The sequence below is a fragment of the Clostridium aciditolerans genome, assembly GCF_016316925.1.
GTDB classification, from domain to species: Bacteria; Bacillota; Clostridia; order Clostridiales; family Clostridiaceae; genus Clostridium_AM; species Clostridium_AM aciditolerans.
In genome coordinates this window covers 57,672-115,342 of sequence record NZ_JAEEGB010000038.1, presented here as the reverse complement: position 1 = coordinate 115,342, position 57,671 = coordinate 57,672, and the positions used below count along the sequence as shown (strand labels likewise).

The following is a 57,671-nucleotide window of genomic DNA, read 5'->3' as shown; positions in this document are numbered from 1 at the left end:
ATTTGTACTAATGAGGACAAGCTTATTGACTAGTTATTTTTTCAAGATATTTTAAAAGAAAAAAGAAAGGTGATATCTTTTGGATAAAGTAGATATTTTAAAGACAAATGTAAGACCAAGTAAAGAAATGTTTATTTATGAATGTGGTTATGAATATTGCGCCCCAACAAAGCCCTTTGAGTATATTCATATTAATTATTATCTCCTTCATTACATAATTGATGGAGAAGGTTACTTTATAATGGATGGAGTAAAGCATCACTTAAAAAAAGGAGATGGATTTTTTATTCCACCTTATAAAGATAATAATTATTATCCAGATTCAGATAATCCATGGGTTTACAGATGGGTAGGTTTTAATGGAACAGAATGTAAGAAATTACTCAAAATGAGTGGATTTTACGATGGCAATTATACATTTGCCTATGATTTTGAAAATGGATTAAAGGATAACTTTTTAAATATCTACCTCTCTTTTAAAAATGGAGATTATTTTAGCTCCTTAGGATTTTTATATCAGGTTTTTGGTAAGCTTATTAAAGAATATGAGAATGAATCTAATAAGCTAAGTAATCCTAAAGAAATCTATACTGATAAAGCTGTTGAATTTATTGAAGAAAATTACAACAAGCAAATTTCCGTAACTGAAATTTCCAAGAGTTTAAATATAGATAGAAGTCATTTTTTCAAATGCTTTAGAGATGTTATGAACATTAGTCCTCAACAGTATTTAATTAATTTTAGGTTAAGTAAATCTCAAGACTTGTTAAGAAAATCTAGCTTTTCAATTTCAACTATTAGTTCTTTAGTGGGCTTTAGTAGTCCAGAGTATTACTCAAAAATATTTAAAAAGTATATTGGTATTACCCCTAATGAGTTTAGAGGAAAGTATACGAAAAAGTAAGATAATAGATTTTAGTGACTTATATCCTTTTGTTTATTGTTAGAGGGATCTAATAATGATATGTATGTCTGTATCAAAACAAATTGCTAACAATTAAGGAACCCTGGGGGTTCTTGGCGTACCTCATGTACGCCTCTATTGGTGCATTAATTTTTAAATCATTTTACTGTCATATATCTAAGCTTTAATTTTCATTTCTTCCTTCAAAATAGCGAAACCAAAGAAAACTGCTCAAAAGCAAAAGTACTGTCATGACAAAGCAAATCAACACCCCACTTTCAGACTCCTTCATAAAGATACTAATACCGCTATTATTAGTGTTCCATAGCATGTAATAGTTACAAAGTCTTGCACCCCAGCTGCAGGGAATCCACTTCCAGATTCCATCCCCAAGGCCCGTAAGCATAAGGGCAGCAACCAAACTTTCTGCAATTCCAAGTCCTATAGAAGCTCCTGATCCAAAGCGAAAGCTGCATAGAATATGTAATAAATACAGAAAAATCTGGCTGGAAAACAAGATCAAAATCATCTTTCCATAAAAAACAATTGAAAACATATTTTGATGAAGCAAAAATTGAAATCCGAAAGCAAAACCACCTACCGCTGCAAGAAGAGCTCCAAATGCCAGCAAAAGCAGCATACACAACTTGCTAAAAAAACTCATTAATTTATATCTTGCCATTAAAAGCTCTTGAAAACGTCCTGCTAAAGCTTCCTGTTCTACAGCATTGGCGCTGATAATACCAATTAGGAGTGGAAATCCTATTGCTAAAACCTCTATATATCCTCCTACCTTCCCATGGCTACTTGCGCTGGAAAAGGAATAATAGGAAAGAAACAGTATTACCATCAGCATTGGAATCACAATATGAATCCAATACAGTGGACTACGACGGATTTTTTGAAAATCTGCCCTTATAAGTCTAAAAAATGTCTTCATCTATTTTGCCTCCTGCCCTTCATACCATTTTGCAGTTACTATTGTCAAGATAATAAATAGAATTACTGTAATGATGACTCCAGGCAAAATCACACTGTTAGATAATAACTCCGGTCTAAATGTCATACTTCCCTCTACAGCCGGAAGCCCATTTGGCAGTACCTTTAGAATTGGACACATTAGTCTAGCTGGAATTGCATAAGGTATTATCCACCAAATGCTTTTTGTGGCAGCTAATATTCCCAATATCATATAAGCAATAATATTAATCAATATGGTTGGAAACATTCCAATCTTACTGCCAAGAAATAAGCAAAGTGGAATTTGCCATAAGAAGGCAATTACTAGAAGCAAAACTGCTACCAATTTATTGAAGATTGGAACTTTTATTATTTCATTTAAATTAAGAATGCCTCCTAGAACTGAACTTCCCAAGAAAAGAATCACAGAAGCCCCAATAAGCATAGCTGTGCATACAAGCACTTTCGATATCCATACCTTTTTAAGATTAATTGGCAATGAAAGTACTGCCCTATTTTTCATCTTCTTATCCTTAGCGGCAACTAACGTGCATCCTAAAGATATACTCCCTGGAAGTATCATGGTATACCACCAGTTATAGCAGTCTATTTGAAAATACATAGGAGCTAAAACCAGGGAAATCAGTATTGTAAAAATTGGTGCTAGAAAAATAAGCTTTCTTGCAAAGGTATGCTTCATTTTCAACTCTTCTGATTTAAAATAAGAATACATATTATTCCCCTTCCCTTCTATATTTTCCCGCAACTTCCATAAATAATTGTTCTAAATCCTGTCCCTGCTTTATATCTCCTTGATATCCTAAGATACCTCCTGAGATAATTCCAATCTGGTCAACTATCTGTTCTACCTCGCTTAAGATATGGCTTGACAGAATCACTGTAATTCCCTGTTCTGGGAAAGAACGAATTAATTCCCGAAGTTCCTGTATTCCAAAGGGATCTAATCCATTAGTAGGCTCATCTAAAATCAGCAGCTTTGGATGATTAATAAGAGCAATTGCAATACCTAGTCTCTGCTTCATTCCCATAGAAAATTGATGGGCCTGCTTTTTCCCTGTGTTTTCTAAGTCAACTATATGCAATACTTCATCAATCCTGTCATCAGGCAATCCTAGAACTGTGGTACGGACCTTCAGATTTTCTCTTGCGGTGAGATTCTCATAAAGTGGTGCTGACTCAATTAATGCCCCCATATTGCTTAAGCTCTTTCTGCTCCAAGGTTTATTTTCAAATAAAATTTCTCCACTGCTTGGACGAAGCATTCCAGTTATCATTTTTAAAGTTGTAGATTTTCCTGCTCCATTAGGCCCAAGCAATCCATAGATAGAATTTCTTCTTACCGACAGTGATATATCCTGTACTACCTTTTGTTCCTTAAATGTTTTACAAAGATTTTTTGTTTCTAAAATTAAATCCTTCATTCTTACCAACCTCCTGTACAATTAAATCATAATAGGTAATTATAAGGATTCTATAAGGAATGAAAAATTAAAAGATCATAATTCCACATTAAATGCAATTTTTGAATACATCAAAGAGCCTGCATCTAGCTTAGAATACAGGCTCTTATAATAAATTCTCTATTATTTTTATTGAAATTGGTAGTTTCACATATATATAACTATTTATTGCTTACGCTTTAGTTTTTGCATTTAATATAACCTTTGTTAAGCTATATAAAGTTTTATTTTTCTTCAGAAATTTGAAATTTATCTATATTTTTTACCATTTGCTGTGTTATATCAGTTAGTTGCTCAGCTGAGGCTGCTATTTCTTGCGAAGAAGCACTTACCTCCTGAGTAGAAGATGATATATCTTCTACAGAAGATGAAACATTCTCTAATGCAGAAGATATAGCTTTAGTATCTTCTATTATATTTTGCTTTTCTTCATTAATAACAACTATATTACTGTGTATATCACTAATCTTAGGAAAAATCCCTTCTATATAATTGATAACCATTTTAAGACTATTTGTAGATCTATCAAGCTTTATCACCTGATTGTTAAGCTTATCATTCATATCATCTGATGTCTCAGCAATTAACTCTCCCTCATGTAAGATAACTTCAATTAAGGCAGTTATCTTCTGTGATGAATTCTTTGATTGTTCTGCTAGCTTTCTTATTTCTTCTGCAACCACTGAGAAGCCTCTTCCTCCTTCTCCAGCACTTGCAGCCTCAATAGCTGCGTTTAAGGCAAGCAAATTAGTTTGATCTGCAATGCCATTTATTATATTAGTTATTTTACTAATTTCATCTAAGTGCATATTAAAGCCTTTTATTTTATCTCTTACATCATTAAAAGATAAATTTACATCCTTAATTGATTGTTCAAAAATTGCTAAATCCTCATTGCTATCCTGTGCCTTATTATTTATAATTTTAATTTCTGAATTTAACATCTCTGCTAATGATGAAATTTGATTGACTTTCCCTCCAAAAGCATCTAATATGTTACTCACGATGGACATTTCTTCCGTCTGTGCACTTAGATTTCCTGCACCCTCATCAATGGATGCGGCAACTGCTTCAGAAGCGACTGCTAATTCCTCTGATACAGCAGATAGACTTTCTGTCTGCTGCCTTACTCTATTTGAGCCTAACCCTATATCTTCAATAATTTTTTTAATATCCATTCTGACTTTATCAACATATGTGGCTATATCCTCAATTTCATCTCCACTCTTAACGTTTATAGAAGTTGTTAAGTCCCCTTGAGACATTTTATCAAGTCCATATTTGATTTTTCCTACATTTGATGATATTTTCTTTGATAAGCTAAAAGTCATTAAAGCAGCGAAAATAGACATAATAAAAGCTGTAGCTATAAGACTTATGTACATAATCTTTTTAGTATATGTATGTAAGTGTACATCTATATCCGCTCCCATAATAGCTATAATCTTACCTGAAGAGTTTTTAATAGGTGCATATCCAGATATAAGTATGCCGTCTTTATCTTCCACAGGATTTTTTGAAGAAGTTATTTTTCCGTCAAATGCCTCAGACATCTCTTTTTCCAAGTCGTATTTTTGTCCAATATTGTCACTTCTCTTTATGTTTCCATCCACTAAAGTGTAGGCACTGTTATCTTCTCCTTTCCCCATAATATATAAAAATTTTACATCTGTATCATTTTTATAGGCTATGAGAGAGTCCTTTAGTTCTTTATACTCCTTACTGTTCATAGACTTATTTTTAATAATCTTTTCTACATTATCCCCATTTACAGAACTTGCTGCTTTACTAGCACAGCTTGCTACATCCTCTTGTATCTTTAAAGACACATTCCTAAATATAAATAAATTAGCTGCAAACAATATGATCATTGAAAAAATAAATATTAATCCTACTCTTTTTAGTATTTTTAGTCCTAATTTCCCCATACACTTTATATGATGTAGTTTACTACATCATATACTCCCTCCTCTCCAAAAATATATAATCATAAAAAAAGACCTAAATTATAAGCAGACAAAATTATAATATCTGTTCAATAAATATAGGCCGGTTGCACCACTAACTCAAAGCTTTCAAGGTGCCCATTTATAGAAAGCTCTTCATCGTTTCCATATAATTAAATTATAACTAATATAAACCATGGATATTTTACCATATACGACTTTTATTTTCAACAATTTTTGCCATTTCATTTGCATAAAGTTCTAGTGGACAATTTTATTCTTTAAAATTTTTCCATTAAATTCAGTTAAAAGCGTAGTTATTATAATACTTAAAAACTCCCTAACTAAAGGTTTTATTTACCTTTAACTAGGGAGTTAATTTTTATCCGATGCCTACGGCCCTGGGTAACGCCTTCTAAGCTCCACCTGGAGCTAAGAATCCAGTTTATGCTGCTGTATTTTCAGTTTCTTTATTTGTCTTTTTAGCTATCATTGGTAGTATTAATCCTAATCCTAATAATATGATTGGAGTTAATACATTAAGTGTTATTTGGAAGTACCATTCACTTGAGTAAGTTTTAACTCCCTTAGGGAACATACCCATTATACAAGCAAAGGCTGTAAATCCAAAGCACCATAATCCTGCTAGGAATCCAAATGTCTTGTTTTTAGTGAACTGATAAGTTGCCTGAAACTTACCTTCTGCAGCTTTCTTTAATGCCATATAAGCAAAGAATACCCATAAGTATCTTAATGGCATAACTACCGCATTTAATCTTAATAGCCAGTTAAATAATGATGTCATATCACCTATTCCAAGTGCAGGCACTATTATAAGTGTTCCAACTAATACTGCAGTTAACTTATATCCGTTAACTGGTGTACCATTTTCATTAATCTTAGTTAAAGACTTTGGTATGAATCTGTTATCAACGTCAGCTAATAAAACTTTTATTGGAGCATCTATTGAGAATGCTAAAGCTGAAATTTGTGCTAGTGTGTTTGCAATTGCATATATTATTAAGAAAAAGTTTCCTAATCCATAGTATTGTCCTAATTTCTGGAATGAATAGTATGCACCATTCATCATTAAGTCTTTTGGAATATTGTTTGGATCAAACATCATTCCCATTGCAAAGGAACCAAGTAATGCCGTTACAGCAACCATTACTGCAAGAGCTATCATTCCCTTAGGGAAGTCCTTTGAAGGATTTTTCATATTGTTTACATATGGTGATATCTTTTCACATCCACCAACTGCAAATACTAATATTGCTAAAGTTGTTAAGTAATCAAAGTTAAAGTCTGGCATTAATGACTTCATGCTGAAGTCGATGTGGTATGTATGAGCAGTAGTTATAGCTGGTGCTGCTATAGCCAATATTACATAAAGAATTGACATAACAAACATTGACGTACCTGCTATAGTACCAATTCTCTTTATTGAGTTTACACCCTTTGATGATATCCATAAAAATAATAAGAAAATTACTAAACACATTGACTGTAGAATCATTGGATTCATATTTTTAACCATAGATCCATTTTGATTAACAGCCCATCCTAAAGCTATTAATACTCCCTGTGGCTTTTGAGCTAAGTAAGGAACGTGAACTACCCAGTATGTCCAACCAGCTAAAAAAGCTAATTTTGCACCAGATGTTGTTTTAATCCATGAGCTTACTCCACCCTTACTATCTTTAAAAGTTGATCCCATTTCTCCTACCATTAATGCATATGGTACAAAATACAATGAGAACATTAATATCCATGAAACAACTACCTTCATACCTTGACTTGCGAAACCGTTTACTACATTTCCGAATCCCCAAACACTTACAAAGGCCATCAAGGCAAGGTTGCTCCAACCTAATTTCTTGTTATTGCTCTCCATTCTTTTCTTTCCTCCTTAAATGAAATTCAAAATGAATCATTTAAATCATTAATGAATTATTCAAATCACTTTATTGTTACATATGATATCATGGATTTATTTGCTTGACAACGACATTTTTGAAGAGCTTTTTTATGTGTTGTTTACTGTTTATTCATTTTCGACTGGATATTAGTGTAAAATTTCAATATTTAATATGTAAACTTTTTATTGCAGATTTGTTAATTTAATTTTATATTTTGTACTAATCAGTGTAAAATTTTAATTTTGTATATGTTAAATCATAAATTTAATAAATAAATGTGTATTATTTATCAAAATATAAAATCAGGATACTTCAAGAATATTACAAAAATAATTCAATGTTTTTTATATAATCTTCATTTATTTGAATATTACGTGTTTTTTATTTTTTCTATGTATGATCTAATACTCAATGAGTCAAACTCACTTTTGTCTAATATGTTTGTATATTTTTTACAATTAATATTAATTCAGTTCTTAAAGCACTTACACAATATCTCCACTATAAACTATTCATTACCTTTTAACCATTCTTTTAAGTTTTTTATGTTGTTTTATCCTAAAATCAACCTTTTATGTTTCCTCTTTATCTGAGTGTTATTTTTGCTTTTGAAACTACCCATCATTTTTGACGTATTAAAAAGAGTAATCACATCTATAAGTAATTACTCTTTTATAAATCATATTTAAATTTTAAACAACTTTAAGTACATTTTCCTGCATCTTCTCTAAATATGCACAAAAATCTTTAAAATCCTTTAGCCAATGAATCTTCGCCAGTTCTCTTAAATCTATAACAATACCCGTGCTTTTTTGTTTTATGAATTCCATATCATAAATCTCAGTCTCTATAAAACCCTTCCTACAATCATATATGCAGGGAACGTATTCATCCCAATGCTGTTCAAAATACTTAACCTTTGCAAAACATAATCGGTTTATATGAAAAATCATTCCTAGCGGTGTAGCTTTCATTGCAAACTTATTGCTAAAATACTCTTGCACTGGATATTTCTCTTGATATCTTTCCCAATAAAGACGAGAATTAGAGCGCAGATTATACTTATCCAAAATCTTGCATTTCTCTGAGCCTAATTGCTCTCTTAAGTACCTTTCTCGTACTTCTTCAGATAGAGCTTTTAATGCATCACAATCCAAAATCTCAGCTCCTTACATATTATATTCACTTAAAATATCTGGATATAATGGTGACTTTTATCAGACTCGAGCCCTTGATTCTTAAGTAAATTATACAACTATGCTATGTATTTAGTAAAATTTGATTTTATTATATATATCACTTCACGTATTATTTAAACTAATATTAAACTTTGTTTAAGTATCTCTCCCACAGCCTTTGGAGCATTATTTCTTTGATTCTTAGGTTTGGTGAAGCCGTTCGTCAAGACTCTTTTAATTTATATAGTAGATTACTTCCCAATTGCTATAACCTATATTTACCAGAATAATAATCTCAATTCTGCATATTCTATTTTTGTAAAGGTTGTATCATTGGATGCATATCTTTTAATAGTAATATTTGCTGTCAATAAACAGTTTTAATATTGCCGTGATATTGATACAGTTGATACAATCTTTATGCCAGGGATGAAAATCCCTGTTTTTTTTAGTTACTAGTATATATCTTCTATACTTATTTAAATCCGGTTATTAAAAAAATTACTTGATAACTAAAGCCTGCATTTACTTATAATGTCATTCTCGCACCCAGTTCTTGAGACATATTTTTACCTTATATCTATACAAAAAGAACTACATTTAAACAATAAATGTAGTTCTCTTTAACTTATTCTGTATATTGCAAATTTGTTTTAGCATATTGATTATTTGGATCTAGTTCTAATGCTTTATTATAAAATTCTTTAGCCTTATTTTTATCATTTTTTCCTAAGTAGTTATTCCCCAGAGCATTATATCCAAGAGATTTTCTATTATTGTCTTTTTCTTTGGATATAAAAGTATTTATTAAGTTAATAGACTCATCATATCTTCCTAAATCAGAATATACTACTCCAAGTGAGAAATAAGCATTTGTACATTCCTTATCATATTTTAAAGCTTCATTCAACAAGATCGCTGCTTGATTTAAATCCTTTGTCTTACCTTTTCCCTGTAAATACATTATTGCAAGATTATTTAATGCATCTGCAACCTTTTCTTTACCATTTTCTTTTCCTCTATATACTTTCCATGTTCCATTGTCATTTACAACATTCCTTTTATAGTTTGATGAATTCTCTTTATTCTCAAATAAGTCTTGAAGCTTTTCTGTAATATTAAATTCTACAACATTTTTAAATTTTAAACCGTCTAACTCTTTATCTTTATATTCATTAGACTTTTCTACCTTGAAATCCTTTAATTGACTAGTTTCCTTTGAAACGCTTTGCCACTTAATGAAATCTTCTTTAGAAAAATTCTTTTTACTTGCCTCTGACAATTTATCATAAGCACCTTCTATATTGCCATCTTTAATATTTTGGTAATAATCTTTCATAACCTGTGATGGATCTCCTTTAGGAGCACAACCAACTAGCATAAATGTAAAGATACCAATGAATATACTAATTAATACTTTTTTCATACAAATCCCCCCTACAGAACCATATTATAGCATAAAGGCAACTTGCATGACAAGCACTGGGAAAATAGGAGTTTTTTATTGAATTATCTTTTTTCTTTCTTTGTTTTTCTATTTTACATATATCCAAAAGATTTTCTAAATCTAGTACTTGAAAATAAACACTTATAGCACTATCTAATAGAACTTTATTATGAAATGAAAAGGCACTAGTATTTCTACTAATGCCTTTTCGAATATATTTAATTATAAGGTTGGTAATTAGCTATAATCTTTATATTTTAATGTTTAGTTTTGCCCTCACATTTATAGTAACATCAAATTGTATAATATGAGTTATCTTCATGTTAAGACTTTGTAAAAAATAAGCACCAGTATTTCTACCAGTGCTTTATCAAATATGTATTTTAAAGGGGACCATTAATGTTTCCTATAAGTTTGGGTAACTTAGGATAACTATTATTATAAATACTAATTGTTACATAAATGTGTCATTGCTGTTAAATAATTATATACTTTTTTAACAACTTGTAAATAATAAGCACTCATACCTTCTCAAGTGCTTTACTTTTACCATGCAGTTTGTAATCTCTGTTGTGGCTAACACAACTTTAATCATAATTTTTCAAGTGTAACATTATGGTTAAGATAAGCATATATTATTTTATGTATAAATTAACTTGGAGGAATTTCAATGCCTAAGCATTCTCACAGTTATTCAGGTGCGACAACATATAATCAAGGTCATATTCACCATTATGGCGGAATCACTTCTAAAGCACAAAGTGGAGTCCCCCACAATCACGGTATGAGGGGTATTACAACTTTTAATGATGGTCATGAACACAATTATGTTACTGAAACAAGCCCTGCAATAGATCTACCAGATGGACGTCATTATCATTCCTTTAGAACTAGGGTAGAATTTGAAGATGGCCACATTCACTATATGAGTGGCTATACAAGCGCTGACTAATTTAAGAGAATATTTATATTACTACTTCAACGTAGCTGTCATATTTTATTGCAACAACTTTTGTAACTATATATCCTTCTTTTCTCTATAAATACTTCGCAGAGCTAATATAAGTCTCTCACCTTCTTTTTTTAATTTAGTAACCTTTTTTACCCCTGCATATTATGTATTGTGTAAAAAATTTTATGGAGGCTTATTAATGTATAGAAACGAAAACCAGGACTTTGAACAGGACTTTGAACAGGATCTTAATCAAAATTTAGATGATGCTCGCCACCATCATCACCATCATGGTAATCACCATTTATCCATATTATCATCACTATCATAGATAAAATTAATAATAAATATATAATTAAATTAATTAAACATAACTGCGGCTTGGGCTGAAGTTATGTTTTTTTAAGCTTTCCTTCAGTATTTTTATTCAGACAGTTCATTGGTTTCATCTAATTTATCATATATAGCACTCAGTTCTTCAGTTCCATTCAAGTCTAATATTGATGCCATAGAAACTGTAGATATAATAGCTTTTTTTAATAATTTTATTTCTTTTTCTGATAAATCTATCTGCAATATTACCAGCTCCCTATAGATAATTATTAATACTCCTTAAAATATACTATGCCATTAAAATCGTTAAATATTCTCTATCCAAATATTTCTATATAAATATTTCTCGAATACAGTCGAAAATTAATTATATTTATTTTTAGGAGGCATTATTTTTATGAAATGGTTTAATAATTTTAAAATCGCTAAAAAATTAATATCCACTTTTACTTTAATTGCATTATTTATAGGCATAGTAGGCTTTATAGGTATGTATAATATGTCAAGAATAAATTCAAATTCTGTTTCTATGTATAAAGTAGATTTGATGGGTGTAAAAACTATAGGAGAAATAAAGCAAAACGTTTTGCAAATCCATACAGATATATTATCATTAGTATACGAGAAAGATACGAATAAAGTTCAAAGTCTTGAAAACGAAATTAATCAACTAAAGGATAAAAATGATAAACTTCTTTCCGATTACCAAAGTACTATTACAACAGAGCAAGATAGAGAAATGTATTCACAGTTTACTGGACTTCTTCAGGATTATAGAACATCTAGGGAAGAGGTTATAAAATCTGTAAAAGCTAACAGGAATGATGAGGCGCTAGCTGCTTTTCATAAAGCAGATGTAACAAGAATTAAGATGGCTGAGGTTCTAAATAAATATGTTGACTTTAATATGGATTTAGCTCAAAAAGATTATGAGAAAAATAATTCCATATATAGAACATCTCTTATCACTGTGATCGCCGTAATTATATTTGGCTTATTTATAGCAATTGTGCTAGGACTTATAATCGCTTCTATAATCTCAAAACAATTGAAACAGGTAGTAGCATTTGCTGAAGCTCTTGGATCAGGTGATTTAACTCAAACAATACATATTGATTCTAAAGATGAAATAGGAGACCTCGCTAAATCATTAAACAGTGCAAGTAACAATGTGAGAGATTTGATCTCCGATATAATTATCAGCGCTAGCGATATAAGTGCTGCAAGTGAAGAATTGTCAGCTACAACTGAAGAAATTTCAGCAAATATGGAAGCAGTAAATGAATCAACAGAACAAATAGTAAAAGGCACGCAAGATTTAAGCGCTGTCACAGAAGAAATCAGTGCTTCAACAGAAGAGATAAGCTCAACAACAGGTGACCTTGCAAGCAAGTCAATGAATTCAGCTGTTTCAGTAAGAGAGATCAGAAAACGTGCTATTGACATAAAAGCTAGAGCAGAAAAAGAAATAGATATTGGAAATAAGACCTATAGCGAGAAACATGACAATATTATACGAGCTATAGAAGAGGGTAAAATAGTTGAAGAAATAAAAGTAATGGCAGATACCATAGCAAATATATCAAAACAAACTAATCTTCTAGCTTTAAATGCAGCAATAGAGGCTGCCAGAGCTGGTGAGCAGGGCAAGGGATTTGCCGTAGTAGCAGATGAAGTTAGAAAACTTGCCGAGCAATCATCTTATGCTGTTACACAAATTCAAGACATGGTTAAACAGGTTAAATCAGCCTTTGATAACTTATCAGATAGTGGAAATCAAATACTTGCTTACATTACAAATAATGTGAAACCAAGCTATGAATTGTTATTAAAAACGGGAATTCAGTATGAAAATGATTCGGAGTTCATTAGCAATATGTCTGAAGATATAGCATCAGCAGCAACACAAATTAGCGAAACAATAAACCAAGTGTCTAGCAACATTCAAAATGTGTCAGCAGTATCTGAAGAATCTGTATCTAGCTCTGAAGAAATATCAAATAGCATAAATGAAATAACAATGGCTGTTGATGAAGTATCAAAATCTGCCCAAGCACAAGCTGAACTTGCACAGAAGCTTAACAATATGATACAAAAATTTAAGGTTTAAATTATCTTTATTTTGTAAATTAACTAAAGTTTGTATCATTAATAAATGTATATACATAGTTTTATGCAGCATTTATAGTATTATCAAAAAAACATAAGAGCTTCAAACCTATGAAACTCTTATGTTTGCAATACTATTTAACTTCTTTTATTTAACCTTCATATTTTATACAATATCCATTTACATGTACTTAACTCATATTTAATTTCAAATAGCTTTTGCGCTCCATTAATACATCCTTGGCAGTTAAAAATAAGCATATGATTTCCTGCTAGCTTCTCTTTATCCCTAGTAATAATCTTATCTATTTTTATAATAATAGACTCATCTTCCTCTCTATCTAACCTAAATCTTACCGGATTCGGCACTCCATTTTTATCAAACCATGCTACCATATCTATTGATCTTGCAACTACTCTCATAATTTATCTCCTTATAAAATACTTGACATAATAGGATAGTCTTCGGATTCTGTACCACCAGTAGTAGGATGAATCCCTGAGTGTAAAAAGGTACCTCTTATAACAGAGTTATTACCATACTTTAAACGAATAGAATCCATAGCCTTATCAATAGATCTATTCTTTTCTAAATTAGGATCATCAAAAATAGATGACTGGCAAAAATCATTGCTACAGAGTTCACCAACTGATACTCCTAAACTTCTTAAAGGTCTATATTTCCAACATTCATCAAATAATTGGAAACATATTCTCGAAACTATTTTAGTAGAATCTGTTGGACAATATAACTTTATTTGATGGGAGTAGCTTATGAAGTCAGCATCTCTAAGATATATAGCAACTAACTTACAACAGTTTTGTGATTTTCTAAGTCGCATTCCTACTGTTTCAGCAAGGGATAGTAGAATTTTATGTGCAGTTTCTTTATCTTTCACATCAAAAGGCAATGTGGTTGAATTACCTATACTCTTTACTTCGACTTTGTTACTTTTTCTTACTTCACTGTTATCTATGCCATTTGCATAATTCCAGATCATAACTCCATGGCTTTTAAATATACTCTTCATAATATTTAAATCATAGTTTGCTAAATCACCTATTGTGAAAATATTTAGCTTATTCAACTTAGGAAGTGTAGCTCTGCCAACAAAAAATAAATCTTCAACAGGAAGAGGCCACATTTTACTTTTTATTTCTTCTGGAAATAGTGTGTGAACTTTGTCTGGTTTTTTAAAATCTGATGCCATTTTTGCAAGCAGTTTGTTATTGGAGATACCTATATTTACAGTAAATCCAAGTTCTCTCTTAACACGCTCTCTTATATCATTGGCTAGTTTTATAATATCAGAATATATATGCTCCATATTAGTAAAATCTAAAAAGCATTCATCAATAGAATATCTTTGTACTATGGGAGTATAATCTTTTAATATTTCCACCAATGAATCGCTACAATGCAGATATAGATTGTGACGTGGTGGAACTACAACTAGTTCAGGACATTTCTGTCTTGCTGTAAACAAAGGTTCACCAGTTTTAATGTTAAACTTTTTAGCAGGGATAGATTTTGCTAACACAATTCCGTGTCTACTTTCTTCATTTCCACCTACTACAGAGGAAATTTCTCTTAAATCAATTTTTTCTCCTTGCTGTAATCTATACGCTGCTTCCCATGATAAGAATGCAGAGTTTACATCGATATGGAATATAATTCTTTTGCTATCATTCATAAGTATCACCCTGAATCTATTATTCGTACATATACTCCATTATATACGAACATATGTTTGTAGTTAATCCATTTATTGGTTAAAAAGCCATGAGTTTCAGCATTTTTATTCTTAGCCTAAGCTCTTATGTCACTCATATTACAGTATCACCATCTTATCTACTGTTTGTTTTTGAAATGAAAAAAGAGCCCATTAAGGCTCTACATAAACAAAACTATTAATATACCCATAATAATAATTGCAAATACAGTTAACGCTATAGTCTCTGCATTACTTTCTGATGAAGTATCATCATATTCTTCCAACACTTCAATTGATTGATCAATATTTTCATCTTTATTTGATTGTTCTTGAGATGTTAAGTCTGTCATTTATCTACACCTCCACAATTAACTTTGTACCTAAATTAAAATCCTTATTATAATGGATTTGCATATAGGGGTATGTGCTCCAAGGTGCCTATTGATTTAATTAAAATCAACCACTAACAAAACTTATTATCTAATAATATTATATTATATTTTTTAAATATTGTTAATATTCATTTTATTAACTTTGTAACTATCATTATTTCAGTTTCATTTTTCCTATTAGTATCTCGCAAAATAATAAGCACCGGTATTACTACCAGTGCCTATATGAATATATTATTGAATAAAAAGGGATTTCGGATATTTCCTCTAAGCTTTATTAGCTTAGGACAATTTCTATTATAAATGATGATTGTTACATCATTGTGACAATTTTATTATATTCCTAATTTATTTTAAAATAAATTAGCACTCAGATTTCTCCGAGTGCTTCACTGACGTCACACAGTTGTAATCTTTGCTCTGTGACCATTTCATTTGCTTTCGTATTTTTCTAACTTATCAAAGTTATCGTTAACTTTACTTATAACATTGGAACTTAACACATTATTTAAACTCTTAAAAATATGCTTCTAGTGCAGTATCCACTGCTTTTGATATTTTATTATTTTTGTTAATTAGTTTAATTAGTGTGTTGTTATCTTTTATAATATGTATGTTTTTATCAATCAATATCTTTAATTTCCCATGCTCGGAGTAAAATTCAATACTACCGTCTTTAATTTTTCCTTTTTTCTCTAATTCCTTTAATAATGCTGTATACATTTCAAAACACCCCCAATATATTAATTTCTATATTAAAAGGAGTTTTCCTTCTTTGGTTTAATTATATTTTTAATCATATTTGAATTACTACTAATGTAATCCCAGCATGATTTAAACTTTATAGTCAAACCTTTATACTGATTATATAGTTGATTTATAGAGAGGAATATCTTTACAGTTATTTACTAAGCAAATACTTTTTAATGAGTCTAAAACTCTAAAATCATATCATACCACTTAGCACCGCCATGTACCGATTCAGATATACCTTTATTCACGTATCCAAACTTTTCATAATAATGTATAAGTCTTTCTTTGCAAGTTAGAATAACACCTTTACGACCTGCTGCTTTTGATACTTCTATCATATAATTCATTAGCTGCGCAGCAATTCCTTGGTTACGATACTCTGGCATAACATCAAGTCCAAAAACAGTCTGATAGTCTCCATCTGGAATGTGCAAAGTTGAGTCCTTATAGAGTTCGTCATATATAACGGTTCTATTCGTAACGCAGCCATTGATAAATCCAATTATTCTCCAATCTGTTTCTGCTACAAAGAAACTTTCTGGGAATGTATTAATACGTTGTTCTAAGGACTCTTTTGTAGCTGCTTCTGCTTCTGGAAAACAGCTTGCCTCGACTTTTGCAACTTCGTCTAAATCTTCTATGGACGCTTGTCTAATTATAATGTTCATTATAATCTTCCTTTCCTAAAAATATTAGTTATATCTCAAAATCATCTATGAGCCATGGAGAATTTTCATCTTTTCTAATAACAAAATACCACCAATCCTATGTTCTACTATCTTGAGTACCTACACCATTTCTTTTATATTTTACTTCATACCTAACTTTATAAACCTTAAGATTTTTTCTACTATTCCATTTGCTCTGCCTCTTCTGTTATTTAAATATCCTTACAAAGCATTAAACAACACTAACAAACTAGCGCAATATATACATATTATAGTTTATCTTTACTTTTTTATCAAAATAAAAAAAGTATAAGCAGATTAATATCTTCTTTAATTAAATAATATTTTTAATTCTATACAAATACGTAAATTGAAGTCGATATAAGATAATAAACCTATAATAAAATGAGTTCTATGACTAATTTATTTAAAATATACGTTTACGAAAAAGGTGATATAAGTGATAGTAAATCATAATACAAATGCATTAAATACATATAATAGACTTAATTCTGCTGGAAAAGCGAAATCTAATGCTATGGAAAAATTGTCTTCAGGTATGAGAATAAATAAAGCAGCAGACGATGCAGCAGGAGCCAGTGTATCTCAAGAAATGAGAGCACAAATTAGAGGTCTTGAGCAAGCATCAAGAAATATTCAAGACGGTATATCTCTTGTTCAGACAGCAGAAGCGGGGATTGGTTCTATCCAAAATCCGAACCTTCAAAGAATGAGAGAGCTTATACTCCAGGCTTTAAACGGAACTTTAACTCAAGATGATAGAATAAAAATTCAGAATGAACTTGAAAATGTGAAAGCAAGTATAGACGATATAGCCAATAATACTGAATTTAACACTACAAAATTATTAGCTCCTCCAACCACTAATGAGTCTATACCTCCAAAATGGACACCTGGAACTGCTGATATCGTATTCGTGGTAGATATAACTGGAAGCATGGGAGGAAAAATTGCTACTGTAAAAAACAACATAGATGGTTTTATTAATAAGATAACAGGTAATGGAATTGATGTTAATATGGGATTAATAACCTACGGCGATGTTAATCCAGCTCAGGGAGGAGACCCAGTTGTAAAGACAGCTCTTACTAGTGATTTGAACTCATTTAAATCTTATATAAATAATATTAAATTAACAAGCGGTGGGGATGCTAATGAGTCTGGCCTTGAGGGTATTGCTGATCCGGCTAACGGCGCACTATCCTATAGCTTAAGACCTGATTCGGCTAAGCAGTTTATTTTAGTAACTGATGCTTTGGTACATGATGATAGTAAAGATGGTGATGGCGGCGATGGTATGTCAACCTTTGATATTGACGATATAGCCACAGATCTTAAAAATAAAGGTATCAAATTAACTGTAGTAGGTACTAACGATACAAAATCACAGCTAAACAGACTTACAGACCCAACTGGAGGTCAATATATAAATATTGATTCCAATTTCCAAGATGAATTAAGTAGCTTTGCAAGCAAAATATTAATAGATGCTGGTTGCCAAAAAGAAATATCTATAGACGAAATGCCTAAACTTCAATTGCAAGTAGGTGCAAACTCTGGGCAGCAGTTTCAACTAGAGCTTTTTGATGCAAGGACTAAAAAATTAGGAGTAGATGATGTAAAAATTGATCCTATTGACGAAGCAGAAAAATCCTTAGAAAAAGTAGATAAAGCTATGGAACTGGTATCAAGTCAGCGTTCTAAGTTTGGAGCATATCAAAATGCTTTAGAGCATATATCTAAAAACGTCGATAACTATGGGTACAATATATCTGCAGCAGAATCACGTATTTCAGATGCAGATATGGCAAAAGAAATACTGGATATGTCAAAAAACAGTATTATTGAGCAAGCTGCTCAATCAATTTTACACCAAGCTGAGAAAATGCCTGAGAGTGTTCTAAATTTAATGAATAGTTGGCAAGGTAAACAACCTTAACTTTAGATAATTTAATATATTATAGAGTCTAACTTCATAGTATTACCTTTCTGTAGTTTTACTGCTGTTACTGCGTATTGTTTCGTATTATCACAAAAGGCCAGTGATTGATTTAAATCAACTACTAGCCTTTTGTCTTAAATATTCTTAAATATAATTTAATATATGAATTATTTCATTGTTTCTGCTATCTTATTTATAATATCCACTCTTTCAGGACCTAGAACTCCAGATAATTTTGTTGGCATAAATCCATTTTTATAAACTCTATCTCCATTAGCATTTATTATAGCTATAACTGTCTTCTCTAATTCCTCATAACTTAGTAACCCCTCTAGATATGTATCAACTAAATCTCTCAATTTACTTGCTAATTCCTTTGGGTTTTTGTAACTTGCTCTCATTTTTAATGTACTCCTTTAATTTCTTTTCTTAAGATTTTTAATATTTATATGTGTAGTAATTATTACAGCTATTATAGCTACAGCATTGATTATCATGCCAAAAGTACTCAATTTACCACCTGTAATTACAAAGCCGTAGATTATAAAAGCCATAACTACAATATTTATTATTATTGAAACTACATCTCTCATAAAAACTTCTCCTAACTTTCAGTTCATATATTTAGTTTTTACATTGATACTGCTTTTTTAAACACTCTTTCCCTGAGTAATTATAACCTATATTCAACAAAATAAAAAGAACCATAAGTAGATTAATGATTAAAAATCAACTTAAAATTCTTTCATAGTAGAAAATTTTTTTAATACCCCATTTCATACAACTTTTTTACTTCAAAATATCAAAGCAATGTAGATTATAAAACTTATTTAAATTTCTTCAAAGATATAGGACACATTAACTTAATCAAGCTTAATAATGTAACTGATGAAGCTACTTCAAAGGGAACTTACAAATATTTTATTGAAATAGAAACAATAGAGCCCTCTATAAAAGGTAATACAAGTTTTGCATATTATTATGGGTTTGTATATATAGAGGAGGAAGATGGGAAATATAAAATTTCTGATATAGACTTAAGAGGCGAAGATTTTTTATGTGCGGCTTATCACGGATGGAGGCATAATGCAGAGTTTTATGTAGATATAGTTTATGGAGACTGGTGCAAGCTTCTAAAAAAAAGATATCCAACTGAGCAAAAGGGCTACATTAAAAATATCTATATAACTGGTAATGATGGACATGAATATAAATTTCAATTCTTTCAGCTTACAAATGGAACTGATATAGAAATTCATCAATTTATTAAAGATACCAATAACGAATGGAAGCCTATAACCATAGACGTAGATAAATGCTTACAACGGTGGAGATGCCCATATTCCTTGTCTCTAATGTGTTTTATGTTATAAAAAAATAGCACTTACTTAAAAGTAAGTGCAAAGATAAAGGATTAAATATATTTAAATTAACACCATTGTATAAAAATAAAAGGAACTTCTTACGAAGTTCCTAATAAACAAGTTATAAAAACACATACGATGTTATATTTATAATAATATTATTATAAATATAACATAATCCCTATGCATTTTCTTTCCCTCCGAAAGATTGCAATTAAAAGTAAAAGGCAGGTCTCCTGACTCACGGGTCGTTCTCCTTCTTCCTTCCCAGATAAATCCAGTGGATATAGAATTCGTCTCCGTATACAGTAGCGGGGGCTGTAGTGGATTTTCACCACTTTCCCTTTTAAACATTATAAAAGTACCTAAAACTTTATATTAAATTTTCCTTTTAGTACATTATTTATTATATCATATCATTTTTTATATTACCATATTCTTATATCAATTTTTACAAATAATTTTAAATACACTAACAAAAACCACAAATTGAAGATATTTTTAAATGTTTTTTATTTTTATTCTTTATAAGAAAATTTTTATCTAATAATAAAAAGTCCCCTGCTGTTTTGCTATAGCAAGGGATTATAATTAAAATTTTTAATATTTATTTATCAACGAGTACCTTAGCTTCTACAGCTTTATTTCAATTTAGATCACTTGCTTAACTATCTAAGCCTTGGATAAATTCTTGCTTTTCCTAAAAATTATTTTCGAATCACATTTTCCAGATCTTTGATATGGTATAACTTGTTTATATGGCGGAGGTGGCAGAATAGCATGTTTATTTTCCGTTATTGGATAGTCAATTTTAATTCCATTTCCATCCCTTTGCTTATCTAAAGCATTAACAATTATAGTTCCAATTTGACGTCCCAACCTCATTCCTTCTGTACAGTCAATTGGGAAATGAACACCTGCAAAAATACGTGATTCTGCACATTCTTCTGCTAATTCTTTAAGCCTTTTTTTCTCTCCTTGGAAGAAGTAACTTAAAACTTTCTCAGCGCATCCTGCTATAACAGCATGTCCAGCCGGGTAAGTTGGATGTTTCGGTGTACAAAGCACCGTAGCTAGATTTTGATTTAGCTGGTTGGGTCTAGCAATATCCCAAAGATACTTAAAATACCAAGTTACTACAGCTGCATCGTTTATAGCAGCTTGAACTGCAGCTAAAATACGTGATGCTCTTCCAGCCGAAACATTATAGGTGTCTATTAGCTTGTCTATAACTGGAGTAAACTGTTTAGTTGGCGGGCCATCTCCCCAATACTTGGCTATAGCTATTTGCTCGGGAGTTAGGTTTTTCAAAGTTTCCTCCACTATTTTTAATTGTTCACCTTCAAAGTTAATGCTACTGTTTGGTTCACGTAGGGAAAAAGCTATAATATTTCCTTCTTCATCTATAAACCTTCCTTTTTCATCACGTTTTAAAAAATAGGTTGACCATGTGGAAAGGTTAGGTTCTTCAGCAGAGGGCACCCTCTTCAAACCTGCATAAGATAGCTGGGACCATCTGCGAGGTATATTTATAATACTCTTATCTGATATGCTCTTATCAGCTTTAATTACTTCTTTACATTTTACTCCACTATATCCTAGTTCATTATCTTCCAATGAACATTCCTCCTTTTAATTAAGCAATCATATTTGACACTTATCTTGATAGTTAAATATTCCATTTGCCGCTATTAGTATATGATGTAATTATTATTTTGACATAAGAATATATCCTAACAAGCTTAATGAAATGGTTCAAAAGTTTAAAGTATAAAATATACATCCATAAATTTGCTTAAGCTGAGAAAGTAGCTAGATTTGTGTAAATTCAAATCTAGCTACTTTCTCTTCAAATATTTTTATATTTAGATATACAAACCTTAATGTTAGTAAAATTTATTAGTATTCTGGCAAAACATATTTATATTTCTTATACTCTAAAATATCACAGGATATTTCATAAACAGCTTTCATATTTTCCCTATCACTCTGCTTTGGCATATACTCTATATAAGGACTCCTGCCTGACAGCACCATATCAAATACCTTGAAATTAAAAGATGCATTATGAAATTGAGGTACTGTAGCTACTATTTTAGCTAATTCTTTAGGCTTCATTTTCAATATATCTTTATCATCCACAGTAATGTTTCCACTTACAGGTTTAATAAGCCCATTCAATGTAGATATAAGTGTAGTTTTTCCACTGCCATTAGGCCCTAAAAGTGTTGTTATCTCTCCCTGTTGAATTTCTAGATTTATATTTTTAAGTATTGTATTTTTCCCATATGCTACTGTAATATCTCTAAATTTAATCAATGCCATCCTCCTGCTCTAGTTTTTCTAAGTAATACTATAAAAAATGGTGCTCCTAATAAAGTAGCAGCTATTATTATAAAAATTTTATTTCTTTCTAGATTTACCCCAAATATCTTAGCCTCTCTATATCCTAAGGCTAATATATTTATTTTCCATCTTAAAATATATATTACTAAAATCCCTATTGTTATAAAAGGTAAACAAGAAAATACTTTATTCCAATTAGATGTATGAAAAGAACCCATAGTCCAATAAATTATACCTCTTATTATCCTCATCTCTAGAGATTTTAATGCTATATTATCCAAGTAAATTGGTATCAAAGATCACCATTCTTCCATCTTCCTTCAAAAGATTAAATTAGCTCTTACTCCATTACCAAATATTTGACATTAAATGTTCTTTAAAAATATCTTTTTCTTTATATACGTTCATGTCTATTCGTGCAGTAGAAGCTTTTATATTTAATTCATCTTTTTCTTTTGTTTCTATGGGAATATTAATTTTTGCTGATTTTGACCATTCTGACAACATAATATTCTCCATTATAGTACGTGTTGATGGGCTTAAATGATTATCTAGAATATGCATAAAAACCTCCTTATTTTGCTACATTGCTAAATAAACTTATTACACTCTATTGTTTTTGAAAAACAATATAAGTATTTTGACACTAAATTTTACTTACCTTTGTCCAATAATAACAAACATTTCATTATTATCAACTTGGTTGATTGTCGTTATTCCAACCTGTTGAAAATAACTTTTTATCTTCTCCATATCCGGTAGATTATCTTCTGCCACTACTTCTGACACATTCTTATGAAGGTTATTTATTGCCTCTCTGCTTTGGGAATGGCATATAATGAACTTACCTCCAGTTTTTAAAAGTCTACTTATGGTCTTAATCATTGTTAACTTATCTTCAAAGTGTGGAAAAGCAGAATAACATATAATATAATCAAAACCCTCTTTTGGCAAATCCACCTTTAAAATATCGCCACATACAAATGAAACATTCTCAAAGTTATATTTGCTTTGTGCTACCTCCAGCATTTTATCAGCAATATCAATTGCTATAACTTTACCGTCCTTACCTACATAGTTAGAAAGATAAGGAACTAAAACTCCTGTCCCCGTACCAACGTCAATTAATTTTGAACCTTCTTTGATATCTAACAAGTTTAAAATATACATAATTTTTTCAGTGTCATGTTTACAAACTGTATCCCATTTATACGCCATTGAATTAAAAAATTCTTTTTGTATCATTTAATTACCTTCTCTCACAATTAATCTACTTTTGTTTAATGAAAAAATAATAGCAGGAATAAATATTATTTGTATAATTATGCCAGGAATACCTTGAGTAATAGCCCCTGCTATGAAAACAATAGGGTTAGGCAGCTTTGCCATAAAGAAAGTAGCAAGTCCCCATACAACAATAGAGGATACAATTCTGCCTGCTATCATACTGCAGACAAGAGATACATACACATTAAAGTTTAATTTTCTATAAAGAAGGCTTGCTACTCCGCCATATGTAGCCAATTCAAATATCATAAAAGGCAAAACTGGAAACACTGGGGGCATACCTGTAAGCAGAGAACTTAAAATTGGAGTAATCGCACCTACTGCAATTGCAAAGGGTGCACTAACTACAAAGCCCGCAATTAAAACAGGTATATGCATAGGTAAAAATGTTGAGCCTGACCCAAACACATGGAACACCATTGGCAAAATAATGCCTAAAGCGATAAATAGACCTGACAATACAATTTCTCTTACTGATATTTTTCCCATTAAAAATACCCCTTTCTTTTAATCATTTTATACTCACTTTGTTATTCAACAAATAGCACTCAAAAGGCCATATTTTAAACCCACAAACTGCTTATTTGTGGGTTATTATTTATTATGCTACATATTTTTCTTTGCTTTCCTAAGCATTTCATCTGCCTCTTCCATAAATCCTACAGCTTTTTGTATAAATTCTGCAGTTTGTAATTTTCCCATTAATTTTGCTTTTTCAATCCACTCTTTAAATCCCTCTTCATGAGACTCATTATGTTCAACCCAATGACCTAATAAGATTTTTAAAGTTTCCTCTTCCTTATTTAAATTTGATGGACAACTGCAATCTGTTGATACTTCATGTGCATGGTTATGACCGCCATGTACATGTTCCTGTGAGTGTTCGCAACCATCATGACTATGATCATGTCCATGATGATATTTGTATTCATTTTTTTCATTGTAAATCATAAATATCCCTCATCTCTTTGTATTTTTTAAACTACAAAATCAAATAATCCATAAAATTTATTTCAAAACTACATTTATTTATAAAGCAATTTACATGCCAGTATCACAACCATTGATATCTGTATTAAAACTCGTGAATTTTATCAATTTGAAAATACATTCAGTTTCAATTTGATAAAAATATATAAATCGATTTCATTTTGATACTATCTAGGCAAATTGTCTCAAATGGTTAATTAAGCATAAAAAATAGAACTCACCTCTTGGTAAGCTCTATTTTTATCTTAAAGTTAAATTCAATTTACTCAAAAGGATATTTTATCTCCCATTGACCTCTAACTTCATCCATTATGTTCATCACATCAATAGATAATTCTAAGGTATCCTTATTATTTTTATTTAACACATAGTTATTCATATCTTCAACCTCATAAATTAATGCTTTTGAAGTTTCACCAACCTCTATAACTTCCACTTTTCCATCCGGATAAGTTATAGTAGCTTTATCTGCTCTTGGGAAGTTATCTACAGTTATATACCCTAACTCTCCTGCTACAACGCCCTTCTTCGGTTGTTTAGCTCTCATTGTTAGAGAAATTACTGCCATTTCGTCATCAGAATTCTTAAGTATTATACCTGATTGTTCATCCACACCAGTTTCAAATTTCTTTACCGTTGTTAAAACTTCCTGCGGTTGACTTGATAGAAAATATCTAGTAAAGGATAGAGCATATGTACCAATATCAAGAAGTGCACCACCAGCTAAATCCTGACTAAAGAATCTATTATTAACGTCATATTCTTTAAGACTTCCAAAGGATACTTGAATCATTTTAATCTTTCCAAGTTTTCCTGAGTCAACGATTTCACGTAATCTTTTATATAATGGCATATGATAGATGGTCATGGCCTCTGCAACCACCAAGCCTTTACTTTCTGCTAAATTAGCTATTTCTCTTAATTGCTTGCCATTTACAGTTATTGCTTTTTCACAAAATACATGCTTATTATTTTTAAGACTTTTCATTATATATTCATAATGATTGCAATGAGGAGTTGATATGTAAACTATGTCAATTTCATCATCTCTTAACATTTCCTCGTAGTTATCGTAAATCTTTTGCACATTATGATTACTTGCAAATTTTTTTGCTTTTTCAAGAGCTCGTGACCCTACAGCATATATACTTCCGTTAACCTCAGCAATAGCCTTTGCAAAGTCTCCTGCAATTGTTCCAGGTCCTAATATTGCCCATTTTATTTTATCCATATTTTCACCTCATGCTTTAATAGTTCTGCTCCTATAAATTATTGTAATACTACTGTTGCTTGCTATCAATACCTTGTAACCTTGTTGATAACTTAATTATAAATCTATGGCAAATAATTTTAAAGCCAATGCTTAGTCTTAAGCATTGGCTTTAGTATAAACAATATAATTAAAAGAAAGAGATTTAATTAAGAATACTACCGGTTTCAAAAATAAATAAACTTTATGATATTTAATAAAGTTACAAACTAGTTTTAAAACCTTTTCCTTGAACCTCAGAGGCATCTAAAATAGATATGAAGGCTTTACTATCTACTTTAGTAACAATATTTTTAAGTTCAGGCAATTGAGATAAGGGTATAATACAGTAAAGTATCTTCTTATGTTCTTTTGTATAAGCTCCTTCACCATAAAGATAGGTAACTCCCCTATGTAAATTCATCATTATAAATTTAGATATCTCTTCCTCTTTTTCTGTAATAATAAATACTGATTTAGTTTGACGTAATCCCTTAACTACATTATCCATAACGAAAGATGTTGTGTACATTGCTATTAGTGTATATAAGGCATTAGGAAGTCCAAATATAAAGGCACTGATGCTAACAATTATTAAATTTATAATAAAGGATATTGTACCTATATTAAGATTAGAGCGTTTTTTTCTAATTATCATAGTTACTATATCAAATCCACCTGTAGAACCCCTATGGGTAAAAACTAGGCCAAAACCAATTCCATTAATAACGCCTCCATATAAGCAATAAAGCAGTTTATCATTTATATTTAAAATATTAGATATAGAATGTGTTAACACTAGTGATAAAGAAAAGGATAACGTTCCCACTAAAGAATATATAGTAAACTCTTTATCTAGTTTCTTTAAGCTTAATATAAATAATGGAATGTTTAATAAAAGAATTATATACCCTGCCTCAATTTTAAATAAATATTGAATTATGAGTGCTACCCCAGTAACTCCTCCACTTAAAAGTTTAGCGTGAATTAAAAACATATTTACACCAATGGAAGCCAAAAAACTTCCAAATATGATATATAAAAAGTCTATAATGTTATCTTTGTTTAAAAATTTAGTATCCATTTTACCTCCCCATTAAGTATTATTTCTAATTCATCTTCAGCCTAATTACAGGAATACACTAAAATCAGTGAACATTTCTAAATAAAGTCATACATTTAATTAAATATATTATGTTACATAAAGCTAGTTATTATATATGAAATTAAATATAAAAAGAGCTGCCTCTTATAATGATTTTTTTTAATCATTTTGAGACAGCCCCTTATTACATAATACATTTTAAGAAATAATTTTTTAATAAAATCACACTCTAGTAACATTAATAAAAAAAAGCATTTACTATAAATGCTTCAGAATTCTTGTTTATATCCTTATATAAGTATTTGAAAATAATTTTTAGTGGAGCGGGTGAAGGGAATCGAACCCTCGTAACTAGCTTGGGAAGCTAGCACTCTGCCATTGAGTTACACCCGCATACATAAACTGTTAAATTAACATTACATATATTATAGCCTATTTTTACTTTTTTGTCAAAATGCAGTTAAAAAGAAATTGTTCATAATACATATTTACGCATTATGGACAATCCCTTTAAATTTATTATTTTAACGAAAAATCAATTATATTAGATTTTTCCCCATATAATAGACTTTATCTAAGGCTTCTTTGTTATCAGACACAGACAATTCTCCTGTAGATACTCCGTACTTTCGAGTGAACTTTAGCCCTAAGTACTCTGACATCTGCTCCAAACTACTTTCAACAACCTTAGCCCCTGAATCTTCTTCTGTTCCTTCATGAGTCATTAATAATACTATTTCCTTATCCTTAAAGTCTTCTGATTTAAGGGCATACAACCTATCTATAAAAGTTTTTAGTTGTGCTGTCATATTCCACCAATACACTGGTGTAGCTAAAACAATTATGTTTGAAGTTTTTACTTCCTCATATAATGGCTGCATATCATCTTTTATAACACAGGTATCTAATGCTTTTCTACAGCTATTACATGCACTGCAGCCCCTAATGTTTTTCTCTTGAAGAAATACACTAGAGCATTCTACGCTACTGTTATTTTCTTGTACGCCCTTCAAAAATTGAGCCAATAGAGTTGCTGTATTTCCGTTTTTATTTGGACTTCCTAAAACTGAAAAAATCTTCATTTTACCATCCCCCTCGATAGATTAGATACTATTATTATAATTGTAAACAATTCACAATAATAGTACGTACTTTTATGATATATGCTACCCTTTAAGAAACCATTATTTTTATAACTTGTCAAATTCTTTTAGATAGTTATACTATATATAGGAGGTGAAATCAATGACTGATAAACATATCAATGATGAAAACTTTGCCATAGAATTAGCTAACACAATAAAAATAGTACATGGACAGGAAACTGATTTAATAAAGGATTCTCAAAGTTTTATATCATGGATGCTAAATAAAAATTTGATAAAAGATACTGATAAGATTACATCTAGTGAACTTGACAGTTTGTTTGCTAAAATAATAGATAGCAGAAAAATAATTAGAAATGTACTTAAACAAATAAGCGAAATTTCTTATGTGGAACCAAAAGTTCTTGATGATATAAATTCGATTTTAAAAAACATACATATTCACATACAAATTAATAATTTAAATGGGAAACTAGTAAAATCTTTTAACACCGATTCAGATTTTTGTTCAAAAATACTTTTATTAATTTACGACTCTTTAATTGATTTATTAGTAAATTATGAATTAGAACGTATAAAGCAATGTGCTTCAAGTAGTTGTACTCTATTTTTTATAGATACATCGAAAAACAAGAAAAAGAAGTGGTGCTCAATGCAGACATGCGGAAACAGAGAAAAAGCTGCTAGACATTTTAATAGAAAAAAGCTTGATACTAAGTAACACTATTTCAGACATCTTTAACATACCTCACTCTATTTTGTATAATTCTCACAATGAAAACACTAGAATTGAACTCTATTCTCTAATTCCAGTGTTTTCATTATAAAAAACTTATCCGCTAGCTATTACCTTTTGCTAACAAATCCTAAGCTTCGCAGCAGGTAAAGAATTCTCTTCACCTTAGGAGACTGTTTATTTTACCCAGCTTTCTCCTTCTCTTAATAGTATTAGCGTATCTGTATTATCAACTTTTTTAAATTCTTCACCAAATACTGAAATCAGCTCAACATAGTGTGAAAAGGTACTATGATGTATAGGTATTATATATTTGGGATTAAATAGAGAGCATACCTTTATGGCCTCTTCACTATTTAAAGTTAGCATATCATAAGGCCCATCAATCCCAACTGCTCCCATATGTGGTATGAGAATATCTATCTCTCCTGCAAAGTCTTTTATTTTTTTCATATCTTCAAACCAAACCGTATCCCCAGTCCAGTAAATTTTAATTTTTTCTTCTGGTGACGAATATTCTATCAAATATCCATTTACTATACCCATTTCCATATTTATGTCATCTTTATGTGCATGACGAGCTGGGACAGAAGTTATATTTAAATTCTGATTTTTGCTTATTAATGCAGTAGATTCCCACCAATCTATTGGTGTTATGTTTTCAAACTTATCTTGTAATAAATGTTTTTGGCTATTAGGCATTATAATAGGAGTACTTTTATTTATTTTATCCATTGCAACTTTATCAAAATGATCTGAATGTATATGGCTAACTAATACATACTGAATACTGTTCAAGTCAAAATCAGGAACTGGAGCATTTCTTAGTATTGTTACACCATTCTTTCCTGTAGAAGGATGTCCATTCATAATAAAAGCTTCTTTATTATTATTTAGTACAGGGTCTGTTAAAACTTTAAAATCACCTATTTCTAATAAAAATGTAGGCCCACCAATCCATGTAAACTTCATAATTATTCCTCCTTCAACAAATCATTATAACCCTTAAAATTTGTTTTGATAGTTATATACTAGCATTTATTTTATAACCTATAAAGTTATTTTTAACAGTTATAACTTAAAATATTAAAATAAGAATATAAAAAAATCTCCTAGTATTTTTACTAAGAGATTTTTACATGATACTATGAAATCTATTTTTAAAAGAATGATATTTCAACCATTTGGCAAAGTGCATGATAAATTGGAAGATGAAGTTCCTGGACTTCAAAGGTAAGCTCCTTAGGCGCTTTTATTGTAACATCACAAAGCTCTGCTATTTTTCCTCCTGACTTTCCAGTTAAGCCTATAGTTTTTACACCTAAAGCTTTTGCTGTATAAATAGCATATATAACATTTTTTGAATTTCCAGAAGTGCTTAATCCCATAAATAAATCAGAACTTTTTCCATAGGCTAATACTTGTTGAGCATATATTAAGTCTGGGTGCACATCATTTGAAAAAGCAGTACACAAAGCTGATTGTGCTGTTAAATCAATGGCTGGAAGTGCACACTGCAGTCTATTTGCCAAAATCATTCCTGCTTCATTCTCTATATTTATCAGTTTTTCTTTAATATCTTTAGGAAGCTCTCTCTTTAGCATAAAACCTTTCATTAGTTCCCCTACTATGTGTTCTGCATCTGCAGCACTGCCACCATTACCGCAAACGAGAATTTTTCCTTCTTTGCTATAACATTCATGCATCTCTTTATATGCTTTCCATATATCCTCTGAACACACTTCTAATAGAGGGTATCTTTTCATCAAATTATTTAAGACCTTTTTTACGTTTTTCATACTTAAAGTTCTTCTAATAATTTTCGCCTAAGGCCACTGACAAGCAGGCATAATCTCCAATACTTTCACCTAAGCTTGAAGGTAAAATACTGCAGTTTTTATAAGATAACTCTAATGCTTCCTTTTTTATAATTTCTTCTGCTGTAGGCTGTAAAAACTCTCTGCACCTAGCGAATATACTTCCTATTATAATTTTTTCAGGATTTAATATATCAATAATAATTGATAAACCTATGCCTAAATACCTTCCACTTGTTTTTAGAATATCTATTGCTATCTTATCACCATTTTGAGCAGCAATACCGACTTCTTTCGCCGTGATGTTTTTAGCTTCCTCTAAGGTTTCGCAAAACTCTACTCTATCACCTCTTTTTATTCTCCTAGTTATTTCCTCATAGGCTAACTTAGCAATGCCACCACCACTGCAATAGCCTTCAAAGGAACCAAACTTTCCATAGCCTAAAGGGCCTTCTCTGCTAAGTCTTATATGGCCTACCTCTCCTGCCATATCATTAGCTCCAGTATAAAGCTTCCCATTTAATATTAGGCCTGCCCCTAAACCGGTGCCAAAGGTTAAAAAGACCATGTTGTTGCAATTCTTTCCCGCACCAAATTTCCATTCTGCTATAGCACAAGCATTAGCATCATTTTGTATATATACATTCTTATTAAATCTATTTTTAAAAATATCTTTTATGGGTATATTATCCCAATTAGGCAGATTAGGTGGAGACATAATTATACCTTTTTTACTATCTAAAGGACCACCACAACTAATTCCAATAGATTGGATGTTGTCTATGCTGCCTTTATTTTGACTTAGTATTGCATTAATAGAATGAAAAATTTTATTTATAGTATAATTAGCTTCTCTGGTGATCTTTGTAGGAAAAGAAATCCTATCAATTATCTTGCCATAAGGATTTCCTAAAACTACAGCACACTTTGTTCCGCCAATATCAATGCCTATCAAATTGCCATTATTCATATATTCCTCCCTAAAGTGAAACTTACTTCAAATGTTTTTGCCCACATCCCTAGGCAAATAAAAAACTTTAAGCATCTCCTGGGTGTTGGCATCTATATAGGGAAACTAACCAGAAAGTTACCTTATACAAAGGGATATGTTTTTAACGGACTGAAGCTTGAAAACTTATCCCGGGGTATAAGGTAACTTTCGGTCTTTTAACTCTATATAGATAGATTATGCAGCAACTATTTCTTTATTTCGCTTATATTGTCTTTTGTAACTACCTTTACACCAGTATCTACTTTCTTTTCAACTGTCTTCTTTCCGATAACGTCAACAGCTGATTGAATTCCTTTTGCACCCATATCATAAGGATTTTGAACCATAGTTGCTTGAATTAACCCTTCGTCTAAAGCATTGATTATATCTTTTGACTTGTCAAAACCTACAACCTTAACTTTTCCAACTACATTCTTTTGTTTTATTCCTCTTGCAACTCCTACAGTAGAACCTTCATTTGTTGCATAGAAACCTACTATGTCAGGATTAGCTGTGAGTATATCCATTGTTTGATTTAATGCTGTAGCTTTGTCTCCATTGCAATATTGAGTTGTAACAATTTTGATATCTGGATACTTTTCTGCTACTCTGTCCTTGAAGCCTTTTTCTCTAATCATTGTAGTTCCAGCACCTGGTTGCGCGCTTATTATTGCTATTTTGCCCTTTTGTCCTATTAGTTCTGCCATTTTATCTGCTGCCATAGATGCTGCTTTTGCATTATCTGTAGCAAAGAATGCAGATATTTTATCTGTTTTCACTGGTGAATCTATTATGATTACCGGTATGTTTGCTGAAGCTGCCTTTTCCACTACTGGAGTAAGCGCACTCTGATCTGATGGAGCCAATAAAATAGCATCTGCTTTTTGATTTATTGCGTCCTCTACCATTCTTACCTGTTCACCAGGATCTGTCTTTCCTGCTGGTGCTCTAAAGGTTAACTGTACATTCCCTAATTCTTTAGCCTTTGCTTCTGCCCCTGCTTTAACTGATAACCAGTGTTCGTCTATGGAGTCCATAGTTATCAGTACCATTTTGTACTGTTTTTTATCACTGCTGCCTGATGAGCTTGATGAGCTAGTTGAGCTTGAATTGCTGTTTCCACAACCAACTAAGACTAAAGACAGACTCATTAACACTGCTGAAACTTTGGCTAAAAGCCTTGGGCGTTTTTTCATGAATGATTCCTCCTATTAATATAATTTTTTATATAAGTAAATTTAATTGAAGACTATTTTCTTTTAACCCTGTCAATATAAACTGCGGCTATAATTACTGCACCAATAACGATTTGCTGCCAAAATGCAGATACATTTATAAGGTTAAGTCCATTTCTTAATACTCCAATTACTAAGGCACCAATGAAGGTTCCAAGTATCATTCCTTCTCCGCCGAGTAGACTGGCACCACCAATAACGGATGCTGCAACTGCATCTAATTCATAACCTGTACCAGCCGTTGGTTGTGCTGATACTACTCTAGCCGCTAAGATTAATCCTGCACAAGCTGCTAAAAAGCCACTTATTATATATATTGATATCAATGTTCTTTTTGTATTAATCCCGGATAACCTTGCCGCTTCAAAATTACTACCTATCGCATAGGTATACCTACCAAGTTTTGTCTTAGCTAAAACAAAACCAAAAATTGCTACTAATGTAAACATAATCACAGCAGGGATAGGTATACTAGCTATAGAGCCTGTTCCTATAGTTGTAAAAGCCTCAGGCAAATCGGTGACAGGGATACCTTTTGTAATAACTAATGAAACTCCTCTAACTATACTCATAGTTCCTAGTGTCACTATAAAAGGAGGTATATTTCCATAAACCACTATTAATCCATTAATTAATCCTACTAAACAACCAGAAAATAAGCCGCCAATTACAGCAATAGGTACTGCAACACCGCTTGTCATCAGTATTGCTGCAACTATACCTGCTAAGGCAATATTAGAACCTATAGATAAATCAATGCCTGTAGTTATAATTACATAAGTTTGTCCAATGGCAATTATAGCTATAATTGCAGATTGCAGCGCAACAGTCAGCAAATTGTCTACTGAAAAAAACTTATCTGACATAAATCCAAATATCAGTGATAACAATATTAAACCACTTAATACTGATAACAATTGAGATGTTTCTCTAGATATTTTAAGCCTGCTACTTACTTTTTCCATTTGCCTCCTCCTTTTCACTACTTGTATATAGCGTTGCATAATGCATTATTTCCTCTTGATTTGTATTTTCACAATTAAGTTCTGCCTTTATTTCACCTTCACACATAACTAAAACTCTGTCACATATTCCCAAAATCTCCGATAGTTCAGAAGATATCATAATTACCCCTATACCTGACTTTTTCAACTGATTTAGTATATTATATATCTCAATCTTAGCTCCTACATCTATTCCTCTAGTTGGCTCATCAAATATAAATACTTTAGGATTTCTGGTTAGCCACTTTCCTACAACAACTTTTTGCTGATTACCACCACTTAGATTTTTAACTATTTGCTCTAATGAAGGTGTTTTTATTTTTAAGTCCGATACAATCTTATTTGATATTTGCTTTTCCTTTGACCTTTCTATTATTCCCGCTGGTGAAGCAATGGAGTCTATGTTAGATAGTGTTAAGTTAAAAGCTACATTCATACTTAAAGATAGCCCCTCATGCTTTCTATCCTCTGGAATATAAGCTAAACCATTTGCTATGGCATCTGCCGGCGACTTAATATTTAGCTTTTTCCCATTTAAATATATTTCTCCAGAATCAATTTTATCCGCGCCAAAGATAGCTCTTGCTAAATCCGTTCTTCCTGCCCCCATAAGCCCTGCAAAGCCTAGAATCTCTCCCTTATATAAGTGAAAAAAAACATTTTTTACTCTTTTCCCTTTGTTAAAACCTTTTATCTCTAAAATTTTTTCTCCTCTTTTCATAACTAATTTAGGATACTTTTCATCTAGTTTTCTTCCAACCATTAAACCTATTAAAGCCTCTAAATCAGTATCTTTGAAATTTAAGGTCTGTATATACTCTCCATCTCTCAGAACTGTAACTCTGTCAACTATTTCTTCCAGCTCCTCTAATCTATGTGAAATGTAGACGATTCCAGTACCTTGATTCTTTAACTCTTTAATTATAGAAAATAAGTCTTCAATTTCTTTTTCAGTAAGTGCAGAGGAAGGCTCATCCATAATTATTACCCGAGCTTTTGTTGAAAGAGCTTTTGCAATTTCCACCATTTGCTGTTTAGATACAGGTAATTTATTAACCTTTTCATTAGGATCAATATCTACATGCAGTCTATCAAGTATCTTTTTTGCCTCTTCTTTTTGCTTTTTTTCATTAATTATTCCTCTTTTTGAAAATTCTCTTCCTATAAATATGTTTTGGGCTACTGTAAGATGAGGACATAAATTTAATTCTTGGTGAATAATACTTATGCCCATATCCTGGGCAATTCTGGTAGAGGCAACATTTACTTCCTTTCCATTTAAAAATATAGTTCCACTATCTTTCTGATAAACTCCAGATAAAATTTTCATTAAAGTAGACTTGCCTGCACCATTTTCTCCAAGCAGTGCATGAACTTCCCCTTTTCTTAGTTCAAAATTTACATTGTTAAGAGCCTTTACACCTGGAAAGGTTTTGCATATACTTTCAGCCTTCATTAGAACATCCATTAATTCACCTCATTTCACTTATATGGATAGTAAGCCTTGGTGCTTGACTTCTTCGCCAGTATACATTATTTATCTATAAAAAGCCTTAAAACTAACTAGTAATCATATTGTCAATCTTATTCTTAATATATTGCTATTACAAAATATGAAAATTTTTTTTATTATATTCTCTTTATTTTATTTAAATATTTACACATTTTTAACAAACCTTCTTATAGTAAATTTCTTTCTTAGATTAAAGAGCTGAGAGCTTTAAACACTAAAATTACAAGCTAAAAAACCATCAGTTATATAATACCGATGGTTCTCTTTATGCTATTTACTTTACTGTATTTTTTATTATATTCAACCCTTTAAGAAATCAACATAATTTCTGCCCCCTGTGTGGAAAACATTGTATTGCTTTGGTACAATATAGAAATAGAATCCTACTTTACGAAAATGAGGTGTAGATTTATATTATGAAAAAGTTAAAGCTGAACTTATTTTTAATTTTCACTGTACTTTTAATATTTTTATCTAATTTTAAAGCTCAGGCTGCACCTAATATTAAAAGAATATTCTGGAATGGGAATCCCGGATTTAAATTTCCCTTCAGGGAAGCAGGTCCCTATGATTATTGGGTAAGCAATTCTACTTGGGACGAATATAATGTTTGGATGACCTATAAGGGCAATCCTAAAAATAGATTTATAGATTATGAGCTTTTGTCCTCTCAACCATTATATAAATATGCGGCAGCAACAGATTTTAACTATAACTCTGACAAGATATACGGTAACGGCAGCGGCATATTTATGCATATAGCACCATACTCAGGTGGAGGAACCTTAGGTTGTGTTGGTATGCCTGAGGATAAGCTTTTAAATATATTGATGTGGATGGACCCATCAAAAAATCCAGTAATAATAATGGGCCCTACCTCTGAATTAAATAAGATGTAGCGTTCATAGACCGAAAGTTAACTTATACACTAAAATATGTTGGTAACCTTTTCAGATGACAGAGTACAGAGGACAATTGACAGTTAAGGTGAGTTTTCTTCCTTACGTCTGAAAACTAATTTATTTTTTCAGGCTTGTTTTGCTAAGGCAAAACATCGCTAATAAATTTAAAGATTTTTCGTAGTGTAACGTAGAAAAATCCTCCTTCATTGTCCACTGTCAATTGTCAATTATTTATCCTCTCTCATACTATAAAAATTGCCAAATTAAATTACAGCATAAGCCAACTTATGAGTCAGAAACCCTATACATCTTAAATTTTATTGTTATGCCAAGTTTCCCATCAAGGAGCTCTGCAGAAATTTCATGTCCCATCTGTTCAAGCAACTGCTTTGATATAGCAAGTCCAAGACCAGTATTATTTCCGTTTCTTGTACGATCCACTGTAAAAAATCGTTCAAATAGATGTGACGCATCTTCTACACTTAAATTTGGCGCATCATTTTTAAAGACTATAATAATAAAGTTATCCTGCTGCTTTAGAGATATAAATACACTTTTTTCTCCATACTTTATCATATTTTGTATCAGATTTGAAAATACTCGTCTTAGTGCATTTTCGTCTGCAATAATCATTGCTGCTTTTTCATCTATATCCATAGCTGGCTCTATTCCTTTATTTATGAAATCATTGTAAAAGGAGGCTGTTATGTCGCAAAGTATATTAGGTAAGCTTAGTGATTTAAACTCAAATTTATATTCTTTCGCCTCAAGTCTTGATAATTCATAAAAACTGGTTATTAAAGCTTGAAGAGACTTTGCTCTCTTTTTTACTATATCCATATATTCTTTTTTCTCATTAATTGGCAAGCTTTCATCCTCAGTAAGTTGAATATATCCCATTATTGATGTAAGTGGAGTTCTGAGATCATGTGACATATTTGCAATGGCCTGCCTAAGTTCTAAATCTATTTTTTTATATTCAACTTCTGTTTTCCTTTTGTCCTCTAAGGTTTTATTTATTTCTAAAGCTAGTCCTTCTAGGCTCTTATCTCTTAATGAGAGCAGCACTTTTGAATTGGCTTTACTACTGTTAATTTTATTTAACTGATATGTTATACTTTTAACTTCTTTACGCAATAAAACATATAGGGTGACAAATATAATTATCACGCTTATAAGAATAGTAATTATTAATACTTCTATATATATCACCCTTTCTTTCTACTTGACTTCCTTATTTCTAAAGTATAATATACTAAAAATTAAGAATACAATAGTATATACACATCCTATAATGGCTGCAGAAGTGAGATCCTGCTTTGATACTATATTTCCACCTAATTTGCTTAATTGGCTTGTAATCAAGTGATCATATACATACTTGAATTTATGCGAAACAAGGAATGCCAATAATTTTACAATTTGTGATGTCATTAAAAATACTCCAGCATATACAAAGGCACATATAGTGCTGTTACTAATAACAACATTAAGAAAAGTACCTACTGCTATAGCTGCGATCCAGAGTGGTAATGCTGCTGCTAATCTTGCAATATGATCTAAGAATATTCCATGGAATCCATTTCCAAGACCTAATAATACTGCTGCACTTCCATAAAATATAGTTAGCATAATAATAGCTGCTATAAAAGAGAGAATAACTGTAACAATAAACTTTGATAGAATCAATTTAGTTCTTGGTAATCCAAAAGTTATAACGTTTTTTAAAGTTTTATTTTTATATTCCTCCGCTATGACCATCTCAATAATACCTGCCACCAAAAATACAGGTATAAGAATCATATGATTACTAATCTGTATTATAGCACTTAAATTTATACTAGATATATGATTTACATTAAATATAATAACAATTGTTAATAACAAAGCTGATATTACTCCTGTGTAAATCCAAAAGTATGCTCTGTTAAAGTTTCTGAAAAGTTCAGCTTTTATATAATTAATCATGTTTATTCCCCCCAACCAAATTGATAAAATAGTCCTCCAATTGTGAACCCATTTGGCATATGGAGTATAACATAATTCCATTATTAACAATGGCCATTGATATAATTTCAGGTTTATCTACTTTTTCATATAATCTTATTTCGTTATCGCCAAGCACTTCATAATTGCTGCATTTAAGCTGATTTTCTATTAGAGCTGCTGCTTTTTCCGTATTGTCTACTTTTATTGATAGGTAGTTTTTGCATTTTTCCTTTAAATCTACTGCTGATATTTGTTCTATAAATTCACCCTTATGAATAAACCCATAGGTAGTTGCCAGCTGACTTAACTCACTTAATATATGGCTTGATATTATAATTGTAGTATTTCTTTCTCTGTTTAACTTTAGTAAAATATCTCTTACTTCTACTATTCCTGTAGGGTCAAGTCCGTTTATAGGTTCATCTAATATGAGTAAATCAGGACTTGCCATGATAGCTAAAGCCAATCCTAAGCGCTGTTTCATTCCAAGGGAAAAGTTTTTAAACTTTTTCTTTTCGGTATTCAAAAGCCCAACCATTTCTAGTGCATGATGAGCAGCTTCTTTTTCTACAATCCCTCTTTGAATTCCGTAATACTCAAGATTTTTCCTTGCAGATAAATATGGGAAAAAGTCTGGTGTCTCAATAATACATCCCGTTCTCATTCTAGCTTTGTTTAATCCTGCCTCTGATGTTTCGTCAAAGATTTGAATTTCTCCTTTTGTTGGCATTGTAAGTCCAGTTATCATTCTGAGTAAAGTAGTTTTTCCTGCTCCATTTTTACCAACAAGGCCATATATCTCTCCCTGCTTTATCTCCATGTTTACATTATTTACTGCAGCATAACTGCGATATTTTTTTGTTAAATTTTTAGTTTTCAGTACTGTTGCGTTCAATTAGTATCCCCCTCCTTCTTTGTATACTTACATATTAGAATAAAATATACAAGAAAGCTTAAAGAAAGGTTTAAGAAAGTATTAAGTTTTATCACTCATCTTAAACCCAATGCCCCATACTGTATGTATGTACTCTGTATCTGGGTCAACTTTAGCTATTTTTGATCGAAGGTTGCTTACATGAACATTAACTGTATTATCATCACCTAAAAACTCAGCGTTCCAAGCATGTTCAAATAAATTTGCCTTTGTAAAGACCTTGCTTGGATAAGACATTAAAATTTGAAGTATGGAAAATTCTCTCGCAGTTAGTGAAATAGACTGTCCATTAACTGCAACTTCCAGAGTTTCCGTATCTAAAGTTAAATTTTTATGTGATAAAACATTAGATTTCTCATTGATACTTGAAAATTCAATATACCGTCTTAATTGTGCTTCAACCCTCGCCAAAACCTCATAGGCATCAAAAGGTTTTGATACAAAATCATCTGCTCCTAGTTTTAAAACATCTATCTTTATGTCCTGTCCAGGCTTTGCAGATATAACTATAATTGGTACTGTATTAATTTTTCTTATATACTCTATAAGTTCCTCACCTGTTGCTCCAGGCAGCATTAAATCCAGTAAAACTAACTGGAAATCATAGTTATCAAAACACATCTTAGCTTCTGACCCTGAATAGGCACATCTGATGTTGTAACCATTTTTACTTAATATTTTATGCAGAAGGTTGTTTATATCCGAATCATCTTCTACAATTAATATATTTACGTTATCTTTCATACTTAAATCTCCCCCCAGATAGATTATAAACAAAATCTATCAAAGTTTTCCACTTTTGTAAAGTTGATATGCTTTTTTAATACAATAACTGCTCCCCCATTATACAGTATTCTCACGCTTTATGCTTACTATTGTAATATTAGATAGATTTTTTCTCCTATAAATACTAATCATGAGACCTACTGCCGCCATCTGTGTTATTACACCTCTATTTTTTAATCTTGTCATTTATAAATTTATTATATTGATTCAGTGCTGCATTTAATATTTTACTAGCTGTAACTACTTCTGAATCTATTAAGTTACCTTCTTTTAGTTCTATTAATTGTTCTAAGTTTTCCCTTAATGTATTTACGTCTTTTAATAAGTCTTCTAACTCTGACATTCAAAACACCTCCAAGCAATAGTTTTACCACAGGTGAGTTAAATTAATCATCTGTTAGCAATACAAATTTTAATTTGAATATCCTTAATATAGCTTGTATAGATACTTAACATATCTTGCCTATTTGTTTAATAAAAAAATAGCACTAGTATTTCACCAGTGCTTAAATCAATAAATTTAACTTTTAAGGGAATTATTAAGAATAACTTTTTCTAATTCTTAATAACTTAGGATAAAATTATTGTAAACTACAAATATTACGAAACCATGTCTTGTTTGTTAAGTAACTGTTTCTAATTTATTACATTTAAATAAGCACTTAGAACTATCTAAGTGCTTTATAGAGAATATCCTTCATCTGTTTATTTATACTTTCAATATCAAAGATATGTTTATTAAGCAGATTTTTATGTTATACTATTTTATATAATTTACTATATTTTCTTTTCTTGCAGGTGCTTTGGTCAAATTAAACTTTTTATATCCAAGAGCTACTGAGTGTATTTGTTTGAAGCCCTCTGGTATTCCAAGTTCTTTAACAAACTCCTTGCCTTCTTCACTATTTAACAGATAAGCAATAAATCCAACCCAACAAGATCCAATTTCTAATGATTCTGCTGCTATAAGCATATTTTCTACTGCTGCTGCACAGTCAACTGAAGCATAGTTATTACTTTCATCACCGGAAACTAATATTACTGTTGGTGCATTATAAAACACATGAAATTTTTCATTTTCACCATATTTTTTAACATACTCGTTATCTGATTTTCTTGCGATTTCTTTAAATCCGTCACTTAATCTATCAATGAGATCCTTATTTTGTACTACAGTAAAGTGCCATGGCTGTTTATTTGTAGCACTTGGTGCATAAATGCCTGCATCTATTATAGCCTTTAATTCTTCATCTTTAATCTGTTCTGGTAGATAACTTCTTGTACTTCTTCTATTTCTTATGCTTTTTAAAGTTTCATTCATGTTGAAATCCTCCTATATATTGCCTTTTTATTATGCATTTTAGTTACAATTATACTATTATACCTATCAAATGCAAGTACGCACTTTTAAAATATATAGTTACATAAATAATACTAATACATAAATAATAGCTTCCTATTTTCAATCCCTCACAGGGGATTTTTTATTTTTACTAAAAAAAGACCTAAGTGCAAATTAAAAATAATTTGATACTTAGATCTTCAATTTTATAAGAACTTTATATGTTTAAATCTTAAACTTTGAAATCTCACCATCTAATTTATCAGAAATCTCCATTAGCTCTTTTGTAATATTACTTACTTCTATCATTACAGCAAGCTGTTCTTCTGTTGAGGCAGATATTTCTTCTGTAGAAGCTGAAGTTTGCTCTGCTCCAGCTGCAATCCCCTCAATTACATCTAGAATTTCATTTTTTCTATTACCTACAGCTTTATTCATTTCTTCTATTTGATAAATACTATTTAATAGTCCATTAATTGAGTTATTAATTTCATTAAAGGATTTTTCTGTAATTCTTACTGACTCTGTTTGTTTATCAACAATCATTTTTGATTTGTTCATTTCCTCAACAGCATTTTGGGTTTGATTCTGTACTTTAACAATTAATTCTCTAATACTGCTAGTAGAGTCAGTTGATTGCTCTGCAAGTTTTCTTATTTCTTCTGCTACAACTGCAAAACCTCTTCCTGCTTCACCGGCTCTTGCCGCTTCTATTGATGCATTTAGTGCTAAAAGATTAGTTTGACTTGCTATACTATTTATGGTTTCTATAATTGTATTTATTTCTTTTGAACTACTGTCTATCTCATCAATAGCTTTCTTTACGTTAGCTGATGATTCATTGCTTTCCTGAGTTATATTTATAAGGTTTTTAACTACAGTAGTACCATATCCATTTACACTTTGAGTATTATTACATAAGTCGACTACCTTTTCAACTGAAGCAGTAACTATTTCCACAGCTTCAGATAACTTTGCTGCTTTTTCTGCTCCTATTGATGAATTTTCTGCTTGCTCAGTAGTAACATGTGCTATTTGTTCTATAGTCTTAGAAATCTCCTCTGCTGATCTTACTGTTTTCTTATTTGTATTTTCTAGGCTTTGTGATTTTTCTTTAACCTTTTTAGTTATATTTTGAGCACTATAAATCAAGCTGCTCAAATCTTCTATCATTTTATTAAATTCTTTTGCTAAAACTCCTATTTCATCATTTGATTTTATATTTGTTCTTATAGATAAATCCCCTTGCCCCATTCTTTCAATATCTTTTAAAAGTATTTTTATATCTTTAGTTATCCTTCCAGTAATAAATCCTCCAACCACTATTAATACCAATAGAATAGCTGCACCATAAATTATAGTATTAATAAGCATTGCATTAGAATTAGCCTTGCTCTCTTTGTACTCAATTACACCCATTATTTTCCAATTTGTTTTACTTAAAGTATTATAAATTGCATAATTTTTAATATTATTATAAGTGTAAATTAATGTACCTTTCTTATTTTTTGATACCTCATCCTTTATTTCTTTAATAGGGATTTCCTTACCTATGAAATCCTTTGCTGGGTGAGCTATAACCATATTATTAGAATCCAGTATAGTGAAATATCCAGTATCTCCAAGCTTTACACTAGAAAGAAAGTTTGAAATAGTATCTAATAGTATATCTAAAGCATATACTCCTACTACTTCATTATTGACAATTACTGGTTTTGCCACAGTAATTGCCATCTTTCCAGTAAAGGCATCTAAATATGGATCTGTCCATACAAGTGATTTTGCTTCTGCTGCTTTCTTATACCATCCTCTTGAAGTAGGATCATAGTCATCAGGCAACTTTGTAGTTGAGTTAATAAAGGTCTTCTTATCCTTGGTTCCAAAATAAGCAGCTGATATATCAGAATTTGATTTTGTTATAGAAGTAAAATATTTTATCATATTTTGTCCTTCTTCAGGGGTAGGATTATAATTTAAAATTCCACAATTGTCTATTAAATTTATAGTTCCTTCCATGTTAGTCATGAACTTATTTAATGTAAAGTCTACAGTTTGAATGACTTTATAGCTTTGATCTTGCAAGGACTTGTCCATAATCAAATTAGTCTTTCTGTAATTAACAAGGTCTAGTATAAATACTGCTGTTACTATAAGTACTGTAATAAAAATTAAAATTTTCTTTTGAATCGATAATTTCATTTCTTCCTCCGCCTCCTCATATTTATAAAAATGTATTATGCAACAATTAAGTCTCTCTCTATATAAATCTTACAGAAAACAATGTGAAGTTTTGAATATTCGGATTAATTATACATCTTGACTATATTATAAGTTATATTTATAGATTATTCCAGATAAATATATCCTTCATTAATTATTTTTCAAAAAAGTTTTTAAGATATTTTTATATTTTGAGATTATATATAGATTTTCAATGTAAAAACTTAGCCTATATACTCTTGTATTAGTCTATCTATAGTATTATAATAATTGGTAAAAATGTTATTTATCTAATGTTTGCTAACTATAACACCTTGCCTTCTATAAAAATGATGTAGTAAAAATCAATTCAACACCAAATAGAGATTTCTAAGGATGTGAAAACATGGGGAAAATAAAAGAGATAGATGGACTGGTTTGCTTGAGCGATTTAGATAACACTATTTCTATAGAGCTTAGATATGCTAGTGAAAACAATTTTACTGGTAAAAAAATATATCCTATAGATATATGTGTACTTAGAAGGCAAACCGCAGAAAAGCTAATTAGGGTAAATGACGAAATAAAAAAGGATGGTTATAGGATAAAGGTATGGGATGCCTATAGACCTGTTTATGTACAGCAGATATTTTGGGACATACTGCCGGACAGTAGATTTGTAGCTAATCCTGCAAAGGCCGGTTCCAAACATAGTTATGGAGCTGCAGTGGATGTAACATTAATCACAAATGAAGGAAAAGAAGTTATAATGCCTTCCTCCTTTGATGATTTCTCTTTAAAGGCAAGAAGAGATAACCCTAATATGGAGAAAGAAGCAAGAAAGAATTTGAACTATTTAACAGAAAGTATGTGCAAATTTGGTTTCGACTATATAGATTCTGAATGGTGGCATTATATAGATACAGAATGGAAAAAATACGACATTTTAGATGTACAGTTAGATAAATTTATATAAGAGGTGTGATTGTAATGCTAAATAGTCAATTAAACAATCTTTTAAAAGAAGTTAACTCTAAATATAGTTTAATAATAAAAAACTATAAGACTGGTGAAATTTATAATGTAAACTCTGATGCAAAGGTATCCTCCGCTTCTATAATAAAATTATTTATACTTGAAATGGCCTTTCACTTGGCAGCAAAGAACAAGTTAGACTTAGAGGAAAAAATCATCATAAGTGACGAGGAAAAGGTTCCTTTCAGCATAGTATCTGTACTCCAATCTATACAATCTTATAGCATTAAAGATTTGCTAACCTTAATGACAATTCAAAGCGATAACACAGCTACAAATGTACTCATAGATAATCTGGGAATAGAAAATATAAACAACTTCATAAAAGAGCAAGGATATAAGAACACGGCGCTTGAAAGAAAAATGATGGATTTTGAATCTGCTAAAAAAGGAAAAGAAAATTACACTTGTGCAGAGGATGTTGCTTTGCTTTTCGATAAGCTTTATCATGGAGAGCTTGTAAATAAGGAGTATGACAATATTATGCTTCAAATATTAAAACTTCAATTGGACAATGCTATGATGAGAATGTATTTGCCAGATGAACTTGAAATAGCTCATAAAACAGGTGATATAAGCTGTGTAAAGCATGATACTGGTATTGTATATAATGATAAAATTGGGGATTATATTTTTGTCATGCTTACATATGAAGCTGAAAGTGACAGCTATGCTCGTGGACTTGTAGCTAAGGTTTCCAAGGCTGTTTATGAATATTTTTTAATGAAAAGTGATATTGATAACTTTTTTAATAAATAGTGGTTATAAGGGGGATTAAAAAATATGAAAATAAAAGATATACAGATTGGGCACATATCTGTTCCATTAGTTAGACCTTTTAAAACTGCACTTAGAACTGTACATAGTGTAGAGGATGTAATAGTTAAAATAATTACTGATACCGGTAATATAGGCTATGGTGAGGCACCTCCAACAGGAATTATAACTGGCGATACTAAAGGTGCTATAATAGCAGCTATTGAAGATCATATAAAAAAATCAATTATTGGTATGGATATTGAAAATTTTGAAGAGATAATGATTAAACTTGATAAGTGTGTAGTAAAAAATACTAGTGCTAAAGCTGCAGTGGACATAGCACTATATGATTTATATGGACAATTATACAAAGCTCCTTTATATAAACTTTTAGGTGGTTATAGAAAAGAAATTATAACAGACATAACCATAAGTGTTAACGATCCTGAACAAATGGCTTTAGATAGTATAGACGCCATAAAGCATGGTTATAAAACCTTGAAAATAAAAGTTGGTGTAGATTCTGATATGGACATCAAAAGAATGAAAGCCATAAGAAAAGCTGTAGGCTATGACGTAAATCTTAGAATAGATGCTAATCAAGGCTGGAAACCAAAAGAAGCAGTTTATACTCTAAGAAAAATGGAAGATGCAGGACTCAATATAGAACTTGTAGAACAGCCCGTAGAATCTCACGATATTGATGGATTAAAATTTGTAACAGACAACGTATCTATTCCCGTTATGGCAGATGAAAGTGTGTTTTCACCAGCAGATGCTGTAAAGATAATGCAGCTGAGAGCTGCGGATCTCATTAATATCAAGCTTATGAAAACTGGCGGACTGCATAATGCTCTAAAGATATGCTCTATGGCAGAAGTATATGGGATGGAGTGTATGATAGGCTGTATGCTTGAAGCAAAAGTTAGTGTTACCGCAGCAGTTCATTTAGCAGCAGCTAAGAGCATTATAACTAAAATAGATTTAGATGGACCTGTATTATGCAGTGAAGACCCTGTAGATGGTGGAGCAATTTTCGAGGATTACAAGATAAGACTAATTGATGAACCAGGACTTGGTATAAAAGGTATAAAGGGACTCAAATAGAAGTTGTTTAGGAGAAAAATAATCAATAGCTTAATCAGTCAACATAAAATACACGCTGAAACTTATACGTCAGCGTGTATTTTTAATTGATTTCGCTGCTTTAAAACTTTAAGGTAAACTTATTTCACATCTTAATATTGTCTTTATTTTTGAATATAAGCAGTATCAAATAAAGTCATTCCTAACGGTGATTTGTGAACACCCTTTACATAATCCTTAGAGCATCCAACACTTACATAAAAATAAATTGGTATTACAGGCATATCATTCATAAGTATATCCTCTGCTTCATGAAGCAGCTGCATTCTCTTTGCAGTATCTTTTTCTAATTTAGCAGCACCTACTTTTTTATCATATTCAGGATTGCTATAACCAGTATTATTGTTTCCTCCATTTGTTACCCATATATCAAGGAAAGTCATAGGATCGCTATAATCAGCAATCCAACTGCCTCTTGCAGTTAAATACTCCTTATTTTTTCTTGTATTCATAAATACTTTCTTTTCTTGGTTTATTAAATCAACAGTTATTCCTAGATTTTTTCTCCACATATCTTGAAGAGTTTCAGCTATATTCTTATTATCTTCTGCAGTGTTATATAAGTAGCTTAATTTCGGGAAGCCTTTTCCATCAGGATAACCAGCTTCAGCTAAGAGTTTTTTTGCTTCCACCACATCTGCTTCAGGCTTGTAGTAGTCTTTGTTTCTAAAGTCTTTACCGGATTTATCTTCACTAATTCCAGTGCTTACAAAAGCAGTTGCGGGCTTTTGTCCACCCTTTGTTACATTCTGTACTATTTGCGTTCTATCGATAGCTAGCGCTAGAGCCTTTCTTACTTTTGGATTACTTAAAGCCTTAGCAGCATCAGCACTTACTTCTTTTGCTTTAGGAGATACATTTAGTGAAATATAACAAGTTCCAAGGTATGGATAAGCCTTAGCAACCCCCTCCTTCAAAAGCTTTGGAGTTTCTTGAAGCGGTGGTGCCTCCATAAAATCTATTTGTCCGGCTCTAAAGGCTGAAAGAGCACTTGAAGCTTGTTCAAGTAATTTAAACTGTAAGGAATCTAATTTTATAGACTTTGCATTCCAGTAGTTATCATTCTTAACAAAGTTAATCGAGTCCTTTAACTTCCATTCCTGCATTTTAAAAGGTCCATTGCATACAAAAGTATCTGCTTTATTTGACCATGCTTTTGGATCTTTTTCAACGATATCTTTTCTTACCGGTGAATAGGTTGGAAAAGCTGTAAGTGATAGAAAATAGCTAGTTGGATATTCGAGCGTAACCTCTAATTTACTATCATCTATAACCTTTATTCCTAAATCTTCTGCCTTGACTTTGCCTTTATTGAAAGCCTCGCCATTTTTTATATAGAAAAGTTGATATGCATATTCAGAGGCAATATTAGGGTCTAAGGCCCTTTGCCAAGCATATTTAAAATCTTCTGCTTTAACAGATTTTCCATCAGACCATTTGGCATCCTTCCTTAAATTAAAAGTATATTTTAATCCATCTGATGAAACTTCCCACTTTTCTGCAACTCCAGGTACGATATTTTCCTTTTCATCTAATCTTAGTAATCCTTCAAAAGAGTTTGCAGCCACTGTTATCCCCTCAGTAGTATTGGTTAATCCTGGATCTAAAGTTTTTGGTTCTGCACCAAGATTATATCGTATGATTTGATCTTTTTTTGAATTAGCATTATCTTTCCCCGCACAACCTGCTAAAGCCGTCATAGTTATAATAACAGAAATAAGAATAGTCCCAATCTTAACAAATTTAATTTTCACCAATTTCCCCCCTTTTTATAAAAGAACAAAATCCAAAATTTTTTTGATAAATTAGCCTATAAAGGTATTTTATTCTTATTAAATTGTAACTAAAAAATAAATTTTTTTCAATATATAAAAATAGATTTTTCAGAAATATGAAATATTTATATTCCAATATGTCATTTATTTCAAATATCACCAATCGAAAGGTTCCAATTGACAGTGAGTGCTCTGAAAAGCAGAAGGAAATAAAAATGCATAGAAAAAAGCATATGTAGCTTCTCTTTACATATGCTTCCCTTATTTTAATCTCTAAGTTCATTTAAGTCAGGTTGTTCATCAAAAATCAACTTTTCTCCGTTATTAATCGATATAAATGGTATCCCAACTTTTCCACTCTTCTTAACTTCTTCGAATTCTGGTCTGTTATCTCTGTACTTAAGGTACATTTTCAAATTAAACATACTTTCAGTAATATCAACAAATGCAAACTTAATATTATTCTCAGAAAGAAACTCTTTCACAGGCTGACAATCTGGTCAATACTTACTTCCAAAAACAACTATTTTCTTCATTTTTATTCCTCCATTATTGTTAATTAAGAAATTTGTATACCTTATAGATATTTAACTATTACATTTAGTTATACATCTTTATTTCATTATAATTTACATTTATAGATTATTCCAGGTGAATATTTTTTCTAAATTCTTTTGGCGTCATTCCAATTTGCTTTTTGAAAAAATCATAAAAAGTCGAAAGGCTTTCAAAACCAGAATTTAATGCAATATCAATAATATTGATGCTTGTATTAGACAATAAATCTAAGGATTTCTCTATTCTAAGCCGATTTAAATATTTTACTGGAGTCAGTCCATATTTTTTACGAAATAATTGTATCAAGTAATTTTGACTAATTCCTAATTTCTTTACCTCCAACTCTAACTCCTCACGATTAGCATAATATTTATCAAAAATATTCTTTGATTTTTTAATCAAATCTTTCGTAGGATTAAAACTTATTAAATCTGGTCTGCATCTTTTACAAGGACGTAGGCCATAGGCATAGGCATCTTCTATATTATCGAAGAACATAACATTGCTTCTTTTCGGTTCTTTAGATTTACAGGATGGTTTACAAACAATTCCTGTGGTTTTTACACCATAGAAAAAAACGCCATCATAATTGGTGTTACACTGTACTACTGCATTCCATTTTTCTTCTTCTGCTAATGCCATACAGCCCCTCCTTTACTGTTTTAAAAATTTGTTCTCTTATTCTATTTTCCATCTTTTATAATTTTGTGTTATGATTTTTCAAAAGATAGCTTCCAAAGATAAATAGAAGCCACGGAGCCATAAGGGGAATATCGATTTCTGTATTCATTAAATTGCTCTTTAGTAAGTTCAGAAAGACCATATAACTTCATCATACCTCGCCTAATTGCGATATCACCCCAGCTTACAACATCAGGCCGTTCCATTGAATTAAGCAGAAGCATTTCCGCTGTCCATACACCAATTCCATGTAATGAGGACAACTTTTTGATAACTTCTTCATCTGATAAATTATAAAGTTCATTCAAATTCAAATCGCCTTGTACTACCATATCCGCAATGCTTTTGATATATCCTGCTTTTCGAACAGTTATTCCACATTGTTGTATTTCATGTGTAGAAATCTTTGATATATTTTGTGCTGTAATTTCACCAAAGCGCTCTTGTACCCTACTCCAAATAGTATGAACAGCTTTTACAGATATTTGCTGTCCTATGATTGCATAAACCAGTGCCGAAAATAGATCAGGTATAATTATACGTTCCACTTTACCGAGACTCTCTATAGCTTCTCCCAATATTTCATCTACTTGCTTTAAATAGATAATTTCTGTTGTACCATACTGAAAAAATTTAGTTTTAACTGTTTGCATTTTGTTTCTCCATTTCTAAAAGCTTTTCTTTTATATCCAAACCACCAGCATAACCAACCAAATTACCATTAGCACCAATTACACGATGGCAGGGAATAAATATTAGGATTGGATTTCTATTATTCGCCATACCTACCGCACGAGAAGCTTTTATATTACCAATACTTTTGGCTATATCCTTATAGCTGCAAGTTTCACCATAAGGGATTTCTTTTAATGCTTTCCACACCTTTTGCATAAATTCTGTACCTTCTGGCGCAAGTGGTAAATCAAATGTTTTCCTTTTCCCATCGAGGTATTCCTCAAGCTCCTGCTTGGCTTTTTTCAACAAAGGTGTTTCGATCATATTTATATCTTCAGAAATAATTTCTCCAAAGTAAAGATGAGTAATCGCTGTTCCATTCTCAACAATTCCTATTTTGCCAATTTTCATCTCATAGTAAAATGCATTACTCATATTTTTCCTCCTATGTTCTTATATATATATTGTATTTTACTATATTCCTTTACTTCTGTCTTTCGAAATATCACTTTGTAATTATATAGGTATATTATTTGTTCTAGAAACAGCTTTAGGCTGAAGATCTGAGTATTTAGTTGTTACTTATGGAATGAAGAAATATAAATCAGAGCCTTATCGCTAATATATTAGCAGATAAGACTCTAATTTCATTATCTTATTTTACATGTTTAGTCCTCTGTTATAGTTCCTAATACAATTTTAAATTTTCTTCTTGACTATCAATCCACATTTTCATTAGTTCGTTTAATTCATCAACTTTTTCTTTCTCTGTAGTGCCTTCCTTGGGCTTAAGCTTTTCCACAACTTCAAAAGTAAAGGAATCTTCCCCATAAGTGTTCCAATCCTCTTGCATTTTTTTTGGCTTACAGCTTCCCGTGCCTAATCTAAACTTTATTCCCTCAAATGGCTTATATAAATTCTTACATATACCTACAAAAGAATATCCTGTTACCTTATTATGTATTTTAATTATTCCCATTTCTATTTCCTGTTGTTTATACTTGTTAATTAACTCTTTTCTCTCTAAATTATCCATAATATTGCCCTCACAATTCTTGTAATACTTACTCCCATTAGTATTTCTCTTTAGATACCCATAGTCTACTAGATAGCGTCGTATTGTTGCATCATCCTCATAAATAGTCTTAATAATTTTTTTCACTTCTATTTCTGTATATTCTCTGTTTGGCTCAAACAGAGCTGCAAACCTTGGTAATAAAGCTTTTCTTTTTCCTTCTCTAGCAGGAAAAACTCGAAGCTTAGTAGGCTGTACTGTTGTTGGTTTTTCTTCCTCTGCTAACTCCATGATTGCTAAAAAAGCTCTTGCCTGTCTTGCCCGTTCTCTTAATGCAAATCTCATATTTCTTACTGTTGATTCTGCACAAGTAAGCTTACTAGCAATCTCCTTGTCAGTGTATTTGTTCGACATCATTGTCAAAAATTCTTTTTGAATTTCAGTCAATCCAGTATACTTCTTGTCTAATAAAAGAAGTCTTTCAATTGGACTACCATGTTTTATAATGTGAGCACTTGCATCAGTATCGTTGTCATCAATATTTTGACCACATATCAGACAAATAAATTGTGCGTTCTTGCAATTCCAAACATACCCTCTTTTAAAATCTTCTATACTTGCATTACGAATTAACTCTTCCATTTATCCCTCCGGTCTATTAATTTCATAGACATAATAACATTATCATTTATTGTTGTCAATTGTACTATTAAATATAACTGAATAAACTTTTTTCAATAAGATTTTTATAAATCTTTATAATGAAGCAGCTATTATTTTTATTTATACTATCTTAAAAATATCAAGTAAATTTTAATTATATAAAATTAATAATTATATAACAATTGATATTGAATTATTTTCCCATACTGCTATACTTATACATAGAGATTAATAGGGTCAAAAGTTAAACTATAGAATATCTACATATGGTATTTAACATAATTTGTGCGGAGGTATTAAAAATGTTTAAATGGAAAAAAGAATATGAAACCGGGATAACAATTATAGATGAGCAACATAAGGAACTATTTAAAATAGGAAATGAATCCTATGATCTTTTAAGGAACGACTTAATACTGGACAAGTATGATAAAGTGGTTGCAATTTTAAATAAATTGCTGGATTATTGCGAATATCACTTTTCTACGGAAGAAGAATATCTGCTGAATATAGGTTACAAAAAATTTCTTAGCCACAAAGTGCAGCATGATGATTTTATTAAAAAAATAAAAAAGGCTGACATAGAAAGAATAGACCACAATCAAGATGGTTATTTAATGGAAGTGTTGGAGTTTTTCATGGAATGGATATCTGGACATATACTAGCTACTGATATGGATTATGTTAAATATCAGAGAAGCTTGGCTTAGTTTATACGAAAAATAACTCTAAAGTTAATTTATACCATAAACTGATTTAGTAATTTTTATAAAAAGATAAGCATAAATAGTTGAAAATTGACAGTGGACAATGGACAGTTATGGATGATTTTCTTACGTTATACTTCAGAAAATCTATAATTTATACTATAAGTAGATGTCTCTCTTTAGCGAAACAAGTCTTAAGAATAAATTAGTTTTCTGACGTAAGGAAGAAAACTTACCTTCACTGTCAACTGCCAATTGTCAACTCTCAACTAAAAATATTACTAATAAATTTTAGTGTATAAGTTAACCTTGGATTTATAAACCCTATATATTTTACTCTTGACTTTCCCATTCTTTCCATACATCTGGACAATATCCAACAGTGGCTTGTTTTCCATTGCGAACTATTGGAGTTTTATACAGTTTAGGATTATTTAAAAGCAGCTCTTCCTTTACACTGCTAGTTCTTATATGTTCAATATTTAACCTTTTATATTCTTTTGCTTTGGTATTAATTAGATTATTTAACCCTATTGCTGCCTTTACACTTTCTAATTCACCTTTGCTCAATCCTTTTTGATTTAAATCTACAAGCTGATACTTAGTTTTTCTCTCTTTGAAATATCGTTCAGCTTTCTGAGTGTCAAAACATTTTTTTACACCAAATATTTGAATGTTCATCTGTCTAATTCTCCTTAAAGTAACATTAGTTTTTCATCATAATTCTAGCATAGATTTTATATTTTTAATATAAGCTATTCAATAGCATCTCTCATCATAGCCCAGTGTATTATATTAGTATTTGGAATTTTCCCTTCCTCTACTACTTTAAATCCATATCTTTTATATATAGACACATTATTTTCACTTTGAGTTTCTAAGAAACATGGGACTTTTTCTTTATCTATTCTTTCTAACATATTGTTTAAAAGAGTTCTAGCAAATCCTTTTCCTTGAAAAGTGGGATCAACAGCAATTGGTGATAAGTGCCAATGCGGAAAGTCTGCATGCTTTTTATGAATCTGTGAAGCATATTCTTCTAGATTGGAAAGCCTCCCCATAACATCTTTACCTGCTTTTAAAAATAAAGATACTCCTCCGCATTTTAGTACTCTCCACGAAGATATATTAATATTTTTATAGGGAATCCAAATTGCCAATCCTTCCATTCTAGGAGAGGTTGCATATGTTTCTCCATATAACATCACATATCGAATTCTAAATTTAAAAAAATAAGGTAAAATTTTATGTCTCTTTTCTTCCTCCGGTATAAGATATTTATAGAGAGAATCATTTTTAAATGCTCTAGCAAGAACCTCAACTGCCTGATTAATATCATAATCTTGTGATAATCTGAGAATCTCATTTTGCTTCATTACCATTTTTATATCACCACCAAGATAAAAATTTGGATATTATTAATTATAACACTTTCCTTAATAAAATTATAAGCACAATAAAGGTCAGCCTCTGCTGACCTTTGCCATATATTAAGCTAATTTGAACTCAATTATAGTTTACAATTTTTAATGAAACATTTATCTCTGATGCCTCAGAAACCTCTTTACATATAGCGTATATTGCAATTTTTTCATTCCATTTTCCTATAAAAACGCATGCTTCTATAGATATTTGTACTCTTAATTTTGTGCAAAACTGTATTTTACATTTTGATATCCTTCCTTCTAGTGTATTCTTTATGATTTCTCTTATCTCATCTATGCTTTTGGATAAACATAGATAAGATAGACTCATACCGTAAATCTCCTCAGAAGTATACCCCAATCTTAACAATGCAGACTTATTTGCATTTAAAATAGTACCCTCTTCGTCTACAACCAAAACATACTCATCTAATGCATTAAATAATAAATTAAATTCTTTGCTATTATCCACATTCTCCTCTTTAGGATTAATTTCCTTATAAAACATAGAAACACCTCTTATATATCTTTAATATTCTTAAATTAATGCATTTTGTAAGTTCTACTTGATGGACTTAAATAATATTAGGAATTTAATACAATATATTCTATACGAACACTATATTTCCTTTAAAATACATGAGTTTTTTTAATTATTTTAAAATTTTTCTCGAATTTAGTACTCATGATACCTTAAAAGCTATATAGTAATTCTAATTAAATCAGTAATCAACTTTTTGTTATACTTATATCAACTTACTTCTTTCATTGGTGTAATATATTGATAATTGGTGAAGGGCTCTTGTACAAGCCACGTATAAAAGCCTTTTATCAAATTCACTTTTATAGTTTTCAGCTGAAACATCATATACAATTACCACGTCAAATTCTAACCCTTTTGCGAGATAAGCTGGCATAACTAATGGGCATTCTTTAAGTTCACTATTTTTATCACTTAATACTTTCACATCAATAAAGCTTTTTAATCTTTGTTGAATCTCACTTGCTTCTTTTTCAGTTTTACATATAATAGCAATAGACTCATATCCTTTACTATAATATTTATTAATTTCTAAAGCTATTGCTTCATCCAGTATATCTTTATTCTCTTTATATATGACCATAGGTTCATCTTCATGTCTTTCAAAAGACACAAGTTGATGCTTATCATTTAAAAGTTTTTGAGTAAAGGAATTTATCTCAAAAGAAGATCTATAACTCTTATTCATAAAAACTTTTACTGATTTTTTCTTATCAAATATTTCCTCAATAGTATCATATATATTCTTATTTCCTTCCTTTTCAAGGCTTTGATTAAAATCACCTAATACAGTATATCTTGAATTTTTAAATAAAAGCTTAAATATTTGATATTGTATAGGATAATAATCCTGAGCCTCATCTATGACTACCTGTTTGATTTCTGGGAACTCATCACTACCTTCCAGCTTTAATTTAATATACAAAAGTGGTAAACAATCTTCGTATTCAATGTATTCTTGCTGAAAGTTTATTTGAGTTTTTTCTATTATTTCAATCATATTTTCTGGAAGCTGAAGCCCTTCAGAAAGCTTTAATAAAAGCCCCTTTTTATGAAACAGCAACTTATATAATTTCATATAATCTACTTCTGTAAAACTCCGTAGATTTTCCATAAATACTTTAGCCTCTTTAATAGCCATCAGCCGAGCAAAAGACTTTATTTCAAGCACATGATTATTACACTTTTCAACAACCTTTTCCATTTTATTCAGCCTTTTCTTTCGTAATGGATGAATCTTATTTAATATCATATTTTCAATTCTCTTTAATCTTTTAGTTATTACCATATTTATTCTATTATTTAAGAAAAAATTCTTTATCTGCTGCCTTGTTTCAATCATTTCTCCATCATAATATATGTCTTTAAAGTCAATTAAGTTTTTTTCAAAATACTCAATTAATCTATCTATAATTTTCACAAAAACTTCTGATCCCTTAAACTTAATACTTTCAGCTTTTACATAATAATCTACCTGTTGCTGCAGCAAAATTAAGTTTTCCAGCTGATTTTGTCTACTCTCTACTAAAAATCTTTTTCCTAAAGACTTTATAATAATATCATCAAAAGTTATTTGTTCTACATTTTCTTCTCCAAGCTCCGGAAGAACATTAGATATATATTTACTAAAAATAAGATTTGGTGAAATAATAATAGCATTATTAGCACTTATTTTAGAGTTTAATCCTTCATAAAGTAAAAATGCAATTCTATGCAGTGCTATAGATGTTTTTCCACTTCCCGCTACTCCATGCACTATTAAGAGCTCATTTTCAGTATCTCTGATAATAATGTCTTGTTCTTTTTGAATGGTTTCTACTATACTTTTCATCTTGTCAGAGGAATTACGACTTAATACTTCTTGTAATATTTCATCGTTTATAACGATACTGCTGTCAAAAAAATATTTTAAATCTGAGTTTTGAATTTTATATTGTCTTTTTAGTAGTACCTCTCCAGAAATTAATCCAACAGGTGATTTATAAGTGCCTTTTCCAAGTTCGCAGCGATAAAATATACTTGAGATAGGAGCTCGCCAATCATATACATAAATTTCATTTGTATCTGATTCCATAAGATTATATAACCCAATATAAATCTTTTCTAAATCATCATATCCCTCTTCTATAAAATCAAATCTTCCAAAGTAAGGTGATTTCAACATTTTATTAAGTTTTTCTATACGCTTTTGTGTAGAAGTGTAATCTCTAGTTTCTCTGTTAACCTCTGAAAGATAATGATTCATCTCCGGTATCCTATCAAAGTCTTCTGAAAAGTGAACACTTTCTTCCCACATTTCTTTTCTAGAGGCTATAACACTGCCTAGCTTATTATTTAACTCTGATTTTTCCTTCTGAAGCTCATTTTTAATTACATTTAGTGTTTTCTCAAGATACATTAATTCATCTTGCTGGTTTTGATTAAAATCATCCATTTTATCACGCTCCCATATTTTTTCAAAAAAACTCTTGACACATATATTATCTTTATGCTATCATAATTGTGTAATTTAAAATTAATATGATATAATAGTGATAATTGTGTCTAATTTTTAATTATACATCAAAAACCTTTTATTGTAAATATCATATGTAATGTTTTTAAAATAGCATCACATGCTATTATACAAGTTCTCAAAGGCGTACACGTAGAAGACCTTCAAACAAATTTGAAGGCCTTTTTTAATATAATATTCTCCTCTATACATACTTTAAATAAGTTTTTATCATGTCAATTATAGCTCTGACATTTCCATTAAATAAAAGTGAAAACTCCACTGCAAATAGATATCCACATTCTGTGCAGAGTCCTTCTACCTCTACACATCTCCCGCAATTATATATTTTACCTTCTTCAGATACTATACATTGATAACAGGGTCTATCCCATGAATTTTTTAGATAAACATCAAGGGCACTATACAAATTAAATATAGGCATCTTTTTCTTAATAAGTTCTTTGATTTTACTTACTACCTCTAACTTTTCTTCTCTGATTAAAGTGAGATGCTCTGTTCCTTTATATGGAGTGTGAAAATTGAAGGATATAGAATTTATATTAGGATTTTTATCTGCAAA

General features: G+C 30.7%; 61 protein-coding genes, 1 tRNA gene and 2 riboswitches (1 of these 64 only partly in view). Of the genes, 11 read left to right on the top strand and 51 right to left on the bottom strand.

The annotated features are described in order from the left end of the window. Nucleotides 1-79 precede the first annotated feature (79 nt). On the top strand, nucleotides 80-904 hold the full coding sequence (locus tag I6U51_RS21080) for an AraC family transcriptional regulator (RefSeq protein WP_211144529.1): 825 nt from the start codon (nucleotides 80-82) through the stop codon (nucleotides 902-904). A 184-nt stretch (nucleotides 905-1,088) separates the two neighbouring features. Here the strand turns inward: I6U51_RS21080 and I6U51_RS21075 are convergent, their stop codons facing one another. The 7 genes from I6U51_RS21075 to I6U51_RS21045 all read right to left on the bottom strand — a co-directional run bounded on the left by I6U51_RS21075 (nucleotide 1,089) and on the right by I6U51_RS21045 (nucleotide 9,814). Then, on the bottom strand, nucleotides 1,089-1,844 hold the full coding sequence (locus I6U51_RS21075) for a lantibiotic immunity ABC transporter MutG family permease subunit (protein ID WP_211144528.1): 756 nt from the start codon (nucleotides 1,842-1,844) through the stop codon (nucleotides 1,089-1,091). Beyond that, complete coding sequence (locus tag I6U51_RS21070) at nucleotides 1,845-2,597, bottom strand: lantibiotic immunity ABC transporter MutE/EpiE family permease subunit (protein ID WP_211144527.1); 753 nt, start codon at nucleotides 2,595-2,597, stop codon at nucleotides 1,845-1,847. It abuts the gene before it with no gap. A gap of 1 nt (nucleotide 2,598) precedes the next feature. Next, nucleotides 2,599-3,306: a lantibiotic protection ABC transporter ATP-binding protein gene (locus I6U51_RS21065; protein WP_211144526.1), complete on the bottom strand. Its 708-nt coding sequence runs from the start codon at nucleotides 3,304-3,306 to the stop codon at nucleotides 2,599-2,601. A gap of 263 nt (nucleotides 3,307-3,569) precedes the next feature. Further along, nucleotides 3,570-5,273 (bottom strand): methyl-accepting chemotaxis protein, encoded by a 1,704-nt coding sequence (locus I6U51_RS21060; protein WP_211144525.1) that lies wholly within the window; start codon nucleotides 5,271-5,273, stop codon nucleotides 3,570-3,572. A gap of 111 nt (nucleotides 5,274-5,384) precedes the next feature. Beyond that, a riboswitch (cyclic di-GMP riboswitch) is annotated at nucleotides 5,385-5,467 on the bottom strand. A 269-nt stretch (nucleotides 5,468-5,736) separates the two neighbouring features. Further along, the gene (locus tag I6U51_RS21055) at nucleotides 5,737-7,185 is read right to left on the bottom strand and encodes an amino acid permease (protein ID WP_211144524.1); all 1,449 of its coding nucleotides are present in this window, start codon (nucleotides 7,183-7,185) and stop codon (nucleotides 5,737-5,739) included. Between the two features lie 717 nt (nucleotides 7,186-7,902). Further along, the gene (locus I6U51_RS21050; RefSeq protein WP_211144523.1) at nucleotides 7,903-8,367 is read right to left on the bottom strand and encodes a hypothetical protein; all 465 of its coding nucleotides are present in this window, start codon (nucleotides 8,365-8,367) and stop codon (nucleotides 7,903-7,905) included. 649 nt (nucleotides 8,368-9,016) lie between these two features. Then, nucleotides 9,017-9,814 carry a tetratricopeptide repeat protein gene (locus I6U51_RS21045; protein WP_211144522.1) on the bottom strand — a complete coding sequence of 266 codons (798 nt, stop codon included), beginning with the start codon at nucleotides 9,812-9,814 and terminating at the stop codon, nucleotides 9,017-9,019. Nucleotides 9,815-10,505: 691 nt separating this feature from the next. On the opposite strand from I6U51_RS21045, the gene I6U51_RS21040 reads away from it, so the two are divergent. After that, complete coding sequence (locus I6U51_RS21040; RefSeq protein WP_211144521.1) at nucleotides 10,506-10,787, top strand: YmaF family protein; 282 nt, start codon at nucleotides 10,506-10,508, stop codon at nucleotides 10,785-10,787. A 199-nt stretch (nucleotides 10,788-10,986) separates the two neighbouring features. Beyond that, entirely contained in the window at nucleotides 10,987-11,118 is a 132-nt protein-coding gene (locus I6U51_RS25205) for a hypothetical protein (RefSeq protein WP_281396421.1), read from the top strand. A gap of 92 nt (nucleotides 11,119-11,210) precedes the next feature. Here I6U51_RS25205 and I6U51_RS21035 read toward each other — a convergent pair whose 3' ends face one another. Beyond that, nucleotides 11,211-11,363 carry a hypothetical protein gene (locus I6U51_RS21035; RefSeq protein WP_211144520.1) on the bottom strand — a complete coding sequence of 51 codons (153 nt, stop codon included), beginning with the start codon at nucleotides 11,361-11,363 and terminating at the stop codon, nucleotides 11,211-11,213. Nucleotides 11,364-11,517: 154 nt separating this feature from the next. Here I6U51_RS21035 and I6U51_RS21030 point away from each other — a divergent pair, with 154 nt between their 5' ends. Further along, the gene (locus tag I6U51_RS21030; RefSeq protein ID WP_211144519.1) at nucleotides 11,518-13,230 is read left to right on the top strand and encodes a methyl-accepting chemotaxis protein; all 1,713 of its coding nucleotides are present in this window, start codon (nucleotides 11,518-11,520) and stop codon (nucleotides 13,228-13,230) included. A 158-nt stretch (nucleotides 13,231-13,388) separates the two neighbouring features. Here I6U51_RS21030 and I6U51_RS21025 read toward each other — a convergent pair whose 3' ends face one another. The 6 genes from I6U51_RS21025 to I6U51_RS25365 form a co-directional block, all read right to left on the bottom strand. After that, nucleotides 13,389-13,652 carry a hypothetical protein gene (locus tag I6U51_RS21025; protein WP_211144518.1) on the bottom strand — a complete coding sequence of 88 codons (264 nt, stop codon included), beginning with the start codon at nucleotides 13,650-13,652 and terminating at the stop codon, nucleotides 13,389-13,391. A gap of 11 nt (nucleotides 13,653-13,663) precedes the next feature. Next, nucleotides 13,664-14,923 (bottom strand): DNA polymerase Y family protein, encoded by a 1,260-nt coding sequence (locus I6U51_RS21020; protein ID WP_211144517.1) that lies wholly within the window; start codon nucleotides 14,921-14,923, stop codon nucleotides 13,664-13,666. 200 nt (nucleotides 14,924-15,123) lie between these two features. Further along, entirely contained in the window at nucleotides 15,124-15,294 is a 171-nt protein-coding gene (locus I6U51_RS21015) for a hypothetical protein (RefSeq protein WP_211144516.1), read from the bottom strand. Between the two features lie 558 nt (nucleotides 15,295-15,852). Further along, complete coding sequence (locus I6U51_RS21010; RefSeq protein ID WP_211144515.1) at nucleotides 15,853-16,059, bottom strand: hypothetical protein; 207 nt, start codon at nucleotides 16,057-16,059, stop codon at nucleotides 15,853-15,855. A 209-nt stretch (nucleotides 16,060-16,268) separates the two neighbouring features. Next, nucleotides 16,269-16,757 (bottom strand): GNAT family N-acetyltransferase, encoded by a 489-nt coding sequence (locus I6U51_RS21005; RefSeq protein ID WP_211144514.1) that lies wholly within the window; start codon nucleotides 16,755-16,757, stop codon nucleotides 16,269-16,271. Between the two features lie 28 nt (nucleotides 16,758-16,785). Continuing rightward, nucleotides 16,786-16,836, bottom strand: a complete 51-nt coding sequence (locus I6U51_RS25365; RefSeq protein ID WP_343069779.1) for a hypothetical protein — start codon at nucleotides 16,834-16,836, stop codon at nucleotides 16,786-16,788. 381 nt (nucleotides 16,837-17,217) lie between these two features. Between I6U51_RS25365 and I6U51_RS25360 the strand changes: the two genes are divergently transcribed. Further along, nucleotides 17,218-18,717, top strand: coding sequence for a flagellin N-terminal helical domain-containing protein (locus I6U51_RS25360; RefSeq protein ID WP_211144513.1), 1,500 nt, complete (start codon nucleotides 17,218-17,220; stop codon nucleotides 18,715-18,717). A 170-nt stretch (nucleotides 18,718-18,887) separates the two neighbouring features. On the opposite strand, the gene I6U51_RS20990 is transcribed toward I6U51_RS25360, so the two are convergent. The 13 genes from I6U51_RS20990 to I6U51_RS20930 form a co-directional block, all read right to left on the bottom strand. Next, entirely contained in the window at nucleotides 18,888-19,121 is a 234-nt protein-coding gene (locus I6U51_RS20990) for a TIGR04540 family protein (protein ID WP_178907399.1), read from the bottom strand. A 15-nt stretch (nucleotides 19,122-19,136) separates the two neighbouring features. Next, entirely contained in the window at nucleotides 19,137-19,313 is a 177-nt protein-coding gene (locus I6U51_RS20985) for a hypothetical protein (protein ID WP_211144512.1), read from the bottom strand. Nucleotides 19,314-20,293: 980 nt separating this feature from the next. Further along, nucleotides 20,294-20,468: riboswitch (cobalamin riboswitch) on the bottom strand. Nucleotides 20,469-20,756: 288 nt separating this feature from the next. Continuing rightward, nucleotides 20,757-21,701: a vanadium-dependent haloperoxidase gene (locus I6U51_RS20980; RefSeq protein ID WP_211144511.1), complete on the bottom strand. Its 945-nt coding sequence runs from the start codon at nucleotides 21,699-21,701 to the stop codon at nucleotides 20,757-20,759. Nucleotides 21,702-21,983: 282 nt separating this feature from the next. Next, complete coding sequence (locus I6U51_RS20975; protein ID WP_211144510.1) at nucleotides 21,984-22,403, bottom strand: ABC transporter ATP-binding protein; 420 nt, start codon at nucleotides 22,401-22,403, stop codon at nucleotides 21,984-21,986. Further along, complete coding sequence (locus I6U51_RS20970) at nucleotides 22,400-22,711, bottom strand: iron chelate uptake ABC transporter family permease subunit (RefSeq protein WP_211144509.1); 312 nt, start codon at nucleotides 22,709-22,711, stop codon at nucleotides 22,400-22,402. The genes I6U51_RS20975 and I6U51_RS20970 overlap by 4 nt, the downstream gene beginning before the upstream one ends. A 67-nt stretch (nucleotides 22,712-22,778) precedes the next feature. After that, the gene (locus I6U51_RS20965) at nucleotides 22,779-22,994 is read right to left on the bottom strand and encodes a hypothetical protein (RefSeq protein WP_211144508.1); all 216 of its coding nucleotides are present in this window, start codon (nucleotides 22,992-22,994) and stop codon (nucleotides 22,779-22,781) included. 93 nt (nucleotides 22,995-23,087) lie between these two features. Continuing rightward, complete coding sequence (locus I6U51_RS20960; protein ID WP_211144507.1) at nucleotides 23,088-23,675, bottom strand: class I SAM-dependent methyltransferase; 588 nt, start codon at nucleotides 23,673-23,675, stop codon at nucleotides 23,088-23,090. Next, the gene (locus I6U51_RS20955) at nucleotides 23,676-24,206 is read right to left on the bottom strand and encodes an ECF transporter S component (protein WP_211144506.1); all 531 of its coding nucleotides are present in this window, start codon (nucleotides 24,204-24,206) and stop codon (nucleotides 23,676-23,678) included. Nucleotides 24,207-24,323: 117 nt separating this feature from the next. Continuing rightward, nucleotides 24,324-24,668, bottom strand: a complete 345-nt coding sequence (locus I6U51_RS20950; protein ID WP_211144505.1) for a DUF8180 domain-containing protein — start codon at nucleotides 24,666-24,668, stop codon at nucleotides 24,324-24,326. A 301-nt stretch (nucleotides 24,669-24,969) separates the two neighbouring features. Then, nucleotides 24,970-25,938, bottom strand: a complete 969-nt coding sequence (locus I6U51_RS20945; RefSeq protein WP_211144504.1) for a Gfo/Idh/MocA family protein — start codon at nucleotides 25,936-25,938, stop codon at nucleotides 24,970-24,972. Nucleotides 25,939-26,179: 241 nt separating this feature from the next. Next, nucleotides 26,180-27,040, bottom strand: coding sequence for a YitT family protein (locus tag I6U51_RS20940; RefSeq protein WP_211144503.1), 861 nt, complete (start codon nucleotides 27,038-27,040; stop codon nucleotides 26,180-26,182). A gap of 340 nt (nucleotides 27,041-27,380) precedes the next feature. Beyond that, nucleotides 27,381-27,454, bottom strand: a tRNA-Gly gene (locus I6U51_RS20935). Between the two features lie 146 nt (nucleotides 27,455-27,600). Then, a complete protein-coding gene (locus I6U51_RS20930; protein ID WP_211144502.1) occupies nucleotides 27,601-28,143 on the bottom strand; it encodes a flavodoxin family protein in 543 nt (180 codons plus the stop codon). Between the two features lie 163 nt (nucleotides 28,144-28,306). On the opposite strand from I6U51_RS20930, the gene I6U51_RS20925 reads away from it, so the two are divergent. Further along, complete coding sequence (locus I6U51_RS20925; protein ID WP_211144501.1) at nucleotides 28,307-28,888, top strand: CGNR zinc finger domain-containing protein; 582 nt, start codon at nucleotides 28,307-28,309, stop codon at nucleotides 28,886-28,888. Nucleotides 28,889-29,080: 192 nt separating this feature from the next. Here I6U51_RS20925 and I6U51_RS20920 read toward each other — a convergent pair whose 3' ends face one another. The 6 genes from I6U51_RS20920 to I6U51_RS20895 all read right to left on the bottom strand — a co-directional run bounded on the left by I6U51_RS20920 (nucleotide 29,081) and on the right by I6U51_RS20895 (nucleotide 35,418). Continuing rightward, nucleotides 29,081-29,875 (bottom strand): MBL fold metallo-hydrolase, encoded by a 795-nt coding sequence (locus tag I6U51_RS20920; protein WP_211144500.1) that lies wholly within the window; start codon nucleotides 29,873-29,875, stop codon nucleotides 29,081-29,083. A 188-nt stretch (nucleotides 29,876-30,063) separates the two neighbouring features. Beyond that, on the bottom strand, nucleotides 30,064-30,702 hold the full coding sequence (locus tag I6U51_RS20915) for a D-sedoheptulose-7-phosphate isomerase (protein WP_211144499.1): 639 nt from the start codon (nucleotides 30,700-30,702) through the stop codon (nucleotides 30,064-30,066). Nucleotides 30,703-30,715: 13 nt separating this feature from the next. Next, nucleotides 30,716-31,690 carry an ROK family protein gene (locus tag I6U51_RS20910; RefSeq protein WP_211144498.1) on the bottom strand — a complete coding sequence of 325 codons (975 nt, stop codon included), beginning with the start codon at nucleotides 31,688-31,690 and terminating at the stop codon, nucleotides 30,716-30,718. 227 nt (nucleotides 31,691-31,917) lie between these two features. Continuing rightward, nucleotides 31,918-32,907, bottom strand: a complete 990-nt coding sequence (locus tag I6U51_RS20905) for an ABC transporter substrate-binding protein (protein WP_211144497.1) — start codon at nucleotides 32,905-32,907, stop codon at nucleotides 31,918-31,920. Between the two features lie 53 nt (nucleotides 32,908-32,960). Then, the gene (locus I6U51_RS20900) at nucleotides 32,961-33,911 is read right to left on the bottom strand and encodes an ABC transporter permease (RefSeq protein ID WP_211144496.1); all 951 of its coding nucleotides are present in this window, start codon (nucleotides 33,909-33,911) and stop codon (nucleotides 32,961-32,963) included. After that, complete coding sequence (locus I6U51_RS20895; protein WP_211144495.1) at nucleotides 33,895-35,418, bottom strand: sugar ABC transporter ATP-binding protein; 1,524 nt, start codon at nucleotides 35,416-35,418, stop codon at nucleotides 33,895-33,897. The genes I6U51_RS20900 and I6U51_RS20895 overlap by 17 nt, the downstream gene beginning before the upstream one ends. Nucleotides 35,419-35,879: 461 nt before the next feature. Here I6U51_RS20895 and I6U51_RS20890 point away from each other — a divergent pair, with 461 nt between their 5' ends. Beyond that, nucleotides 35,880-36,362 (top strand): L,D-transpeptidase family protein, encoded by a 483-nt coding sequence (locus tag I6U51_RS20890; protein ID WP_211144494.1) that lies wholly within the window; start codon nucleotides 35,880-35,882, stop codon nucleotides 36,360-36,362. A gap of 288 nt (nucleotides 36,363-36,650) precedes the next feature. Here the strand turns inward: I6U51_RS20890 and I6U51_RS20885 are convergent, their stop codons facing one another. The 7 genes from I6U51_RS20885 to I6U51_RS20855 all read right to left on the bottom strand — a co-directional run bounded on the left by I6U51_RS20885 (nucleotide 36,651) and on the right by I6U51_RS20855 (nucleotide 43,615). After that, the gene (locus I6U51_RS20885; protein ID WP_246517561.1) at nucleotides 36,651-37,502 is read right to left on the bottom strand and encodes a sensor histidine kinase; all 852 of its coding nucleotides are present in this window, start codon (nucleotides 37,500-37,502) and stop codon (nucleotides 36,651-36,653) included. 84 nt (nucleotides 37,503-37,586) lie between these two features. Further along, the gene (locus tag I6U51_RS20880) at nucleotides 37,587-38,333 is read right to left on the bottom strand and encodes an ABC-2 family transporter permease (RefSeq protein ID WP_211144492.1); all 747 of its coding nucleotides are present in this window, start codon (nucleotides 38,331-38,333) and stop codon (nucleotides 37,587-37,589) included. Beyond that, entirely contained in the window at nucleotides 38,326-39,249 is a 924-nt protein-coding gene (locus I6U51_RS20875; RefSeq protein WP_211144491.1) for an ATP-binding cassette domain-containing protein, read from the bottom strand. Before I6U51_RS20875 ends, I6U51_RS20880 begins: the two co-directional genes overlap by 8 nt. Nucleotides 39,250-39,330: 81 nt before the next feature. Next, entirely contained in the window at nucleotides 39,331-40,032 is a 702-nt protein-coding gene (locus I6U51_RS20870) for a response regulator transcription factor (RefSeq protein WP_211144490.1), read from the bottom strand. Between the two features lie 208 nt (nucleotides 40,033-40,240). Beyond that, nucleotides 40,241-40,417, bottom strand: a complete 177-nt coding sequence (locus I6U51_RS20865) for an aspartyl-phosphate phosphatase Spo0E family protein (protein WP_178907419.1) — start codon at nucleotides 40,415-40,417, stop codon at nucleotides 40,241-40,243. Between the two features lie 417 nt (nucleotides 40,418-40,834). Next, complete coding sequence (locus I6U51_RS20860) at nucleotides 40,835-41,395, bottom strand: nitroreductase family protein (protein WP_211144489.1); 561 nt, start codon at nucleotides 41,393-41,395, stop codon at nucleotides 40,835-40,837. 246 nt (nucleotides 41,396-41,641) lie between these two features. Further along, entirely contained in the window at nucleotides 41,642-43,615 is a 1,974-nt protein-coding gene (locus tag I6U51_RS20855) for a methyl-accepting chemotaxis protein (RefSeq protein WP_211144488.1), read from the bottom strand. Between the two features lie 406 nt (nucleotides 43,616-44,021). Here I6U51_RS20855 and I6U51_RS20850 point away from each other — a divergent pair, with 406 nt between their 5' ends. From I6U51_RS20850 to I6U51_RS20840, 3 genes are read left to right on the top strand one after another with little or no spacing between them, the layout of a single operon-like run. Further along, nucleotides 44,022-44,591 (top strand): M15 family metallopeptidase, encoded by a 570-nt coding sequence (locus I6U51_RS20850; protein WP_211144487.1) that lies wholly within the window; start codon nucleotides 44,022-44,024, stop codon nucleotides 44,589-44,591. 14 nt (nucleotides 44,592-44,605) lie between these two features. Further along, nucleotides 44,606-45,409 (top strand): serine hydrolase, encoded by an 804-nt coding sequence (locus I6U51_RS20845; RefSeq protein WP_211144486.1) that lies wholly within the window; start codon nucleotides 44,606-44,608, stop codon nucleotides 45,407-45,409. 24 nt (nucleotides 45,410-45,433) lie between these two features. Continuing rightward, nucleotides 45,434-46,516, top strand: a complete 1,083-nt coding sequence (locus tag I6U51_RS20840) for a dipeptide epimerase (RefSeq protein ID WP_211144485.1) — start codon at nucleotides 45,434-45,436, stop codon at nucleotides 46,514-46,516. Nucleotides 46,517-46,659: 143 nt separating this feature from the next. On the opposite strand, the gene I6U51_RS20835 is transcribed toward I6U51_RS20840, so the two are convergent. The 6 genes from I6U51_RS20835 to I6U51_RS20810 all read right to left on the bottom strand — a co-directional run bounded on the left by I6U51_RS20835 (nucleotide 46,660) and on the right by I6U51_RS20810 (nucleotide 51,901). Beyond that, entirely contained in the window at nucleotides 46,660-48,312 is a 1,653-nt protein-coding gene (locus tag I6U51_RS20835) for a peptide ABC transporter substrate-binding protein (protein WP_246517559.1), read from the bottom strand. 284 nt (nucleotides 48,313-48,596) lie between these two features. After that, nucleotides 48,597-48,815 (bottom strand): hypothetical protein, encoded by a 219-nt coding sequence (locus I6U51_RS20830; protein WP_178906693.1) that lies wholly within the window; start codon nucleotides 48,813-48,815, stop codon nucleotides 48,597-48,599. Nucleotides 48,816-48,972: 157 nt separating this feature from the next. After that, complete coding sequence (locus tag I6U51_RS20825) at nucleotides 48,973-49,530, bottom strand: bifunctional transcriptional activator/DNA repair enzyme AdaA (protein WP_211144484.1); 558 nt, start codon at nucleotides 49,528-49,530, stop codon at nucleotides 48,973-48,975. Between the two features lie 68 nt (nucleotides 49,531-49,598). After that, nucleotides 49,599-50,222: a DNA-3-methyladenine glycosylase family protein gene (locus tag I6U51_RS20820; RefSeq protein WP_211144483.1), complete on the bottom strand. Its 624-nt coding sequence runs from the start codon at nucleotides 50,220-50,222 to the stop codon at nucleotides 49,599-49,601. Then, complete coding sequence (locus tag I6U51_RS20815; RefSeq protein WP_211144482.1) at nucleotides 50,209-50,679, bottom strand: methylated-DNA--[protein]-cysteine S-methyltransferase; 471 nt, start codon at nucleotides 50,677-50,679, stop codon at nucleotides 50,209-50,211. The genes I6U51_RS20820 and I6U51_RS20815 overlap by 14 nt, the downstream gene beginning before the upstream one ends. A gap of 253 nt (nucleotides 50,680-50,932) precedes the next feature. After that, the gene (locus I6U51_RS20810) at nucleotides 50,933-51,901 is read right to left on the bottom strand and encodes a DUF2087 domain-containing protein (RefSeq protein ID WP_211144481.1); all 969 of its coding nucleotides are present in this window, start codon (nucleotides 51,899-51,901) and stop codon (nucleotides 50,933-50,935) included. Between the two features lie 323 nt (nucleotides 51,902-52,224). Here I6U51_RS20810 and I6U51_RS20805 point away from each other — a divergent pair, with 323 nt between their 5' ends. Continuing rightward, nucleotides 52,225-52,632, top strand: a complete 408-nt coding sequence (locus I6U51_RS20805) for a bacteriohemerythrin (RefSeq protein WP_211144480.1) — start codon at nucleotides 52,225-52,227, stop codon at nucleotides 52,630-52,632. Nucleotides 52,633-52,962: 330 nt separating this feature from the next. Here I6U51_RS20805 and I6U51_RS20800 read toward each other — a convergent pair whose 3' ends face one another. The 5 genes from I6U51_RS20800 to I6U51_RS20780 form a co-directional block, all read right to left on the bottom strand. Beyond that, complete coding sequence (locus tag I6U51_RS20800) at nucleotides 52,963-53,310, bottom strand: arsenate reductase family protein (RefSeq protein WP_211144479.1); 348 nt, start codon at nucleotides 53,308-53,310, stop codon at nucleotides 52,963-52,965. Between the two features lie 74 nt (nucleotides 53,311-53,384). Next, the gene (locus I6U51_RS20795; RefSeq protein WP_211144478.1) at nucleotides 53,385-54,005 is read right to left on the bottom strand and encodes a GNAT family N-acetyltransferase; all 621 of its coding nucleotides are present in this window, start codon (nucleotides 54,003-54,005) and stop codon (nucleotides 53,385-53,387) included. Between the two features lie 130 nt (nucleotides 54,006-54,135). After that, nucleotides 54,136-54,561 carry a PAS domain-containing protein gene (locus I6U51_RS20790; RefSeq protein ID WP_211144477.1) on the bottom strand — a complete coding sequence of 142 codons (426 nt, stop codon included), beginning with the start codon at nucleotides 54,559-54,561 and terminating at the stop codon, nucleotides 54,136-54,138. A gap of 238 nt (nucleotides 54,562-54,799) precedes the next feature. Further along, nucleotides 54,800-57,028, bottom strand: coding sequence for a HelD family protein (locus I6U51_RS20785; RefSeq protein WP_211144476.1), 2,229 nt, complete (start codon nucleotides 57,026-57,028; stop codon nucleotides 54,800-54,802). Nucleotides 57,029-57,293: 265 nt separating this feature from the next. Next, on the bottom strand, nucleotides 57,294-57,671 hold the 3' end of the coding sequence (locus I6U51_RS20780) for a radical SAM protein (RefSeq protein WP_211144475.1). It continues 525 nt past the right edge of the window; 378 of the gene's 903 nt are visible here — the last part of the coding sequence; the start codon falls outside the window, past its right edge — the gene reads right to left on this strand; its stop codon occupies nucleotides 57,294-57,296.

Coding starts and splice junctions, on each gene's coding strand:
- I6U51_RS21075 (WP_211144528.1), bottom strand. CDS start 1,844: ATGAAGACATTTTTTAGACTTATAAGGGCAGATTTTCAAAAAATCCGT.
- I6U51_RS21070 (WP_211144527.1), bottom strand. CDS start 2,597: ATGTATTCTTATTTTAAATCAGAAGAGTTGAAAATGAAGCATACCTTT.
- I6U51_RS21065 (WP_211144526.1), bottom strand. CDS start 3,306: ATGAAGGATTTAATTTTAGAAACAAAAAATCTTTGTAAAACATTTAAG.
- I6U51_RS21060 (WP_211144525.1), bottom strand. CDS start 5,273: ATGGGGAAATTAGGACTAAAAATACTAAAAAGAGTAGGATTAATATTT.
- I6U51_RS21055 (WP_211144524.1), bottom strand. CDS start 7,185: ATGGAGAGCAATAACAAGAAATTAGGTTGGAGCAACCTTGCCTTGATG.
- I6U51_RS21045 (WP_211144522.1), bottom strand. CDS start 9,814: ATGAAAAAAGTATTAATTAGTATATTCATTGGTATCTTTACATTTATG.
- I6U51_RS21040 (WP_211144521.1), top strand. CDS start 10,506: ATGCCTAAGCATTCTCACAGTTATTCAGGTGCGACAACATATAATCAA.
- I6U51_RS25205 (WP_281396421.1), top strand. CDS start 10,987: ATGTATAGAAACGAAAACCAGGACTTTGAACAGGACTTTGAACAGGAT.
- I6U51_RS21030 (WP_211144519.1), top strand. CDS start 11,518: ATGAAATGGTTTAATAATTTTAAAATCGCTAAAAAATTAATATCCACT.
- I6U51_RS21025 (WP_211144518.1), bottom strand. CDS start 13,652: ATGAGAGTAGTTGCAAGATCAATAGATATGGTAGCATGGTTTGATAAA.
- I6U51_RS21020 (WP_211144517.1), bottom strand. CDS start 14,923: ATGAATGATAGCAAAAGAATTATATTCCATATCGATGTAAACTCTGCA.
- I6U51_RS21015 (WP_211144516.1), bottom strand. CDS start 15,294: ATGACAGACTTAACATCTCAAGAACAATCAAATAAAGATGAAAATATT.
- I6U51_RS21010 (WP_211144515.1), bottom strand. CDS start 16,059: ATGTATACAGCATTATTAAAGGAATTAGAGAAAAAAGGAAAAATTAAA.
- I6U51_RS21005 (WP_211144514.1), bottom strand. CDS start 16,757: ATGAACATTATAATTAGACAAGCGTCCATAGAAGATTTAGACGAAGTT.
- I6U51_RS20990 (WP_178907399.1), bottom strand. CDS start 19,121: ATGAGAGCAAGTTACAAAAACCCAAAGGAATTAGCAAGTAAATTGAGA.
- I6U51_RS20985 (WP_211144512.1), bottom strand. CDS start 19,313: ATGAGAGATGTAGTTTCAATAATAATAAATATTGTAGTTATGGCTTTT.
- I6U51_RS20965 (WP_211144508.1), bottom strand. CDS start 22,994: ATGCATATTCTAGATAATCATTTAAGCCCATCAACACGTACTATAATG.
- I6U51_RS20960 (WP_211144507.1), bottom strand. CDS start 23,675: ATGATACAAAAAGAATTTTTTAATTCAATGGCGTATAAATGGGATACA.
- I6U51_RS20955 (WP_211144506.1), bottom strand. CDS start 24,206: ATGGGAAAAATATCAGTAAGAGAAATTGTATTGTCAGGTCTATTTATC.
- I6U51_RS20950 (WP_211144505.1), bottom strand. CDS start 24,668: ATGATTTACAATGAAAAAAATGAATACAAATATCATCATGGACATGAT.
- I6U51_RS20945 (WP_211144504.1), bottom strand. CDS start 25,938: ATGGATAAAATAAAATGGGCAATATTAGGACCTGGAACAATTGCAGGA.
- I6U51_RS20940 (WP_211144503.1), bottom strand. CDS start 27,040: ATGGATACTAAATTTTTAAACAAAGATAACATTATAGACTTTTTATAT.
- I6U51_RS20930 (WP_211144502.1), bottom strand. CDS start 28,143: ATGAAGATTTTTTCAGTTTTAGGAAGTCCAAATAAAAACGGAAATACA.
- I6U51_RS20925 (WP_211144501.1), top strand. CDS start 28,307: ATGACTGATAAACATATCAATGATGAAAACTTTGCCATAGAATTAGCT.
- I6U51_RS20920 (WP_211144500.1), bottom strand. CDS start 29,875: ATGAAGTTTACATGGATTGGTGGGCCTACATTTTTATTAGAAATAGGT.
- I6U51_RS20915 (WP_211144499.1), bottom strand. CDS start 30,702: ATGAAAAACGTAAAAAAGGTCTTAAATAATTTGATGAAAAGATACCCT.
- I6U51_RS20910 (WP_211144498.1), bottom strand. CDS start 31,690: ATGAATAATGGCAATTTGATAGGCATTGATATTGGCGGAACAAAGTGT.
- I6U51_RS20905 (WP_211144497.1), bottom strand. CDS start 32,907: ATGAAAAAACGCCCAAGGCTTTTAGCCAAAGTTTCAGCAGTGTTAATG.
- I6U51_RS20900 (WP_211144496.1), bottom strand. CDS start 33,911: ATGGAAAAAGTAAGTAGCAGGCTTAAAATATCTAGAGAAACATCTCAA.
- I6U51_RS20895 (WP_211144495.1), bottom strand. CDS start 35,418: ATGGATGTTCTAATGAAGGCTGAAAGTATATGCAAAACCTTTCCAGGT.
- I6U51_RS20890 (WP_211144494.1), top strand. CDS start 35,880: ATGAAAAAGTTAAAGCTGAACTTATTTTTAATTTTCACTGTACTTTTA.
- I6U51_RS20880 (WP_211144492.1), bottom strand. CDS start 38,333: ATGATTAATTATATAAAAGCTGAACTTTTCAGAAACTTTAACAGAGCA.
- I6U51_RS20870 (WP_211144490.1), bottom strand. CDS start 40,032: ATGAAAGATAACGTAAATATATTAATTGTAGAAGATGATTCGGATATA.
- I6U51_RS20865 (WP_178907419.1), bottom strand. CDS start 40,417: ATGTCAGAGTTAGAAGACTTATTAAAAGACGTAAATACATTAAGGGAA.
- I6U51_RS20860 (WP_211144489.1), bottom strand. CDS start 41,395: ATGAATGAAACTTTAAAAAGCATAAGAAATAGAAGAAGTACAAGAAGT.
- I6U51_RS20855 (WP_211144488.1), bottom strand. CDS start 43,615: ATGAAATTATCGATTCAAAAGAAAATTTTAATTTTTATTACAGTACTT.
- I6U51_RS20850 (WP_211144487.1), top strand. CDS start 44,022: ATGGGGAAAATAAAAGAGATAGATGGACTGGTTTGCTTGAGCGATTTA.
- I6U51_RS20845 (WP_211144486.1), top strand. CDS start 44,606: ATGCTAAATAGTCAATTAAACAATCTTTTAAAAGAAGTTAACTCTAAA.
- I6U51_RS20840 (WP_211144485.1), top strand. CDS start 45,434: ATGAAAATAAAAGATATACAGATTGGGCACATATCTGTTCCATTAGTT.
- I6U51_RS20825 (WP_211144484.1), bottom strand. CDS start 49,530: ATGGCATTAGCAGAAGAAGAAAAATGGAATGCAGTAGTACAGTGTAAC.
- I6U51_RS20820 (WP_211144483.1), bottom strand. CDS start 50,222: ATGCAAACAGTTAAAACTAAATTTTTTCAGTATGGTACAACAGAAATT.
- I6U51_RS20815 (WP_211144482.1), bottom strand. CDS start 50,679: ATGAGTAATGCATTTTACTATGAGATGAAAATTGGCAAAATAGGAATT.
- I6U51_RS20810 (WP_211144481.1), bottom strand. CDS start 51,901: ATGGAAGAGTTAATTCGTAATGCAAGTATAGAAGATTTTAAAAGAGGG.
- I6U51_RS20805 (WP_211144480.1), top strand. CDS start 52,225: ATGTTTAAATGGAAAAAAGAATATGAAACCGGGATAACAATTATAGAT.
- I6U51_RS20800 (WP_211144479.1), bottom strand. CDS start 53,310: ATGAACATTCAAATATTTGGTGTAAAAAAATGTTTTGACACTCAGAAA.
- I6U51_RS20795 (WP_211144478.1), bottom strand. CDS start 54,005: ATGAAGCAAAATGAGATTCTCAGATTATCACAAGATTATGATATTAAT.
- I6U51_RS20790 (WP_211144477.1), bottom strand. CDS start 54,561: ATGTTTTATAAGGAAATTAATCCTAAAGAGGAGAATGTGGATAATAGC.
- I6U51_RS20785 (WP_211144476.1), bottom strand. CDS start 57,028: ATGGATGATTTTAATCAAAACCAGCAAGATGAATTAATGTATCTTGAG.